This is a genomic window from Spirosoma litoris, from assembly GCF_054776755.1.
This window is the reverse complement of record NZ_BAAHBI010000005.1, coordinates 1-57,671: the sequence shown is the minus strand read 5'-3', so window position 1 is coordinate 57,671 and position 57,671 is coordinate 1. Positions and strand designations below refer to the sequence as shown.

The following is a 57,671-nucleotide window of genomic DNA, read 5'->3' as shown; positions in this document are numbered from 1 at the left end:
CGGCTTTCGCGAACCGTAGTTTTATGCGAGACTCGACAGCACAAGGTTGTTTCATTGGGGAAGTCCCGGATAGCTTGTATCGAAAGGTAATCGATGCCTTGCAAACCTGTTACCTGCGTCAATTAATTGTGGAGCCTGCCCTATGTTGTGATGCCCCATTGAAAAAACTATCGATACAGTTCAACGGGCAGAAAAAAACGATTGAAACCATGTTTCCTCCGGTCATTATGACCAAACTTTTTGCCGTTTTAAGCCAGATTTACGACGCAGCTCCTCGAAAACGTACAGACACACCGTTTGATTTGGAACTGAAGAATCATAAATGAGCTAATAACACAGATAAAACTATTGTATCGTTCGGATACGAAGAAAATCCTACAAGTTACAACAGAAGGGAAGCAGTAGTTAGCGGCCTATTAATAAGCTCTATGAATCAAGTATTTAACAATACAACGGCCCTGATCACAGGGGCTGGCATTGGTATTGGATTCGCCATCGCGAAAGCCTTAGTCCGGCAGGGGGCCAATGTACTACTCAATGATTATGATGAGGACGCAGCACAAAAAGCGGTTGAAACGATTCGGGCAGAAAGTACAGTAGGTTCCGGCCAATGTGAAGCCTATCCTGGCGACGCATCGAATGTAATCTTTATTCAACAGATGGTCGAAAAGGCCGTTAATCTGTTTGGATCGGTCGATCTGGCGGTTGCCAACGCAGGCATAACGATCTTCGGGGATATTTTTACGACTACGCCCGAAGCCTTTCAAAAAATTGTCGATCTAAATCTGAGAGGGAGCTTCTTTCTGGCGCAGACTGCCGCTAAGCAAATGCGGGAGCAGGGTAAAGGCGGCAGTGTTTTGTTTATGTCGTCGGTAGTAGGGCATCAGGCGCACCCTGGTTTGCCTGTGTATAGCATGACAAAAGCGGGTTTGGAAATGCTGGCCAAACAACTTGTTATTGATTTTTCACCCTTGGGTATTACGGTCAATGCGGTAGCACCGGGCGCTACCTTGACTGAGCGTACGCTTGATGATCCGACCTACGTACCCATCTGGTCACGTATTACGCCAATGGGTCGTCCAGGAACCGTAGATGATATTACGAATGCCGCTCTTTTTCTGTTGGCACCCGCATCGCGCCACATCACCGGACAAAGTCTGGTTGTCGATGGCGGCTGGACGAGTGTGAGCCCACCACCGGTTTAATTTTGAATGAGTGACGGGGCGGCCCCGTCACTCATTCAAAATTATTTCCGTCCCAGCGTAATCAGAATAACACCGATTAAGGCAATAATAGCGCCCACGAATGACTGGCTTGAGAAGATTTCACCGGCAAACGTTGTGCCCAGCAACATAGCTACAACAGGATTGACGAACGCATATGTTGACAGCAATTGGGGAGATGCGTTACGAGCGAGCCAGGAATAAGAAGAGAACCCAATAATACTCCCGAAAATCACCAGGTAAATCATTGACCCAATTGCTTTGGAGGGAGCGTCGAAAATGCTGAAAAGCGAAACGGGTTCTACCACCAAACTAAAAGGAAGTAAAACAAGTCCGCCAACAATCATCTGAATACCGCTTGATATCGTGGGCGATGGCAGTGAAAGACGGGGCGTTAGGAGTGTGCCAATGGCCCATACAAAGTTTCCAGCAGCGACTAATCCTACTCCAATTAATTTGGCATCAATGCCACCTGTGCCTTGTAATTTATCGGGTTTGACAAGCAGATAAATACCGATTAACCCCACAACCAAACCCGCCAGAGCCAGATTACTAGGCCGCTTCTTTCCGAACGAAACCCAGTTGAGAGTAAGCAAATAAACGGGTAGTAAGCCCCCTAATAAGGCCGCCATACCACTCGGAATGTACTGTAATCCTGTCGATAGACAACCGTTTGAAATAGCGAGTAATAGTATTCCAATGATGCCCGCCGATTTCCATTCGGTTCTAGTAGGGGCGGGGGTACCCGTTAGCCGTGCATAGCCATATAAAAGCGCTCCCGCAACCAGGTAACGCATGGATACCATGTACAAGGGAGGCATCTGTTCGGTCATGAAATGAATGAACAGATAGGTTGATCCCCATAAAATATAGACCGAGATTAAATTCCCCCACAGAACAAAGCGGGTTGGCGAATTGGTAACAGGAGACGAAACGGCTTGCATAGAAATACGTACTTACTACGCTTTCCTAACACCAAAAGATTGGATTTGTCTCCGTTATCAGGCTAATATTTCGCTCTTTCTAAGATAGATTATGAAAAATCTAATCAGAATATTATTTGGTTAATATTTTACTTCTGTGTTGTTGGCTTCTAACTGCTTAATCTGGGAAGCATATGGGCTACTCATGGCTTCTCGGCCCCAGAGTGGATTGCTACTCATATACACATGCTTAAGGTTCTTTAACGACAATAAAACTGTCGGAAAATCCTGGAGATTGTTATTGTTCAATGAAAGTTCTTCCAGTCCAGATAGAGTGCCTAATACGCTTGGCGCAGTAATTAACTCATTGTACCCCAGGTCTAGGACGTGTAAGTGCTGTAGCCGTTGAAATTTCACTGGTAACTGGCTGATGTGGTTATGATGGGCATACAAGACTTGTAGCCGACGCAATTTTGCAAAAGACACAGGTATCTCTTTCAGGTTGTTATAAGCGATGGCTAACTGCTCAAGCCGTTTCATTCGCCCAAGTTGACGCGGTAATTCAGTGAACTTGTTGTAATACAAATCCAGCACTTTTACATGCTTCAGTCGGCCTATGGTTTTGGGAATTTGGGTCAGACCGGCGTTATAGAGATTTAAATCATTCAATCGACGAAGTGAGCGCAACGGGTTGAGATCAAGCTTCACTAAATCGTTGTTGCCAAGCCAAAGGCTTTCCAGTCGGCGGTTCTGCTTCACGTTGGCAGGGACGTCAGTTAAGGAGTTTTTCTGTAGGTTGATGGATTTTACAGTCTTGTTACGGGTAAAGAATACACTGTCTTCTGTTAGTCGATTCGATAGCAGGTTAAGTCGTTGTAACTTAGGAAGTGCTGTTACTTTGGCGGGCAGTGACGTCAAGTAGTTGCCTCCTAAATTAATTTCTTCAACATTGGTGAAGCGATAAATAACGTCCGGGACTTGTTCGAGTTCTAAGCCACCAAATGAAATGGTCTTTACGGTATCGGGGCGTGTTGTCTGGCTTGCCGAGGCCAGATCACCAATAATCCCCGGTCCTTTGGGCGACTTACGGGATAAAGGGCCCGAAATAAATAACCCGCCCCCCAAACGAAACGGCGACCAAACGAGCGATGATGAAACTGGAAGAGCATGTTGGTCAAGGTACTCGGTTAGCAAGGCTATTAGCGTTTGTTCTTTCTCCTTTGGCAGCCGTGTGGTGTTCCTCGAAAATTGCGAATACTGATACAGTAGCCAATCGGCGTGGCCATCAGCCCGAAAAAATACTTCGGTGTTCCAAACGATTGAGCTATCGGGTCGGAAGTTTCTTTTTTTTAGGAAACGTCTGAAGTCACCCCAGTAATCTTCCATGAGTTTCTGGAATACCAGATCACGCAACGTAGTCCGCTCCTTGAACGAAACAGCCAGAGGGTACTCTTTGCTAAGCGTTTTGTAAGTTACCGAGCTATCACTCATAGCCCGAACGTTGACCTGAGCTTTTCCCGATAGCGTTATCAACCCAAATAATACGAGTAACAAATACTTTTTCATAGCAAAACGTAAAATTTAGGTGAATAACGATATTTATAGTTGAATCGCCAAAAAAGAACCGGGATTTATTTGATTTTACTGACCGACTTTGATTTTTATGATTTTGCTTTCTAAAAAAGCCGAAGGCTAAAATCAAGGTCAGTCAGTAAAATCAAATAAATCCCGGTCAGAGTTAATTCTTACCGCCACTCACCGACGAAGCCGGGGTTTTCTCGGCGGCTTTCTTGGCTGCTTTGGCAAAATCACCGGCCCGGATGATTGAGATTTTCGATGGGTCGATGTGCTTTTTCATGGCTGCATTGATCTGTTCGGGAGTCACGCTCTCTAATTTCTTTTCGAAATCAGCATCCCAGTTCATGGTCCGATTCAGGTACAGGTAGTTGTTCAGCGTGCTGGATAAGCCTGCATCCTGTGCCCGCGAAACCATTCGGGATTGCAACAAACCCGAACGAGCCGCTTTAAGTTCGTCGGCCGTAAAACCATCTTTCACAACTTTTTCCATTTCTTCACGGAAGGCCTTTTCCAGCCGTTCAGCGTTTTCTGGGTTGTAGATAGCATAGGTCATGAACATACCTGTCTTGTCGAATGGATTCGCCTGAAGTTGTGAACCAACGCCGTAGCTGATACCTTCTTTCTGACGGATACGAGTTGCTAAACGAGAATTCAGGAAGCCACCACCAAGCATGTAGTTGCCCAGAACCAGAGCTGGATAATCAGGATCATCATCGCGCAGCGGAATATTTACACCTGCCACCATGAACGCATTAGCCTTGTCGGGCGCTTCGATGCTTTGGGGTGTTGGCTTGATATCGTTATAAGTCGAAACCAACCGGCTGAAAGGTTTCTTCGCTTTCCAGGTACCCAATTCATCGGTAATTACTTTCCGAACAGGCGTTTCATCAAAATCACCAACAATCGACATGGTTGCGTTCTGAGCACCATAGAAGTCTTTGTGGAATTGCTTCAGCTCATCGAGTTTCAGCGCCTTTACATCCGCAACATCTTCATCTGGGGTCGAGGTGTACCGGATATCCTCTTTCGGATATGGGGTCATCTGGCGTTGGAACGCAGTAAAGGCAAGGCTCTGTGGTTCTGAACGTTGCGACTCAATCTGTGCCAGTTGTTCCTGCTTCAGTTTTTCGAATTCGTTGGCATCAAAAGCCGGATGCTTGAGCATATCACTCACAATACGAATAACGGCGGGTAGGTTTTCTTTGGTCGTTTTGATCGTGATATTAACCTGATTTCCTCCGCCAAATACGCCAACCTGCGCTTTCAGTTTATCGAACTCTTCTTTGATCTGCTGCCGAGTACGGGTTGTCGTACCTCGGTCGAGCATCGAAGCCGTAAACACCGAAATGGCGCTCTTATTCATCAGGCTTTTTTGATCGCCGTAACGAAGTGTCATACGGGCGTTTACTTCGTTACCACGGGTTGATTTAGGCAACAGGGCCAGTTCAATGCTGTTGGGTTGCTCAATCCGGCGAGTACGGCCATCAATATTAGCAGGTGATGGGTCGAATGCTTCACCACTGGCAATCACAGCACGACCTTTGTAGTTTTTCACTAACGATTCCATGCTTGGCGCTTCAGGCGTTTCAACACGATCGGGAGCGGCTTCGGGAATGAACTCACCTACAGTACGGTTCGATGGTTTGAAATAGTATTTAGCCACCCGTTGTACATCGGCAGGCGTTACTTTTTCAAGGGCATCTCGGTAGAGGAAACCTAAGCGCCAGTCGCCTGTTGCAATGTATTCACTGAGTGTACGACCCAGGCGTTCAACATCTTTAAAGCTAATTTCAACATCTTTCAGGATCTTGGCTTTAGCCCGGTCTACTTCCTCTTTTGTTGGTGCTTTGATTGATACCGAATCGAGTGTGCCGAGTAGGGTTGCTTTGGCATCGGCAAGCGATTTTTCTTTCAGTAACTCAGCCGCGAAATATACATAGCCCGGATCTTTCGTCATGAACGAATAGCCATACTCCTGCGATGCTTTCTTGGTTTCGATCAGCGATTTATACAGTCGGCCACTAGGCTCATCGGTTAGCAGATCGGTTAGTACGTCCATCGCCGGATAATCGGGGTGCGAGCTTGGCATAATGTGATATAAGGCCGAAACTACTTTCGTATCGCCCACACGACGAAGCGTTACGCTGCGCTCTCCATCCTGAATGGGTTCGACACTGTACGTTGGTTGCAACACCCGCGTTGGGCGAGGAATGGCTCCAAAATACTCTTTAACGAGGGAAAGTACTTTCGATTCGTCGATCTTTCCGGCTACGACCAACACTGCATTATCGGGCTGGTAGTATTTTTTGTAAAATTCCTGTAGGTTTTCGATGGGGACTTTTTCGAGGTCGGAGCGGTTCCCGATAGTCGATTTGCCATAGTTGTGCCACAAATAAGCGGATGAGACAACGCGCTCATTCAGTACGTTTTGTGGGGAGTTCTCGCGCATTTCGAATTCATTCCGAACCACCGAAAATTCGGTTTCGAGATCACTTTTCTTGATGAAACTGTTAATCATCCGGTCGGCTTCAAGATCGAGCGCCCATTTCAGGTTTTCGTCCGTAGCAGCAAAAGTTTCAAAATAGTTTGTGCGGTCGAGCCAGGTGGAGCCGTTCGGGCGTGCGCCGTGAGAGGTCAGTTCCTGCGGAATATTGGTGTGTTTGGTCGAGCCTTTAAACACCATGTGTTCCAGCAAGTGAGCCATGCCTGTTTCGCCCAGACCTTCGTGCCGGGAACCAACCAGATACGTAATATTGACAGTAACGGTTGGTTTCGATTGGTCAGGGAACAGCAATACTTTAAGGCCATTCTTCAGATTGTATTCTGTGATGCCCTCAACAGACGCGCCTTTGGTAATACCTTCTGGAATAGTTACGGCTGCTGCCTTGTCCTGTGCCGACGAGAAGGTTAGGCTACCGGCCACCAATGTAGCAGCTAGCGTGCCCATTCGAAACCATCCGGTCGGGGTTAGCCCAGTCGGGATAAGGTTATTTCGCATAAAAAAACAGTTAGTTGGGTACTGAAAAAACTAATCTTGTATAGATAAGAATAAATAAAGTTGCAATCAACAGGTTTTACAGCGACTTGCAAAAAAGTAGGATGAGCGGTTGCTTTAAATGCCACTCACCGAATCCCGAACAGATGCGACTTTAGTGATGCAACTGGGTAAGGTAACTAGGTTGTACAAACGGGCTTGCCTAGCTAGGATTGGCTTACGGGTAATGAACATAATGATGTGATTTATAGGGTGAGTTGAACTAGGTGTATAGTTACAAAGAAACTGAATAGGATGTATGATTTTTTTATTTTTTTAACAGTGGTGAGATAATTCGCTACCGTCTGTAGATGTGATACTTACGAGGGTATAGGTCTCCAACTAAGTCATTACTAACCTATTGACATACTTCTATCGGCAGAGGAGTCGGGGCCTGGATAAGAGGACAAGCTGATAACCTCTTAGCGTAAATGTAGCTGCGAAAGGTGGGGTAATAGAGCGTTTTTTTGTCAGTAGAAAAGGAGGAAGATCGTTTTTATCATACATATCAATCTCATTTATTCGCCCTTAAAATGACCTCACGTCGATCCTTCCTGAAAAGCGCAGGTGGCTCTATGGCCCTTGCCAGCCTAAATCCTGTTAAGGCTATTGATACCAAGTATGCTGCCAACGATGACCTGTTTAAGTTAGGTATGGCTGGATTCAGCTTTGTTAATTTCAAGCTGGACGAGTCGTTGGCCATGATGCGGAAAACGGGTGTACACTACCTGTGTATCAAAGATTTCCATCTCCCTTATGCCAGTACTGCCGAAGAAATTGCCGCTTTTCATGAAAAATTAAAGCAGTCGGAAGTTACGGGTTATGCAGTTGGGCCTATTTATATGAAAACAAAGCAGGATATCGACAATGGCTTCGACTATGCAAAACGAGTAGGCGTCAACATGATTATTGGCATTCCGAACCCTGAAGACCTGCCTTATATCGATAAGAAGGTGAAGGAATTTAACTTTCGGTATGCAATCCATAATCACGGTCCTGATATTCAATTGTTTCCGAATGCGAAATCAGTCTATGACGCCGTAAAAGACCTTGATCCCCGAATGGGCCTTTGTTTTGACATGGGTCATGACAAGCGATACGGCGATGACCCGATTGCCGATCTGGAGAAGTACGCCAAACGTATTTTTGATATTCACCTGAAAAACGTCACGGCGGCCTCCAAAGCAGGCTCCACCTGCGAACTGGGCCGGGGTGTTATTGACATACCTGCATTCGTGGGTATGTTACGAAAAGTAAAATACGACGGCTGTTGCAGCCTGGAGTACGAAAAAGATATGAAAGATCCGCTCGCGGGAATTGCCGAATCGGTCGGATATTTTAAAGGCGTTTGCGACGCAACGAAACAAGGGAAGAGAAAAGCATAAAATGAGTTTGTAGTTTGAGGTTCGAAGTTGTTGACGCAAACGTTTCCAATCCTCAATCTCTACCTTGTCGTTAAAAGGCGGATGTTCAGTGATAATATCAATTACGAGAATGACTACCGGAAATGGAGATTTTCTAACTAACGTGAATAATGGATAAAACCTGAAATTATCGGCTGATTATCATTTATTTATAATATTGTTTTTTGTCATCCCGATGCCAGGAGGGGTCTTCGGTAAATAACCAGTTGCCGAAGATCCCTCCTGGCATCGGGATGACAAAAAACTAGTATAATTCTATTCGTAAATCCTCCATTATTCACCTTTTACCGGACACCTTCTGTACGGTTTCGGACATAAATCCAACTACCATCAAGCTATATTTCTGAAAATTAGCCAGTTAAATAATTGGCATTTTATTTGTTCAACAAGTATTAAAGAAATATACCTTTTTAGCCTGTTTGGTATGAGTCGAACCTACCTGGGCGAGTTTGAAGAGTTGGTCTTACTCGCCGTTGCCCTCCTTCAACAACAACCCACGGGAGCCTATGGCGTCACCATTGCCGACGAACTCCAGCAACGAACCCACAGAACCACGTCTGTGACCGGGGTACATGTGGTCTTATATCGTCTGGAAGAGAAAGGCCTCGTTAGTTCGGAATTAGGCGGAGCTACCCTCGCCCGGGGCGGACGGCGTAAACGCTTATTCACCCTGACGGCGGCTGGTCAGCAAGTGCTACGGGAGATGCGTCAACTGCGAATGGGCTTTTGGGAGGCTCTACCTACCCTTTTCTTTTCCTAAACCATGAGCAAGCCTTTACCCAATCCAACTTCCCCGCCCCGATGGGCCGACCACCTGCTCAACTGGGTGACTCCCGCTGAGTTGCTGGAAGAGTTACAGGGAGATCTGCACGAGCAGTTCGCCCAGCGAGTTGACCAAGTTGGCTCCCGCCGGGCCCGTTGGTGGTATGGTCTGGAAGCCCTGAAGGTCATTCGGCCCTATTACTTACGGCGTCGAGTGGCTGGCCTGTCTCACTGGCGGAGGGGCTTTTTCCTGAAGCAACCCGCTAGCACCCGCCCCTTTTTTATAGTTAAACAACCCTCGATACCACTAATGAATTCTGACATGATCCGAAACTATCTCAAAATCGCCTGGCGCAACCTTACCAAATACAAAGGGTATTCTGCCATCAACATTTCAGGGCTTGCTATAGGGATGGCCGTTGCCATCACGATTGGCCTCTGGGTATGGGATGAACTCTCGTTTAATAAATACTATGACAATTACGACCGCATTGTGCAAGTCGCTCAACATGGTACCACCAATGGCGAAACCTGGACGGGCAGTAATTTACCCTATCCATTAGGTGCCAAATTACAGACCCAATACCCTTCTGATTTTAAGCGGGTTTTAAAGGCATGGCATATCCAGGACCATTCGCTGACGGTGGGAGCTGATCAGTTCTCGCTCACTGGTCTGTTTATCGAATCTGGTGCGCCCGATATGTTAGCCCTTCATATGCTGAAAGGAACACGGGCCGCCTTAACCGAACCCAATTCAATCCTGGTCTCGGCCTCAGCGGCCAAAGTGCTGTTTGGGGAAACAGATCCGATGAACAAGGTGGTGAAGATCAATAATGCTATGGATGCCAAGGTGACGGGTGTCTATGAGGATATGCCAGCCAACACCGAGTTTCATCAAGTTCAGTTTTTTGCCCCCTGGGACTTATACGTATCGGCCAACCCCTGGATTAAACAACAAGACTGGGGGAATAATTTTATTCAGGTATGGGCTGAACTCCAACCCCATGTCGATGTTGACCAGGTTTCAGCCAAGATCAGGGATATTAAAGTAAAGCACCTGGGCGATAACAAAGAGCTGTTGGCCTATCATTTCCAGATCTTTCTCCATCCGATGAGCAAGTGGCATCTATACTCAGGCTTTGACAAGCAAGGCAATAATACCGGTGGGCAGATTCAGTATGTGTGGCTTTTTAGTATCATTGGTGGGTTTGTGTTGCTGTTAGCCAGTATCAATTTTATGAATTTGAGCACTGCCCGAAGCGAAAAACGGGCGAAAGAAGTGGGTATCCGCAAAGCGGTGGGTTCGGTAAGAGGGCAGCTCATCGGGCAGTTTTTTAGTGAATCCTTTCTGGTGGTCCTGCTGTCGTTTATACTCGCCATTTTTCTGGTGGCCCTTTGGCTGGGCTGGTTTAATGAACTGGCCGATAAGCAAATGGTCATTTTGTGGACCAATCCTTACTTCTGGTTATTGGGCTTCGGCTTCATGCTGATGACGGGGTTACTGGCGGGGAGTTACCCGGCGTTGTATTTATCTAGTTTTCAACCACTCAACGTCTTAAAGGGTACCTTTCGGGTGGGTCGGTTGGCGAGTGTTCCACGTAAAGTATTAGTGGTGGTTCAGTTTACCGTATCGGTGACGCTGATCATTGGCACCCTGATTGTTTATCGCCAGATTCAACATGCCAAAAACCGCCCTGTGGGCTATTCCCGTGAAGGGCTGATCCAGGTGCGTATGGCCTCCAATGATTTCTACACCAAATACGATGTGCTGCGCCAGGAACTCCTCCACACTGGTGTCGTCCTGGAAACGGCGCAGTCGGCCAGCCAGGCTACGGAATTATGGTCCAATAATTCCGGGTTTGATTGGCCGGGGAAAGCGCCTTCCCAACAATCGGATTTTGGCACCCTAACGGTATCCCCCGAATACGGCAAGACGGTTGGTTGGCAGTTTGTTGCCGGGCGCGATTTCTCAAGGGATTTCGCCACAGATTCAGCCACTTTTGTAGTCAATCAGGCGGCTGCTCGATTTATGGGCTTACAGCACCCCATCGGTGAAACGATTCGATGGCATGGAACGCCTTACCGGATTATTGGGGTCATTCAGGATATGGTCATGGGATCGCCGTTTGATCCGGTTTACCCGACCGTGTTTTTTCTTCGTGGTCCGCTCAATTGGATCAACATCAAACTTAAGCCCAGTGTGGCAACCAGCGATGCGCTGCCCAAACTAGAAACGGTCTTTAAGAAAGTCATTCCTTCAGTTCCCTTTGATTACGATTTTGTCGATCAGCAATATGCCGCCAAATTCGCTGAAGAAGAACGGGTTGGCAAGCTAGCAGCGGCCTTCGCCAGCTTAGCGATCTTTATCAGTTGTCTGGGCTTGTTTGGCTTAGCCTCCTTTGTGGCCGAACAGCGAACCAAGGAAATTGGTGTGCGCAAAGTACTGGGGGCGTCCCTGTTTACGCTGTGGCACTTATTGACCAAAGACTTTGTGCTGTTAGTGGGTATTGCCTTCGCCATTGCCATGCCAACAGCCTGGTACTTACTGACTGGTTGGATCCAGAAATATAGCTATCGCACCGAAATTAGCTGGTGGATTTTCGCAGCCGTTGGCTCTGGATCGCTACTGATTACCTTGCTGACAGTGAGTTATCAACTCCTCAAAGCAGCCTTAATAAACCCAGTAAAAAGTTTACGTAGCGACTAAATCAACGAGTTACGACAAGAGCCTCTCCCATGCATCAAGTATTCGTCGATGCATGGGAGCGTGGCTGTTGCACAACTCTACTTAGGTATTTAAGTGGCCTTTTCTGTATCTTAAGGTATGCAAGGGAGAAAAGAGTATATCGAAAAGCAAATCACTTGTTTTCAACCGTCCAGCCGCGTCCCTAAGCATAACTTCTATCGTCGGTTAAAGGAGACGCTCGACCTAACCTTTGTCTATGAGGTCACTAAACAGTTCTATGACCATACAAGCAACCCGTCGATTGACCTAGTCGTATTCCGCCTTTGGCCAATACAAGCCCCAAATCGACGGCTTTCCCTATGATCCTCAAGCCGATCACTTTACCTGCTCAGTGGGCAAGCATTTAGTGTTTAAGACGTTTGACAAGACCGCGGATGGCGGCTGGTAGAAAGTCTACCGGGCAGATTACCAAGATTGCAAACAGTGTCCGCTCAAACCCACCTGTGTGCCCAAGAGTTAGTGCCGCCAGATTATCCGGACGGCCTATGATCCCTTCTATCGGCGAGCTTTGGAGCGTCAGCAAAGTCGGCGGGGCAAGCGTATGAAACGGCTACGCCATAAGACAATAGAACCGGTCTTAGGCAGTCTGGTGGACTACTATGGATTACGGAAGGTGAATGTACGAGGCAAAACCGGGGCTCACAAGGTGATGCTGATGGCAGCTGTGGCCTTCAATCTGAAGAAGTATATGAAGTTCACCACCAAATCCACCGCGTCAGCCAGGCCATAGCCTTAAAGGTCGAGTGGTCATTGTCTTTTCAAGACACTTTGCTGGGCTTTGGCGTGCTTTTTCTCAACTAAGAAGGGTAGACGATGATATAAAATCCTACTCGCCATTTCAGATGTTGAAAAATCAATGCGGGAAGCAGAGTTTTGCAACAGCCACGAGCCTTTCTTGAGATTATGCAACGGGTGACGAAAACCATTCAGTATACAAAAAATGTCGGTTGAACGCGTGAGTCACCCAGTTTCGGTAATTGACTTTTCATAAGTGCCGAAGTCCGCACGCTGAAACCTTGCTGTAAATCCGCCCGGCGGCCCGGCTGTCAAAAAAACTCCCCGCCAACTGGCCTTCCCCCTTGTTCAATTCGCCTGTCAATCTGTTCAATTCACCCTAAAATATCCCATTAGCCGGGCCGGAAGGGGCCATGTTTGCATCCATCGAAACCAATCGTATCATGCAAACAATCAGCTCAGTTCTGGCAGGATTGCTCTTCAGCCTGCACCTGCTGACCCAATCGGGCAGCGATCCACTTACGGGTAAATGGACCAGCGACGACAAAAGCCGGGTGATCGAATTTGTTAAAAATGGCAACGCCTACGACGCCCTGATTCGGGAAGCCGAGGATAAAACGCTGGTCGGTCAGAAACAAATCGCCGGGCTAATTACCAAGGATGGCAAGTCGTTCCGAAATGGCACGTTGTTCCTGATCAAGAAAGGCAAAACGGCTAAATGCTCGGCCCGTGTGCTGGATGGGCATACGCTTGAAATTACCGGCTCGGTGGGCCTTCTCTCAAAGTCACAAACCTGGACCAAATTGTAAGTCATGCGTCCAGATCACTCACTCACCGGCAATCTGCTGCTGGCTTTGCTCTGGCTGCTGGCTCCGTCGATGGCGGTGGCTCAGAAGCAGTTCGGTTCCTTGCAGGAGGTATTCCGCTATGCCGATCAGCACGCCCTGCCGCTGCAAACGTCCCGGCTTCAGGAGCAGATCAGCCGTTCCGCGGAGAAACAGTCGAAAACGTATCGCCTGCCGACCATCAGTGGTAGCGGTGCGTTTACCGACAATATCACGCTGCAACCCACGCTGGTTCCCGAGAAACTGACGAATCCGACGGCTCCCGATAACAGCTACCGTGAACTGACGTTTGGCAGACCGTTTATCTATACGGCGGGTGTTCAGGCTCAATGGGACATGCTGAATTTTCAGAAATGGTTTGCGTCTAAAACGGCCAGCGTACAGACCCACGTAGCCACCGTACAGACGGCCCAGACCCGCTACGCGATGTACAATCAGTTGGCCAGTACGTACTACGCTCTGCTGCTGAGTCAGGAAATCGACACCATTTATGCCCGCAATCTAGCGACCACATCGGCCATTGCCCGGCACGTAGCCGACAAATACGCCCAGGGACTGGTCAGTGAAGAACAGCGGAACCGGGCTATGATTCAGCAGTTACAGGCCGAACGTACTCTAGCCGACATTCGCACCCAGTATCGACAACTGACCTACGATCTTCAGAATCAACTGAATACTACCGACAGCCTGAACCTGACCGAGACCTGGCAGCAACCCGCCGAGTCGGCGTCGCCCATTTCGTTTGCCCCTACGCATCCGGCCATTCTGCTTCAGCAATCGATGCTTCAACTGGCCCAATCTCAGTTATCTCAAAGTAAATCGCTGCTGTATCCGTCCCTGTCGGTGGGGTATCAGTACAATTATTCCTGGGCCACCGGCGGGTTTACGGATTTCGCCAACGCCAATCGGCTGCCCCAGCAATTCCTGAGTGTGCGGCTGAACGTACCGATCTTCACAGGTTTTGCCACGCGTGAGAAAATCAGCCAGTCGGAACTGAGTATCCAGGCCCAGCAACTGCAACTGACCCAGGCCCGGAATCAGGTCGCTCAGGAAGACCAGACGCTGCTACTTCAGTACGACCAGAACCGGGGACAATTACAGAAAGCCCGGCAGATTCTGGCCTTGCAGCAGCAGAACGACCGCCACGTGCAGAACCGCTACGACGGGGGCATTATCAGCCTGGACGAGCGGCTCGATAAGCTCAATGACCTCTTCAAAGCTCAGAACGATTACGTCCAGAGTCTGAGCAATTACAGCGTATCCCACTACAAAATCTTCATCCGTCAACTCGACTTTCAGCGTGAATAATACCCATTCATTCAGCCAATATGCCAGCCTGGCTACGTGCCTTTGGGTGCTGGCTTCCTGCCATAGCCCGGAGAAAACATCGCCCCAGCGAAAAACAATTGAAGAAGCGGTTTTTGCCAGTGGACACATGGAACAGGAAAACGAATACGTTGTGGCGGCCAACGTGGATGGTACGCTCCAACAGCTTTCGATCAGCGAAGGTGATCCCGTGCTGGCGGGAGCCGTGCTGGCCCACATCAAAAGCGACATTCCGGCCAACCAGCTCACCGAAGCCAAACTCGTCTACACGGATGCCGCCCGCAATGCCTCAACCCAATCGCCCCAACTTAGCCAGCTCCGCGTGCAGATCGATCAGGCCAACGCCCAGCTTGAGCAGGACCGCATGAACTGGCAGCGGTATAAGACCCTGCGAGCCAGCAATTCGGTGTCGCAACTGGATCTGGAAAAAGCGGAATTGCAGTACAAAGCGTCGGCCAGTGCGTTGGACGTACTGAAAAAAAATTATCAGGAGCTGGAACGGTCGCTCAAACTCCAGGCCGCCACCAGCCGAACCCAGGTCAACTCGCAACAATCACTACTCGCTGATTACCAACTCAAAGCCACCCGGCCCGGACAGGTGCTGACTGTTTACAAGAAAGAAGGAGAGCTGGTTCGTAAGGGTGAAGTCATTGCCCGGATTGGTAGTGGAACCAGCGTCCTGAAACTGTTTGTGGCCGAAGACGACATCGCCAAAATCAAACTCGGCCAGTCGGCCAGTGTGCAACTGAACACCTATCCCGATACGGTTTTCAAGGCTCGTCTATCGAAAATATACCCGGCCTTCGACGAAAGTCAGCAATCCTACGTCGTCGAAGCCCAGTTACTTCAGCCGCCTGCGGTGCTCTTTTCGGGGACTCAGCTACAGGCCAATGTCGTCACCGGCACCCGCAACAACGTACTGGTTATTCCGACCCCTTACCTGAGCAAAGGAAAGTACGTAACCCTCGAATCGGGCGATGAGAAAGCCATCGTCACGGGCTATAAAAGCAAAGACTGGGTGGAAGTCCGGTCGGGTATTTCAGACAAAGACGTCATTCTTCGCACCAATGAGTAAGGCCATGAGTGTTAACAACAAAATTGCCTGGGTCCATCTAACGTCCAAAATACGCCAGTTGATTGTGGCCGTACTGAGCGTTACGTTCGGGATTTCGATGTACATTTTCATGAACAGCTTCACCAGCGGGGTCAATGATGCCCAGGCGGAACTGGTTTTCAATACGATGGCCCACATCCGGGTGTACAACGATCTACCCAAAGAAGCCCGTCAGCTCCTGCCCGTTCCGAAGGGGTCTGATACGGTGCAGTTCATCAGCAACCCCAAACGAATCCAGTATACGGAAGGCATCAAAAACGCTGAACCGATTCGGGAACTGCTGGAATCGATTCCCGACGTAGTGGCGGTTACGGAGCAGCTCAACGAAAACGTGTTTTTTCACAACGGGGTCAGCAAGGTAAGCGGCAGCCTGTCGGGAGTCGATATTGACAACGAAAATCAGCTGTTCCATACCGCCCAATACATCACGGAGGGCGATTTATATGAACTGCAACGACGCAGCGACGGCGTGATTCTGGGGACGGGTCTGGCCGACAAAATTAGTGCTCAGATGGGCGACATCATCTCGCTCAGTACGTCCGACGGTATCCTGAAAACCTATAAAGTGGTTGGTCTGATCGAAACCGGATCTGCCAGCGTCGATAAATCCAGAGCCATTATTTCGATTCAGGCGGCCCGTCAGTTGTTGTCGAAAAACCAGAGCTATGCCACGGATGTACTGGCCAATGTGCGGCATTACAACGATGCCCGCACCACCGCCAAACGCGTTGGTGCTTCGGTATCGTACAAAACTGAAGCCTGGCAGGAGGGCAACTCGCAACTGGAATCGGCTAACGTGCTCCGCAATATTCTGGCCATCACTGTCTCCCTGACGATCCTGATTGTAGCTGGATTCGGCATTTACAACATCATGAACATGACGGTGAATGAAAAAATGCGGGAGATCGCGATCCTCAAGGCAATGGGTTTCGACGGAAAAGATATTGTTCAAATCTTTCTGGTTGAGTCGATTGCCATCGGGTTTATGGGTGGATTGGTGGGGCTGTTGCTGGGCTTTCTCATCTCAGCTGGCGTCGACCGGATTCCCTTCAAAATTGCGTCGCTCTCGACCTTACCCATTGCCTACATCCCCACCGACTACGTGATGGCGCTGGTGTTTGGGCTCCTGACGACGTTCGTTGCGGGGTATCTGCCCGCCCGAAAAGCATCTAAAATCGATCCCGTAGAAATCTTAAGAGGCTAATCATGCAACCTGCCCTTTCGGTCAACAACATCACCAAATATTTTCATGACCCCGAAACCATTCAGGTGCTGAAAGGCATTTCGTTCGACGTGCAGCCGGGCGAATTTCTGGCCCTGATCGGGAAATCAGGCTCCGGGAAATCGACGCTTCTGTATTTGCTCTCCACGATGGATACGAATTATGAAGGCACGATTCAGATCAATGGCACTCGACTCACGGGGCTGAAACAGAACGAACTGGCCCGGTTCCGGAATGAACACATCGGCTTTGTGTTCCAGTTTCATTATTTGCTGCCGGAGTTTTCGGTGCTGGATAACGTCATGTTGCCCGCCCTGAAACTGGGCAAACAGCCCCCGGAACAGATTCGAAAAAAAGCCCTGGATCTTCTGTACATGCTGGACATCAAAGGACACGAAGACAAAAAAGCATCCCGCATTTCGGGTGGACAGCAGCAACGGGTTGCCATTGCCCGTGCCCTGATCAACGATCCAGCCATTATCATGGGCGACGAACCAACGGGCAATCTGGACTCCAAAAATACAAAAGTAGTGTTCGATATTTTCCGGCAATTAGCCCGAGAACGTGGACAAACCATCATTGCCGTCACGCACGACGATGAGTTTGCGGCCAACTGCGACCGGGTGATCGAAATGGTGGATGGTAAAATTGTTGGGGGGTAAACCATGCGACTCACCCTACTTCCCTCAGCCGTCCGAATGTTCGGGTTCCCAGTGGCTTTTCTAACTACGTTCGTGGTTCAGGCCCAGCGACCTAATCTGGAGATTGCGGGTCTGGAATACCGACATACTCGCCTGAGCAACGATTCGCTGAAAGGCCACGTAAACAGCGTGGCTGCCTTCCTGAATTTTCCGATTCTGAAAACCGAAAAACGGATCATCGGAGGTCGTTTCCAATTCAATAACAGCCAGCTCGACCTGCCCGACAAAGGATCGTTTTCGGTCACCCGACTCGATCTCAATCTGTTCTGGCAACGCAATTACAGTGAGACCACCAAACTTCAGTTTTTTGTGCAGGGCGGGTTATACTCTGATTTTGTTGACATCAGCGGAGAAGATATGCGGTATGCCATCGGCGGCAGTTACACGATTCGGCACGGCCCCCGGCTGACGAGTGGTTCGGGCGTGCAGTTGGCCCGGCAATTTTTCGGTTACCAGATAAACCCGTTTATTGCCATCCATTACGACATCAGCGACCGGTTGCATCTGTCGGGTCTGCTGCCGATACGTCCTCGTCTGGACTATCAGTTGAGTGAGTCGATCAGTTGGGTAAGCGAAATTTCGGGTAACTTGACCAGTTATCGACTGTCGCAGCAGAGCCGCCACAGTGAGTACGTTAAGGTGACGCAATGGTACGGACTAAGTTCGCTGGCCGTGACGGTAAAAAAACGGCACAAGTTTTCGGCCGGATTGGGATACGATTTTCGGAATCAGATTCAGTTATACGGCAATAATAGTCAGCCCTACTGGTCGATTATTACGTTTCCCATCGGAAAACCCACCCAACCGATCGTCGATTTCAATGCCCGTGGCCTACGGATGCAGGTCAGTTATCACCTGGTGTTAAACCGAAACGAGTGAGCCTATCATACCGATGAAACTGAACATAAACTGGCTGCTTCCGCTGGCCCTGGCGGCTATTTTGCCAGGGCTTAATTTCTTCTCCAACGCCAACGCGTTGATCGACGGCAAACTGGATTTTTACAGCCGGTGGCTCTCCGCGTCGGTTGTGTTGTTTGTGCTCTGGTACCTGCTGCTGTACACCACAAACCAGAGCCGACGACACCGATGGGAACTGACGGCGGTCATCATTCTGGCGTATATCGTACTGGTCTACAGTTTCTTCTCGCTTTTCATTTTCAGCCATCCTGAGTATATCCGCTGGAATCTGCTGCTCAAATTCTCTTTTGCCAGTCTTCTTTTTCTCATCATTCAGTATGCCCTCCGCGCCAGTTCCAGCATTGCCCGACTGGAACTGGAAAAAGAACAGATGCAGAGCGAAAACTACCGGGTACAGCTCCAGCAATTACGCAGCAAAGTCGATCCGCACTTTCTGTTCAATTCCCTGAATACGCTGCGGATGATGGCCCGCAAGCAACACCCATCGACCGAACAATTCGTGATCAGCCTGTCGGATTTCTACCGGCAAACGCTCAAGTACAACGAAGCGTCTACGGTTCCGTTGCGGGAGGAACTGAGCGTGCTGAAATCGTATCTGTTTCTGATGCAGACCCGTAACGAAGGCAGCCTGGACGTATCGATTCAGATTGACGAGCCCTTACAGAATTACCTGATTCCCACGCTTTCCTTACAAATCGTCGCCGAAAACTGCTTCAAACACAACGCCATGACCTCGGCAAACCCACTGCGTATCAGCATCTCCACCAGTGACGATTTTTACGTAGTGGTCAGCAATCCGAAACTACCGAAGCTGTCCCAATCGGAAAAGTCGGGTTACGGGCTGGATAATATCCGGCAACGCTATACCTTGCTGAACGTAACGAATGGCCTTCTCGTCCACGAAACCGACACCCATTTTGCCGTAAAACTGAAACTGATCTGATGAACGTATTGATTGTGGAAGATGAAAAGCACACGGCCCAGCTCCTGAAAGAAATCATCGAGCAGGACGACGACTTTCTAGTCACGGCCACGCTCGAATCCATTGCGGAGACCGTTGCTTTTCTGACGAAGCACCACAGCAAAATCGACCTGATCTTTCTGGATATTCAGCTTGCCGATGGGCACAGCTTCGCGATTTTCCAGTACGTCGACGTAGCCATTCCGATCATTTTCTGCACCGCTTTTGACGATTACACCCTGGCGGCTATTCAGAATAACGGCATCAACTACATCCTGAAACCGTTTCGGGAGGAAGAAATCCACGCGGCCCTGACGCGGTATAAAAACCTGGTGGCCAGCTTCAGCCAGAAAGCCATCAATCCCGCTTTGTTGGCACCTCCCCGAGAGAAAAGTTATCAGGAAAGTTTCCTGACCCAGCACCGTGAAAAATCCATCGTCATTTACACTAAAGACATTGCGGCCATTACGATTGAGTATGAACTCGTACAGTTATATACGTTCAGCGGAGAGCGGCACCCGCTCCTGAAAAATCTGGAATACATCGAATCGGTTTGTAATCCACATCAGTTTTACCGCATCAACCGACAAATGCTCATCAATCGCAACGCGATCCAGTCGATTGAGCCGTATTTCAACCGAAAAATCGTGGTTAAGCTGGTTGTTCCCCTGGCCGAAACAGCCATCGTCAGCCGCCTGAAAGTAGCTGCGTTCAAAGAATGGCTGGAAAAGGGTATTTAACTATTGAATGACACACAGCTATTTACAGTGTTTGCTGTACGATTTGTCGAAGTCGGTGCTCTCTAAGTATATAAAATCCGATAATGACTACCGAAAACAGTCGGCATGATCGGCGAAAAACTGGTCTATCGTACGCGGTGGGCGACCCAGTATTTTGCTCACACTATCAGTAACCAACGCTTTTTCGCCGTTACGTTGTGCAGTGTCGTATGCAATAAAGGTTTCGATCAGAGCAGGAGGTAGGTTTTGTTGTTCCATCTCCCGGCGTGCGTCTTCCAGAGAAATGGGCACATACGCCACCGGTTGCTGAAGAACGCTGGAAATCGCTGCGGCAACATCATTATAATTCACAGCCTCGCCACCCGTCAGGAAATAGGTTTTAGCGTAGTGATTTTCTGGCTTTGTCAAACAGTTGAAAGCCACTTCGGCGACATCCCTTTTGTCTACGTAGGCTCGTTTCCCATCGCCCGTTGATTCGTGGAATTTGCGGTCCTTACGCACACTTTCAGCCAGATCGCCCAGCCAGTTCTGCATCATGCCGTTAGACCTTAGGATGGTATAGGGAATGCCCGCTTGGGTTAATGCCGCTTCGACCAGACCGTGCAGCCGGGGAATAAAGAGGGGAGAGCAGGCATCGGCTTCCCCGGAAGATAATTTAACGAGATGGGCGGCCCTTGCTCTTTGGGCGGCCCGGATCACATTAGTTTGATCCTTTACAAAATCTGGACTGGGACCGGAGGTCAGGAAAACTCCACCCCCTTTAGCAATGGCAGGGATCAGTTGCTCCTCATGGGCCATGTCGGCCTGATGCCATTCCACAAAAGGTAACGGAATGGCTCGTTCCAGGTTACGCGTCACCGCCGTAACGGGTATTTTGGCATCCGAAAACAATTGGATAAGATCAGACCCTATTTTACCCGTGGCTCCAAATACGGTGATTTTTCTAGCTTGTTCCATTTCACTGTTTTTAATTGACCAGTCAAATGTAGGAGTGGCAATTAGCCAGAAATTGTACAAACCCGACAGCCGTAATTAAGTCCATTCGGGGAAATTGACCAATGGCCCATTTGCTCTCGCCAAGAACTCTTTGGGCGTTGCACCTGCAAACTCCCGAAAGTCACGGATGTAATGCGATTGGTCAAAATAGTCGTTTTCGTAAGCGATATGGGTCAGCAATTGGGTAGGCTGCGTATCCAGCAACCGGAGTGCCGCCTGAAACCGATTGATTCGCATGAATCGTTTGGGAGAAAGACCGATATTCGTTTTGATCAGTCGTTCCAGCGAACGTTCGGAGAGGTTTAGTTGTGACTGTATTTCCTTCAAACTACAGTTATGATTGGCCGTCTGCCGGATGAAAAAAGCGACTCTGTTGTCGGCTTTGGGACGATTCCGAATAAGTTGCTGGGTAAGAAAATCGCTCAGCAGGGCTATTCTTTCATAGGTATCTTCTGAGGTAAGAAGTCTGTCGCACAGGTCATTTTTCAGCACACTGTCCAATGCAGTATAGCCATCGGTAAGCTCGTGGGCGTCTATCCCAAAAATGGCTTTTAAGGCCTGCGGCTGGAAATGCACAAAGATCATACCGTACGTTCCAGAGGCCGTATTTTGCGAATGGGTCGTTGCCGGACCGTGCAGGTATAGATGCGGGAAAGGCTTTCCGTCAATAGTATAAAAAGAATCCGCCGTTTGCTGAAAGATAAGCCCCGGACAGCCATCCGAAACAATCCTGAAGGTATGAGTTAATGCCTCACTCTGTTGGCTTCGCAATAGACCAAACCAGTGAACATAGGGTTTTAAGTGATCTGCCGGCTCAATTTTTAGGTATTCCATTCTGCCTGATCGTTTCGTTAAGCATGATAACCATGGCCGTTACGTAATCTCTCCGTCTTGTGGTGTTTTTATTGCTTTAAAAACACCACAAGATTGCTTTTAGTGTATCTGCCCGTTTGTCTTCAGGACTAAAGCGTTTACGGATGGACGGTCAGTCTCGCCAGTATATACCGTCAGGTAACCAGCAGCACTGACGAACTGGACCTTCGGGCATTGATGGCGCTTTTGCTGCGGAATGGTACGGCACCGATCAATTGGATAAATCACGCAGGGCCGCCATTGCGGTCGTCCGCCTAGCCTCTCCAAAGCTAGTTAATAAGCGCAGGAATAACCGAAACACCTGGTGGGCTGATATCCAGTAATCAATTTCCACCACCAGACTTAGGCTCCGGATGGAAAACAAGTTAGTCGGACGCCCAGAAAACGGTTGGATCGCTTGTATAATGGGTAACGATGGTCACCAATTTACCCTTTCTTGTTTGCGTGGTCTGTCGTGCATTGTAAGCCTTTAAAGGCACTAACCGGACATAGTGTAAAACCTTGCCTTCCTGCCGGGTCTCTAAATCCCGCTGGCTATTTAGGGGACGCTCCAACTGGTAAAGGTTTTTGGTCATGTAGCCGTCGAGGTAGTCAACTTTAGTAGCCGTTACCTTATGGTTCCAGTTCGCCGTGGGGTTGAGTAAAAGCGGACGCCCTTCGATTAACCGCTGACGAACCTCGCTAATGCTGAGTAGTTGGCCGGTTTCATCCATCAGGTAAGCAGCCTGGGTAGGGTCCATGTACAGCCATTTCTGAACACTGGGTACATAAACACTGTTGATCACGTGACTGTCAAAATCAGTGGTATCCTTGGGCAGGCAGCCCACAAAGTGAGCCCGGAAGCCCATCGCTAGATACACCTCGTTCAACACCGTCGATAAGCCTCGACAATTTAACCCCCGAGCCTCTTGCTGGCACACCGTCAGTAAGTCCTGGGCATTACGGGATGACGGATTTTCGTGATTCCCATCGTGAGGGATACGATCGTGCACCCAGTTCATCAGATTGATAACCTTCGAGACGTCACTGCCCTGCCCGGCTATGGAATCAAGTTTATATTGGTGTCGCAAGGCTACCAATTGCGGTTCATCGGCAGACTGATAGGTGAAGCCAGGCAGCTCAGAAGGGCTCTTAGACGAATAGTCTTTCTCCTGTTGTAGGATGAAGTGATAATCACCCCGTCGTCGTATCAACGCTAATTGTCTGACAAATTCTTTGTCCGTACGGATATAGGCCAAATCTGGATTGGTCAGTGCCTGTTTATAATTTTTATAGCCGGCCGCTACCGCTTTGTCAAAGGCCCTGGTCGCTCCAGCTTTATCCTTGAGTAAGGCATAAAAGCGGGCCTGGGCATAGAAAAGATCGGCGGGTATCCCCGCAAATTGCCGTTTAAGTTCTTCATTTAATTGCGCATAGGTCTTATACCAGTCATCACAGTGGTCGATTGCCTGTCGATACTGCTTATCGGCCACTAACTGATTGATCACCTTATTCTGCTGGGCAGCGTAAGCGCGAAAGCTGTCCGGGGGTGATGTAGTTTGGCCGAAAGTAGTCAATTTCAGCCATGTAATAGCCAGCACAATGGATAATGAACGCATCATAATGAGTAGGATATGGAGGATACACTAGCAAAGACGACTGAAGCCAGCAAACATTACAAGCCAACGAATTGCTTTAGGCGAAATGAGCCAGCCACGGCTTCTATTGGGACTCCTCTCCTAAATTCTTTTTGGGCTTAAATTTTCTTGAAACACCTATTTTAAGCGACGGTTACCACTAGTCTATAAAAAAGTAGCACCAAAATGCCCTGTTATTTATGCTGATGCCGCCGTTGGTAAACGTGGATCAATCGGGTTCTGACTACCCTACTTCATATCCCTGTTCAAAAGTCGATAAGGCTGCCGATGGGTCGGCCAAACAGATTGACCCTTGGGTAGATTGGGATCTGTAAGCGCAATCCTGTCTGGCTGACAAGTGACCTCAATCAGAGAATGTCATTTTGTCATTTTCTGATGCATCCAATGAATACCACTGACTTTTGGCATAAAGCTTGTTTAGAGGCTTTTTGACACACATTTATGTCAAACCTTTAAACTCTTTACAACTATGTCACTGGTTAAATTCAATGGAAACGGACAGCTGCCCTCTCTACTGGATGAATTCATGGGCAGAGATATGGATGAATGGTTCAACTTTAACCGCAACTGGCCCGGCATTACCCGCTCTCAGGTCGGTACGCTAGTGCCAGCGGTCAACATCAAGGAAACTAGTGAGGGCTATCAGATTGATGTAGCCGCCCCCGGCCTGAAGAAGGATGACTTTAGTCTGAGCTTACATAACGGCAAGCTGACTGTCTCGACTAAGCAGCAGGCCCAGCACGAAGAGAAAAATGAACAGGGTCAATACACCCAGCGGGAGTTTAGTTACCATGCCTTTTCGCGTTCGTTCTGGTTACCCGATTCCTGTGATCAAGAGCAGATCCAGGCTCGATACGAGAATGGCATTCTGCACATTGAACTGCCCAAGAAGGAAGAGGCCAAACCCAAAGCCCCGACTCAAATCCAAATTAACTAACTAGTGCTTTACCAAAGTAGATTCTGTAGATTCTATCGGATTCTATTGCCGCTATTATGTTGATAATCAGCACGAAATTTATCAATTAGAATCAACCGCGCGGGCGAACCCGAGAATATCTAGAATCTAAATTGGACAAGTACTAGTATTTAAACCTATTTAAAGAGGTGGTGACATCGTGAGTCACCACCTCTTTTTTTGTCCTGCAAAAGGGGACTATTTGAAGGGGTGTTGTAGAAAGAATGCTTATGGTAGGAGAAAGCAACAAGAAAGCACCCATGCTGGTTTGTGCACGCTACACTAATGGGCCTTTTCCTATAGCCGAGATCCTACCTGGAGCGGATTCATTAACTAATACTTTGCCAAAGTAGATTCTGTCGATTCTATTGGTGATATTTTGATTCTAATCAATGTCTAAGCCATCAAGTAGAATCAACCACGCGGGCGAACCCGAGAATCTTTAGAATCTAAATTGAACAATTACTAGTTAAAACGACTGTTTGGATGTAAACATTTATCCCAATAATCTAGGATCGAGCGTAACTGTTCTTGTAAACCCGCAAAAGTGCGCTCTTTTTTAAAGTACCCCTGAATGGTCATCTTATACGCCATATTGACTAGGTCCTGATCGGCCGCCGTGGTTAAAAAAACGAAGGGAATACATTTTAGTTTCAGGTACTCATTTAAATCAATCAGCTGGCGAAGTTCAATTCCATTCATGGCTGGCATATTGACATCACTAAGAATCACTAAAGGAGCTTCCGGGGCAGTGATTAAATACTCGATGGCCGCAACGCCATTGCTAAAAAAGACAACCGGATTCATAATAGCTAAACTGGTAAGAGCTTGCTGAATAAAGAGTTGGTCATCTTCATCATCTTCAATCACCACAATGGGTGCTTTACTCGTCATAGGATATAGGTTAAACGTACGTACGATTTGGACCCGCTGGCAGCAACAGCCATCCGTGAATTCTGTGTGGGCATGGTCCACAAATATATCACAATACGAGTAGACTGAGCAGTTATTGCCTGATTGCCTTTTTACCGGCCAGCCCAGTTAAGGAGGGACGGGCGTTTACGTCTACAAAATTGGGTATAAAAGTCACCGATTTTTACCAGTACTAACACAAGTGTTTGTTGGTAATGCATTGATTTTCAAAAAGATAATTTATGTCTTTTTAGTTGGCATGATTTGAGCACCTCAAAAGGCAAACGGGTTTCCAACTTCAGTTGTTCGCTGCTCTTAATGCAGCTCTATCATAGATCAATATCATTTCTCTCAACGTTAGAAAAATAGAAAAACTTGGAAAGCTCGGTATAGAACTGAGCTTTTATTTTAGCCTTATTTTATGAGCCAGGCAGCCATTAACGAGCATCCCATCATCTTTATTGACGCCGATGAGGATGATCATGATATGTTTAAACAGGCCTTGTCGGAGTTAGGCCTTCCTTATCCTATAGTCGTTTTTTCCAACGGCCAAACCGCCCTGGATTACTTGAAGACGACAGAGGAGATTCCCTTCTTGATTATTTCAGAAATTAGTATGCCGGGGATGAGTGGCCTGGAGCTTCGACAACAAATCGATCAGGATCCCAGCCTGCGTAAAAAGTGTATTCCGTTCGTGTTTATGACCCATCCCGTTGAAGAATCAATGGTCGAAGAAGCCTACGAGTTAACCATTCAGGGCTTATTTGAAAAGAAGTCCACTTATGCTAACTGGAAAGCTCAGTTAGCGGCTATTATTGCCTACTGGACGGAGTGCCATCATCCCAAACGCTTAACCCAGTAACGCGTATTGTCTGGTGAACATGGGGTAAGCTTAAACTAGTTTCTGATTGTCAGAAACTAGTTTCTCATGGGCTTTCTTTAAGTAGTTGGCGATCGTTAAAATATAAGCCGATTGGACTTCTTCCACTAGTTCATTTAATTCATTCTCCAAAAGTCGGAGTTCAACTTTCTTTTCAATCTTGTCATCCCAAATCGTAATAATACACCCTGCAAAATCTGGATTATGGGTCTCAATATAGATGGTTACGGTCGGTAAGGATCGTTGTATTTGTCGCATGAGTCGACACTCAAAGCTACCTCTTGTGGCTCCCATAAATTTAGATATAAGCGGTTTTAGTCTTTGTAGTAGTCTTCCCTATCAGCCAGGATTGATCAGGAAAAACCCAATAATTTTTAACGATCTAGGTTATGTTTGCCATTTGTCAAAATTAACCAACCAGATTAAACCTGGATTAGTAAGCGTCAAAGGCATAACTATATATTGATTGTAAGGCCATGACTCCGGCAATCAAAAATAGAAGTCTGACCATTTAGTGTTCCCGACAACTTGGCGATTAATTTACCGGGATTACAGCCACCTTATTTAGAGCTATCGATGCTCATGCTGCTTACCAGTCAACATGGCCTTTACTTTGAACGTCGAGTCATGAATCTCTGCTGGTGTCTCAGTTGGTATAGCTTTAGCAGGCGACTCTATAAACGAACGAGCATTTAATTCAAATTGGCTTGGTAACACTTCTCCAGATGAGTATAAAAAGCCAACAGCACAACCAGTTTCTCCCAATAAGCGCATAGAAACCAGTGCATGGCGATCGGATTGGATTCCTCGATTTGTTCAAATGTTTCAACCATATGGCTATCCAGAAGTGGACAGGCCCTTTTGATGACAAATTTCAGCCCCCCATAAATACCTTTAAGCTCTGAGCGACAGAACTCGTGTCCCCACCGACGGGGTACGATACCAGGCAAGACGACTTCGGTTACGATCAACGTTTTGATGTATTCTTCCAGTAGATAGATGTTTTTTGACTGCGACATTGCAATTCTATTGACCGAAAAACAAACTGCCAAAATCCTGTATGCCGTATACTCTCCGTCAGGTAGAATATACCTGACAAGTCAGGCAAGTTCCTGGTCGTATACCTGATGATGCGCTGGTCTAAAGAAGACCTCTTCCGATCTCATCAGATGCCTATTAGCGGTGGAATATATGGACAAATTACCCTCTAATTGATTGATAACTTCTTTGATTCGTCTTCTTCCAATGGAAAGACGAGCTCCATTCCGCATAATCAGATGGGCTACGATGGAGGAAATCACAACACAGCTATGAATGTGCTGAGGATTAACCAGGTTGGCTTTGTGAATGCGCACGAACTGAGGCCACCGATCACTGTACCATTTTAGAGTCCTGCTTGATAAAACCGACTTCCCGTTGAGCAAATAAACCATGCAGTAATTAACGTCACCAATTAAGTAAAGGACCTGGTCTGGCTTAAATTTGTGCTGGACTTGAGCAGCTGCGAATCGCTTTCGCTTCATGAAAGGTATACGGGCTATAAGCGGTTTATTGCTAGTTAATTTTATTTCTTCTCAGGAATAAATCCAGGGAATAGCAAGCTGAAAAAAAGTAAGGCAAACTACCGCCTTTTCCCTTTCTGCTAAATGTCAATCGGACTGATCTTCACCTTGATTGTTTTGTTTTTTATTGCTCATCCTCACATGCCTGTCTGTTACTCATTTTGCAAAATTATCAACAGGTGGACAACAAGGCAGCCGAGCTACATAAACGACCTGTTTTTTGCCATGAATAACTCACCAAGACCGTTTAACGGCTGATTGGCTCCCTATATTATTGAGTTGGCATTTCAAACAAACCTTTCCTGAAACACCTCTAGAGAGAATTTTTAATCTTACTCTACCGTAACCGGGAGCCGCATATTAGTTTATTCATCAAGCTAAAAACACCAGTTGCAAAAAGAATACCCTAACTTAAAAAAGCTAAAGATGAAGGATGAGCCACTGTTTATGTAGATGAATGTGCTGCAACGATGAACGGTCTGTTACCCTAACGGGCACATAGCTTGGTCCAAAGGGAGGGAGACCGTTCTATAGTTGCTACCGGAAGTGGGATTTACGAGTTAGCTGGCTGGTACGCCGTTGCGGACGAAGTGGCAATTCATCGCCTTCAATCCGCTTGTCCACGTTCATTGCACAACGTACAATGGCTAGTCAGACAGACCTTGTTTCATGGACGTAGGCTGTAGTCGTTACAGTTGAAGTAGATCGGCATTTTGCTCAAATACTTTTGCTTTGTATTGGGCCAATAAGAGCCGAAATTTTGTTAGATCAGGCGAGCTTGATATAGGATTGGCTTCATTCTTACTCAATTGATGCTGGTCAGACACCACTTTGCCATGATTTTTAATTTTTTTCTCGCTCATCCTCACCTACCTATCTATCTATTAGTAATTTACGAAACTAATAATAGATAGGTACTTCAATTCATAATAGACATAAACGACCCGTTTTTTGCTATGAACGACTTACAGGTATTACGTAAAGGCTAATCGCTAGTCAAATCAGCATGAGCTGGTTTATCAAAAAAAACTTTTACCGTAATTCCTTTCTTGGGAATACCCTCTATAATGAGTTTACCATTTTGCTTGATAAGCAACTCTCTGCTTATTTTAAGCCCTAAACCCGTCCCACTTTCTGCTTGCGTTCCTAGGCGAACCTGAGGCTCCGTAAAGGCAAGATTGATCATGTCTTCAGTCATACCAATACCCGTATCCCGAATTTGAAGTTCAACAGTATTGGCATGCTCAATGGCGAACAAACGGATGTAGCCACTCATGGGTGTAAATTTGATAGCATTATCAATCAAATTCCGTAGCACAACTCCCAACTGCTGAGGATCAGCCATAATAAGGCAATGTCCTTCGACTTGATTAATAATCGTAATCTGTTTTTGATTCGCTCGGTCGGAAAAATAACTACTCACTTGAGCGAGATGATCGGTTAGATTGATGATCTGTAAATTGGTCTGGAAACCTTTAAATTGAACATAAGCCCAGTCAAGTAGGGTCATTAATAAAGCTAGAATATTATCGGTTTTCTGTTCAAGTCCAGTCAAAGAAGCCATGACTGGTTTCTGACCTAACTGAGCAGCCATTTGAAGTTGATTAATTTCCTGTTTTAGTTGCACTAATGGGTTGCGTAGATCATGCCCAATGATAGAAAATAATTGATCTTTTGTTTTATTCAGGTTCGTTAATTGCTCATTCTGTGTTTTTATTTCATCCTGCTGTTGACTTAACAGCTGTTGGGATCTTTTCAATTTATAGAAGTTGATGTAAATAAAGCCAGCTAATAGCAATAGCAGAAAAGAAACAGCTATATATAATGTTCGTTGACTTTGCGTCAGACTCAGTTGCAATTGTATCGTGTTCTTGGTCTGTTGCTGTAAGGCCAAATCCTTTTTGAGAGTTGCGATTTGGTTTTGTTGGCGCTCCACATCAAATTGAGCTTGAATCTGGGCAATCGCTTTTTGCTTTTCTAAACCGTTCAAACTATCACTTAGGAGCTGGGCCTCTTGCAAGGCTTTCAACGCTTGGTCAGCGTGCCCAAGTCTCTGCTCCAACTTAACTTTAACCAGCAAGGCCTGATGGAGATAATGAGCCGATTGTATAGCCTTAAAAATCGTAATTGACTGTTCCAGAAAAGATAAAGCCTTTGGTAGGCTATTGAGGGAACCGTAGCTTTGGGCTAGTTCCAGATAGAGATACCCAACGAACTCCTTAGCACCAATCCGCTTTTGAATCGATAGGGCCTGTTCATAATAGGTGATTGCCTCTTTGTATTGATGCTGATTACGTTTGATCTCGCCAATATTACGCAATGTTTCAGCAGTACTATGATCTTGCTTAAGCTCCTGACTGATTGCCAAAGTTTTTTTTAGATAGAATTCCGCTTGGCTAAATTCTTGATGAGTAACATAGTATTCGCCCAAATTACCGGATGCTGCCAAAATGGATTGTTTATTTCGGCTATTGGTAGCAAACTGATAAGCTTTTTTATAATACAGTAAAGCGAGTGAATCATTCTGAAAATGCTGATGGATTAAGGCTAATTCACTATACAAGGTAACGACGAGTCCGGCTCGTCGCTCAGGATGTTTTTCGAGATCATTATCAAGTGCTAATCCAATACGAAGGGCTTGCTGATAATTGCCTTGAATTCGATAGGCTTGAGTCATTCTGGCCTGGACTTCAAGGCGAATACTGTCAAATGGATAGGCGCGGCTGATTTGATCCGCCTGCCGAAGGATGGCTAACCCTTTACTGGCCTCTCCCGTGGCGACATAAGTCGTGGCTAGTGCATTATACGCTTTGGTAAGTATGCGCTTATTAGGAAGCTTTTTGCTGAGGAAGATCGCCTGATGAAGATAATACCAACTTGAATCCAAATTGACCTGGATATAATTTCGTCCAAGGTCAATTAAGTTGAGTGCTCGCATAGAGTCAGATTGGGGCTTTTGCAAGCTATTTTTTAGCTGACTAATGGCTAAAGATTGCGCGTAAGCCGTTTCCCAACTCGTAACCGAGAGCCCAATTGAAAAGCCTATGGTAAGTAGAAAGCGTATAGATCTAAGCACAACAAAGCGATAAACGAAAAAGATGTAAAGTATACGGTAGTTGATTGATCTGTTACAAAAAGTAACAGGCCTGTAAGCGAATGATAAGCGTATTAAGGATGAATTTATGCCGACTTTTCTTCACCTGCGTCAAACAAGGATAATAAGCTCTCCAAGCGAGGCCGAAATGATCTGCCAATCGGGATTTTTGTGTGGCCAAGCCAAATCGTGTGTCGGTCGTAGCTGGTGATTTTATTGACATTGATAAGGTAAGATTTGTGCACCCGAATAAACATGCGGGAAGGAAGTTGGTCACTCAGAGCAGCAAGCCGTTCATTGATTAAATACACTTGGTTGTCCGCATACACTTTAGTATAAATACCTGAGGCTTCTACGTAATCAATCGCCTGAAAAGCAAATCGTTGAGCTCTTCGTCCCATTTTCAGGAAAATCGCGTCAATCTCATCTATATTAACTTGGCTCTGCGATTGAAATGCCCTCGTCAATGCCAGGTGTAAACGGTCTAGTGGAAATGGTTTTAATAAATAATCAGCTGCTTTACCAATCTCATAGCTTTCCAAAGCATAATCTGGATAAGCGCTGGTAATAATAACAGGCGGTAAGTCAATGACCTCTTTAAGAAGCGTTAAACCTAGTTGCCCATTCAGGTTAATATCTAGAAAAATCAGATCAATCTCCTGAGAAGTTATAACCTGGACAGCCGATTCAATCGTCGGTGTTATGCCCACCAGGTTAAAAAAAGGAAACTTGCTCAGTAAACCTTTTAAATAAAGCGCATCTGATTCGGTATCGTCAATAATCAAATATTGTTTTATCTCCATATGCGAAATCAATTGAAATCGAATACCTGTTACCAAAAGAGTGTGAGCTTAATTCAGGAACAACATAGGTTGTGCCTGTACTCAGCATGAGGTCGGTCCCTAGAGCCGACCATTTAATCGACATAAAGGTTCCATTTTACTGTTTACTAGGTAGGATTAACTTCTTCATGCCGAATATCGGGTGCTGACTTCGTCTGTCCATACTCAATGGAATTCCCTACAACCCTGATCAGGTGAAAATGATGGGCCGGTAGCATTCGGATGATGAACCCACCCCATCGTATCAGCCAATGCGACTTCCCTTAAAAATTCCCTTAGTTATCTGTTTATTTAGCTGTCAGGCTCACGAAACGCCCAATTAGTGAAGCAGATACATAAAGCCCCCTTCGTCTCAAACAGGAGTGCTTTCGGGAATGCTCATTTTAAGAGTTAGGCAACGGAAAATTTTGGGGTACTTATCAACAGCTATGGAGTTCAGTCATTCCTGCCAACCGATAGAGTTAAAGGTCTTATCGAAAAATACTTTCAATTATGGAGATCAAACCTGCTACGCTATTATTGTTTTGTTTGCTGATAGGATGTGAAGGAGCAGGGCTTGAGCCGGGGAGGTAGCCGCCACCACTAAAGGATATCTTTATATTGATAATTGGGGAAAGTCTTGTGGAGGTGGAGGGCTGGTAACGGTTATCTACAAAGCTACTTATTGGGATACTAATTCGGTGGCCGTGGCTTATGAAGGTACTTCCAGCCAACCTGTTTCCGTCTGGATACGCTATGAGCAACTAAGTACAGATTCTTGCGCTCAATTGACAAACCGAATCAACATTTTGTCCATTCGTAAGAGGAAGTAATTGATCGAAGCGTTTCGTGAAACGCCCGGATTATTGATAAACCCTCGTCTCAGTTGGGAGCATTTAAAGAGACGGATGTTTATGTAAGGGAATTTACTAAGAAATAGCCCCTCCAGCCCAAAGATATAAGAAGAGAATTTTGTCCTCCTAGTTACGATATACCCTTGTTGTTAATAGCTTTCATCAACTCAAAAAGCTATTCCTCGTCCAAGAGTTAAACAAAAGCCAATATATAAAATTGTTACGACAAAGCCATACTTGTAATTGAGCGTATAATAGGTATTCGTACGTGTATAATTGAGTGGTAAGAAGAGTATGGGAAAGGATGCAGCCATTTCAAGCATACCTTCTGTAGCTGCCTGTAGCCTACCCGATGAGAAAAAAGCCCAGCCAGAAAAGCTGATAGAAAAGCAAACAAAAATGGAAATAGAAAATCTTGTCTTGTTAAGGCAGTAATGCGGATTAATGGATTTAAATACGTTCTTAAAAGGCGGCTTACCAATACATAGAGAAGAATCCCCGCTACTAATAGAACGTATTTTTCGATTTGTCCTAGATTGAGTTTTCGAATAGCAAACGTCCAGTCGCCGGTTTTACTGATAGCGGACTGTAAAATAGTCCCTATAAACCAAAAGCTATTATACAGTAAAAGATGAATTAACAATAAAATTAAAACCTTTCCTTTGGCCACTCGTAAAGCCGCTAGTATGGCCAGGCAGCAAAGTAGATTAGCCATTGGCCCTCCAAGATCAACCAGAAAATTTCCAGGTTGACTCTTAAAATAAACGGAGGTCAACAAGGTGATTTTGTTCCCTAGTAACCAACAAGTTCCGCCGTGGCCGATGACCTCATGGATAAAGTCTGAAATGAGGTAGGCTAAAACGCCGATTTGGGACCAAATGATTAGTTTGTCTCGGTCACTATTCATGTTAGTAAGGTGGTAGCCATCATTTTTTGCTGACTATTTTAACCTGCTCTCAATCAGTTGCTCTAACCTACGTTTAAATGCATCATCCAACTTAACTTCTTTACTTACAGTAAAAGTGCTATGTAGTAACTGCCTAATAATTTTTGTTTGCTTTTTGTACAATTTACAAAAAGGACAGGTTATCAGATGGGTATACAAGGCGATTGTATTATAGATATCCAGACTGCCATTTTGTTGTTTTTCTATACGATAAGTAGTGCGTCTGCAGTCATATTTCACCTTTTGGTACCAGTTCATGAGCCTATCCAGTTTTTTTGTAAACAATTACGCAGGTTCAATTTTGCCCGATGGATAATTACCCAAAAGTTAGAATTAGTAATTTGAAGTTTTTGGCAAATTATAGTACTCTTTTCTTCCTCAATAAATTTTAAAGATGCAACGGATCTCCAAAGCCCCGGCAGTTTTTTCATGCACTTTGTTAATATAACTTCCAACTCTTTGTTTAGAAGTGCAGAATCGGTCTCCAATCCAAATTCCCTCGGTTGATATGCTTCTTTCCAAAATCCGTTTTCTTCGAAAAAATCATCTTTGTTATTTTCTTCCAAGATAGGTTTTTCTCTTGATATCCGCTTGTATTCATCAGAAACTTTGTTTTTTAAGATAGCAGTAAGCCATGTTTTTATAGAACTTTTTCGATTAAAGGTTGATAGTGCTTCTAGAGCTGCCAGAAAGGTTTCCTGTACCAGTTCAGCCGCAATTTCCTTATCGTTTATCCTTGTCATGGCATACCCATATAGGTAATCTGCATAGTCTTTTACCCAATCCTTTGGGTTGATTGATCCATTTTCCACCATACTGTCGAAGCCATTTATTTAGTAATCAACTCCAGAAAAGCTCTGCAAAAAGAAAAATCAAAAAAAGTTGAAAGAAATTGTAAGGATAGGGCATCTGACGATACTAAATGTTGAAACTCATCTTTAAAGTCAACAACCATGACAACAACAGAAGTCGCCAACAAAGTAGTAAGTCTTTTAAGAGAAGGCAAGTTTGAAGAAGCCCAGGTTACTTTTTATGCAGATAAAATAGTAAGCAACGAGCCTGAGGGACAGTTTTTCAAGAGCGTAACCAGCAAACAGGAAGTTATAGAAGGCGGGCGAGCATTTAGAAATACTATTGCAAGCATCCATAGTCTTACCATCTCTGATCCTATTGTAAGCGGCCCAGCTTTTGCTATCACGTTTGCTTTAGATGCAGACTTTAAAGAAAATGGCAGAGTCCTTTTTGAAGAAATCTGTGCATTTAAAGTCCAGGATGGTAAAATTGTCAGCTGCAATTACACGTATTAAGAAACTGATTTTGTAAAGTGGCATCCATTTCTATCGATAGATTTTAAAATCATATAAGATCTATCGATAGAAAGTTAGTTTATAAACCATTAATGAAGCATTGGAGGACGGTTACTATAACGAAGGTATTTGAGTTAATTTCAAATTCGTTTTATAATACGTCTGCCAGGAGCGATCTAGAAAAATATTGAGGCCTATAAAAGGTTCCACTCATAGTTTTTAAGGTCTGGAAATCAAGCGTTGGGCTGACAAGGAAAAAATCGATTTTTTCCTTGTCAGCCCAACGCTTGATTTCCAAATTATATAGTGCTTGCCTTTACTTCTTCCAGTTTACACTTGGCAGCCAGTGCTTCCAGGGCTGCTGATTCCACTTCAGAGAGGGCTATATACGCCCACTCAACGCAGGATACTGCATAATCGGTTGCATTTTCGTAATGGCGCTCAGCCGATGCCACATCCCACTTATGCTTTGTTTCGCCCATCTTTTCCTGAAGATGGTGTCGAGCCTTTGCCACATCGCTTTTGATATACTCAATGCGCTGTTTTATCGACGATTTAAATGTGTCAATACCACCATGGAGATCAGCTTCGATGGCTTCGGTTTTATTGACAAACGACGCCTTTTTAGCGTCAAGCTCTGACTTCGTTTCGTCGATTCGTTGATCGAGTTTTTCTTTCGATTCCTGGCGCGCGGCTGCCACTTTATCTTCTAGGCTTCTGGTTTTTGCCGCTAGTTCCATCAGCGCATCGGATAGTCTTTCTGCCATTTTGTTAGGTAGATTATTGTTGATTGATCAATTGAATGGTTAGGTCAAGAAAACTTCTTCGCCAGCGAATGGAGATTTTTGAGCTTAAACGAAAAATAGATGCTATACACCCCCGCCGTTAGAAAAGCGAGAGCCGTCCAGATCACCAGGGAAAGACCTGCGAAGCCAGGGTTCCAGAGAAGAATATAGGCGAAAAAAAGGCCGAGTATTCCCAATCCCAGCAGGCTACCCGTGCCCGGAATGCCTCGGTTGGCCATGTCGATGGAGGTACCGATGGCCGTAAATGAGCGAAATAAAACGTTGAAGCCTACATAGAATGGCAGGGTCAGGATCGAAACCGCCGGATTGTTAATGAGCAGTAACCCAACCAGTATATTGGCGATACCCAAAACCAGTGTCCAGCCCCAACTGTGCAGTTCTTTACGGTTCGAGATGGCAAACATGACTTCGGCAATACCGGTAGCCAGAAACGAGATGCTGAAAATAACCGCGAGGGTCAGATAGGTGCTTAATGGGGTCATCGCCGTCCAGATGCCCACTGCCAGAAAAATAAGCCCTACGAGCAAAAGTAAATACCAATGTTTAACTGAGTTTTTTACGCTTTCGAGGATTGAGCCTTCCATACTTTTGGTTTTTTAGTGAACAATACAGATCCTGCCACCAGCACTATAGATGTGCTGGCGCAATTTTTCTTAGAGTTAATACATTAACAATTAGTAATTTACAAGAAGCAGCTATCGTTAATGAGCTACATGTAGCTTGTACCGGACTACTGAGGCTGTGTTCTAGTTATGGCACAAATATGTCGTAAACGCTGATGGTGGCGTTTGTCCGAAACTCGCCAAAATTTGTCTAAAATTCTTAATTCGGAAGATAGGCCAGCTTTATTGGCTATTTCTGAAAAAAGTGGGTGACGCCCCCGTATGTTTTTTGAAAAACTTACTGAACGAAGCCTGATCGCTGAAATGCAGTGATTCGGCGATAGAGGCTATACTCGAATGGGCACTTTTCAAGTAGGATTTGGCCATTTCGATGATTGCCGCGTCGATCCATTGACCGGGTGTTTGGCCCGACGATTTTTTGACGGCCTGAATCAAGTATTTTGGCGTAATAAAAAGCGCATCGGCATAAAATTGCAGATGGTGCTCCTGTCGGGCGTGCTGGCTGACCAATTGCTGGAATTTAAAGTTCAGATCCAGTTCTCGGGTAAATCGGGCATCAATCGGCAGATTGTTATTTTTATAAATCGCTGCCGATTCGTAGAGATAGGCAAAAAACAGGCTTCGTACAATGTCAATATGGTAGGGTGTGTTATGATTATCCCGTTTTTTTTTCAGAACGTCGTACAATGACAGCAACGGGTCTGCCTCATCGCGTGTCAGATGGATCAGTGTAGAGGGGCTACCCGCAAAAAACCGGAACGCTTCGAGTTGACGCTCGTTAATTAAGTTTGTCAACAGAAAATCCTTGGAGAAAAACAACAGTCGACCTTTACAATCCGGGCTTTGCTCCCCTCGTTCGAGAATGCTGAAGGGACTGATGGCAAAAAAGGACAACGGTTCAATACGGACAGGCTTGTAATTGATTGTCAGGTCAAGCCAGCCTTCTACACACAGTGCCAATCCATAAAAGTCGGCACGATAGGGCGTTCCCAGCACATGGGTATGAAGGGGTTCATCGGGCGAAATAAAATAGTCGGGCGTATGCCAGTTGTAGCCAAAATTGGTGAACATTTCATCCAGTCGGCTAAATGTAGTGAGTTTACGGTGGGGCATTGAGAAGGACGTTTGCATTCGGCGAAAAGCTTTGACACGAAGTTAAAATAAGTTTCGTGTCCGGATTTATAGGACCATATCACCTGTCTCATTTTTCTTTCAAATGACGAATTATTCCCCTTTCCACAGAACTACCCAATTATGGCAAAAATAGCAGTTTAGTAAGGTCTTAAACAGATTCAATTTATGCCAGTATTCGTGCTTTACCAGCTAAAGTGTTGCCAAATAAGACACAAAAAAGCCGAAGCTTGGGAGCCCCGGCTTTTTCTATAAATTACCAATCTGAACTATAAATCGGCAATGGCTTTATTGATTTCGTCTTTGGTTTTGCCTGTTTTTTGTTGGATTTTACCCCACATTTCATCTTCCTGGCCTTCCTGATAGGTTAAATCATCGTCGGTTAGATCTCCGTAGGCTTGTTTGATTTTACCTTTTAATTCGTTCCAGCCACCTTTTATGGTTGTCTCGTTCATGATCGTATAGTTATAACGTTGATTAAATATGTAATCACCTTGATTACATATTTAGAACTATACCGGGATCAAATTGTTTTCGACAATATGGTCAACAATACGCTCCGAGTCTCTAGTAAGGAGATTGAGCACGCCAGTTACAGGCACTGAAAAGCCCAGGAAATAAAGACCCTGAAAAGGAGCCTCGTCGAACCAAAGTTTTTTCGGATAACCCCGATCATTTAATAGTTGGGCCGATAAGGTATCTCCTAAAAAAGTGGACAACCCTGTTCGATAGCCCGTTGCCAGAATAATGGCATCAAACGGCAGTTCACGTCCGTCGGAGAAGGTTATCGTTTTGGCATTAATGCGTTCAATGGCGGGCACGACCGTTATGGCACCAGCCTTAATCTGATCAATAGTACCAACATCAATAACCGGCGTTTTGCCACGCCGGTTGTCGTAAGTAGGGGAGTGTTTAGGCTTGCCAAGGCCGTAGACAGATACATCGCCCACACTTGCTCGTTGCGTTAATTTTGATAGGTAATCGCAAAGCCAGTTGGGAAGCTTACTCAGCAGAATGGCAATGGGTTGGGCCGGTCGTCCAAATACTTCCCGCCGGATAATATTGATCGGACTCCGCACGGAAATAAAAGGTTTAGCCCCGTTTTCCAATAAATCTAGCGCCAGCTCAGCCCCTGTATTACCCATGCCTACTACCAGTACATTCTCATTTCGAAAGGGTGCTCCATTTCGGTATTCGTAACTATGCCAGATAATACCACGGAAATTAGGCTGACCAGGCAATTCGGGTGCATTCGGAACACGATTGTAGCCTGTCGCCACAATAACGCGCTCTGCCGTAAACAAGTCGGTTTCCGTTTGAACCTGCCACTGGCCATCCTGATTACGGTGAATACTACTAACCTTCTGGTTGAATTTTGGCCTTATGTTAAAATGCTCGGCATACTGTTCGAGATATTCAACAAATTGTAAGCGAGGAACATAGGTAGGGTAGCTGGCCGGAAAAGGAAGATGGGGCAACGCTGAGTACTCTTTAACTGTATGAAGGTGGAGCCGGTCATAATGATTCCGCCATGAGAAACCAATATGATCACTGGCTTCGAGTACGGTAAATGGCAAACCAAGCTGGGCAAGTCGACCAGCCATCGCCAATCCCGCTGGTCCAGCGCCGATTATTAGAGTTGTAAAGTTATTTAGTTGCATAGTTGTAAAGTCTATGAATGTAATAATGGGTGAATAATTGATTAGACTTTACCACTAAATAACTCTTTAACCTTACAACTTTATAACTTATTTTATCCTCGTCCAGGTCTGGGTTTTGCCAAGAAGTGAAACGCCAACATACCCACGAACAAGGAGTGTATTGGGATCTTTCAGTGTCATTTTACAATTGTACTCCTTCCCGTCTTCAGGATTATAAATCTTGCCATCACTCCAGACGTTTCCGCCTTCGAACTTGAAATTATACATCAGAACCATGTTCATCAATGGGCGTGACCGCTTCGATTGGTCGGTGTTGTTTTCATCGGTACGGGGTTTGCCGGTTGCCGGATCAGTAGGCTGACCTAGCCAGACGAGCTTACCGAAATAGGTGCCTCCCTGTTTATAAATCTGGACGTGCCCTTTTTTTGTGCCGTTTAACCAGGTGCCAACAACGGCGTCAGAATCGTCGATGGAAACAAACGATGTTAGACTAATAAATAGCGCCACCAGTGGCAATACATAACGAAGACCTTTCATACGTGCTTAGGAATTGGAATAAAACAGAAAATTTTCTGTACTAACGTAAATATTGCACAAAAATGTCTGAACCATGATTTGTCGGATTGAAATGATTTACCTGATTTTGTTTAACATTGATTGTTTAAAATGCCTTGATTGAATTTAAAATCACAATAATCTGCATAATCATAAAAATTCTGGCCGCGTCGGCGGTTCAATCAGACCTATGTTTAAACGTGACCCTAACCGCAGTTACCCAACCGAAACCGAATCGCGGGTGATTATCCGCTTTCAGGACTGCGATCCGCTCCAGCACCTTAACAACGCTAAATATTTCGACTATTATTTCAACGCCCGGGAAGATCAGGTAGCTAAGCTCTACGATTTTAGTACCGGGCAATTGTTTCGGGAGTTGAAAGCAAGCTGGGTCGTTTATCAGCATCAAATCGCCTATGTACGACCCGCGCAGGTCAGTGAGTGGGTACGCATCATGTCGAGGCTGATTTATGTGAACGAAGACACCACCGTGACGGAGTACATCATGACTGACGATGGCAAGACCCACCTCAAAAATGTGCTGTGGGTAACGTCTAAATACGTGAGTGTGGAGACCGGCAGGCGCATCCCGCACCACGATTGGGTGAAAGAATTACTCGATGCGATTATCGTTCCGAACGTAGATTTTTTGAGCCTCAATTTTAACGAACGCATTCACGAAATTAAGCAACAGGTTGTGCAGTTGCATAGCTTGTAATAGATAATGTACAATGAGTAATGGATAATGTACAATGGGTAGTGATCTCGCCCATTATTCATTGTACATTATCCATTACTCATTTTAGTAAGTCTCCATTAATCACTTCACATTGTTCATTATACATTATCGGATGAAACTCCTCAATAACCTCACCGTTCGCGTACTGATTGCCATTACATTGGGTATTCTGACGGGTTACCTTTTCCCGGAAACAGCAGCTAAGCTCAAGCCATTGGGTGACCTCTTCATCAACCTGATCAAGATGGTGATTGCCCCCATTATTTTTCTGACCATTGTGCTGGGTATCAGTAATATGGGTGATCTGAAAAAGGTAGGCCGGGTAGGAGGGAAAGCGCTGCTCTATTTCGAAATTGTAACAACCGGCGCATTGGCAATTGGCCTGATTTTGGCCAACATTATCCGGCCGGGCGATGGGGTTCAGACTGCTGCTGTGAAAGGAGGGGACATTAGTAAATACACGGAACAGGGGGCGGGCATGGACTGGACGGAGTTCTTTCTGCACATCGTTCCAAACAATGCCATTAAAGCCTTTGCCGAAGGCGATATCTTACAGGTGCTGGTTTTTTCAATGCTGTTTGGCGTTGGGCTAACCCGCATGGGCGAAAAAGGGAAACCACTGATTCAGACCTTCGAACGGTTATCTAAAGTGTTTTTCAATATTCTTGGTGTGGTAATGGTATTGGCTCCACTGGGCGCATTTGGGGGAATGGCCTTTACGATAGGGAAATACGGTTTGAGTACGCTATTGCCTCTAGCGAAGTTAATGGGCACAGTTTATGCGACTATGATTCTGTTCATTTTCGTTATTCTGAACCTGATTCTACGCTACTACAAAATCAGTTTGTGGGCAGTGCTTAAGTTCATAAAAGAAGAGTTGCTAATCGTGCTAGGCACTTCATCATCAGAGTCGGCATTGCCCCAGATTATGGATAAGCTCGAAACGCTGGGTTGCTCGCGGTCGGTGGTGGGACTGGTTGTTCCGGCGGGCTACTCGTTTAACCTCGACGGTACAACAATTTATCTGGTTATGGCAACCATTTTTCTGGCGCAGGTATTTGGGGTTGATCTTACGCTGGGACAGGAACTCACCATTATTGGGATTCTGATGGTAACCTCAAAAGGGGCAGCAGGAGTGACCGGTAGCGGATTTATCGTGTTGGCTAGTACCCTGACAGCCATTAAAGTGATTCCTGTAGAAGGGCTGGCATTGCTGCTTGGCGTAGACCGATTCATGTCCGAAGCACGATCGATCACCAACATTATTGGCAATACGGTGGCTACTATTTTCATCGCCAATAACGAAGGCGAATTCGATCGGGCGAAGTACGAACTGGTGTTGAAAAAAGAAGACGCGAATGAGTTAACAGACTACAAATATTAGGTTTACGGTATTGTGTTTACGGTTAGTTGACCGCACTAACATACGTTGCTGAAGTGTCAGCTGCCATAAACCAACCCCCTAAAACCGTAAACCAAAAACCTTTTTTATACTTTTTAGGAGAATTAATTAAACCATTTCGTGCGTGATTGTTCAAAGGGACAAATACAACCTGAAAACAATACACTACCATGAAAAAAGCCCTGCTGACTGGCGCTACGCTGGTCGTCCTTCTCTCGACCAGCGTATTAGCTCAACGTTACAACTACCCACAATCATCGCCTAATAATTATCCCCAACAACCCGGCTACAATCAGCCGGGCTATAACCAACCAGGGTACGGTCAGCCCAATTATAACTACGACTATGACGATTATCAATTCGACCGCCACCTCGACTGGTGGGATCGTGAATTGAATCTATCCCGTCGGCAGGAGCGCGAAATCCGTCGGATTCGTGATCGTTTCAATCAGCAAACCCAGAACATCGATTACCGTGATCCCCGGCAGCGCGATTTCTTCCGGCAGGCTCGTCAACGCCAATTTTTCGATATGATGGCGGTACTGGCGCCACAACAACGCGATCAGGTAATTGCTCACATGCGTCCTTATGAAATGGGCCCCGGATCGCGTTCGGCACAACGAGGCCGTGGCTATGGACCCGGCCCTGGGTATGGCCGCTACTGATATTGAGTAGAATAGAGGAAGGGAGTGTTGAAAAGGTCGGCCAGTTTGGTCGACTTTTTTTGTGCCGTTTCCACTTATATAATTAGACAACCACCTGTGCAACATTGCATTGGCCGACTTGTCTTTATTTCGTATTTTTCCGGGAAACTCATTTTGCAAAACTGTATGTTAAGTCATCAACGAATCAAACAAACAGGTGTATTGCTGATCCTTGTAGCGTCGACAACGTTCGCTCAGCCATCGCCCCCTCAACCCAAGATGTCGCAAAATCCATTTTTAGTACCTTATTCAACACCCCACCAAACGGCTCCATTTGACAAGATTACCAATGCCGATTACCTACCTGCATTGAAAGAAGGTATGACGCAGGGACGTAGTGATGTGGCTGCCATTGTGAATAATCCGGCCAAACCAACGTTCGAAAATACCATCGTTGCGCTTGAGCGATCGGGCGATTTGCTGGGAAAAGTTACGTCGGTATTATTTAACCTGAACAGCGCCGAAACCTCGCCTGAGCTTCAGAAAATTGTGAAAGAAGCTTCGCCGATGTTAAGTGAATATCGGAATGATATTGGCCTGAATGAGAAGCTGTTTGCTCGCGTTAAAGCCGTTTATGACCAGCGCGCCAGCCTGAAACTGAACCCCGAGAGCGCCATGCTGCTCGAAAAAAGCTACAAAGGATTCGCTCGTAATGGGGCTAATCTGGACGAAAAAGGGAAAGAACGTCTGCGTGCTATAGATAAAGAGCTTTCACAATTATCGCTCCAGTTTGGGGAGAATGTACTTAACGAAACGAACGAGTACATGATGCCTGTTACGTCGGAGAAAGACCTGGCTGGCCTTCCTGACTATGTTATTGAAGCGGCCAAAGCTACGGCTAAACAAAAAGGGAAAGAGGGTTGGGTATTCACCTTACAGGCACCCAGCTACGGACCGTTTATGCAATATGCTGATAACCGGGAACTCCGTAAAAAGCTATACATGGCCTATAATGGCCGCAGTTTCCACGGCGACAAGAACGATAATTCGGCAATCATCCAGAAAATAATCAACCTGCGCTACGAGCGGGCAAACTTGCTGGGCTACCCAACTCACGCCGATTTTGTACTGGAAGAAAGCATGGCTGGTTCGCGTACTAAAGTACAGAGCTTTCTGGATGAACTGGTAACTTATGCTCGTCCGGCTGCTGAACGCCAATTACTGGAATTGACGACCTATGCCAAAGGACACGGTTTTACGGAAGATAAACTGCAAGTCTGGGATAACAACTACTATGCTGAAAAGCTGAAAAAAGAGAAATACGACCTCGATGACGAGACGCTGAAACCCTATTTCAAGCTCGAAAACGTGCTAAACGGGGCGTTTACGGTGGCGAACAAACTCTATGGCATCACGTTCAAAGAGCGCAAAGACATCCCGGTTTATAACCCTGAAGTAAAAACGTTCGATGTTTTCGATAAAGATGGAAAGTTTCTGGCGGTGTTCTATGGCGATTACTTCCCTCGTCCTGGCAAACGTAGTGGTGCCTGGATGAACGACGTGCAGGGACAAAAGGTTGAGAACGGCGAAAATATCCGTCCGCATATTATGAACGTCTGCAACTTTACCCGCCCAACCGACACGAAACCTTCGTTATTAACCTTCTATGAAGTGACAACGCTGTTTCATGAATTTGGACATGGTTTGCACGGAATGTTGGCTAATGGAACATTCGAAAGTCTGAGCGGTACGAGTGTGCCACGCGACTTTGTAGAGTTGCCATCGCAGGTGATGGAAAACTGGTGTTACGATCCCGAAGCACTCAAACTCTTCGCCAAACATTACCAAACGGGTGAAGTCATTCCGAATGAATTGATCGAGAAGATTCGCGCCAGTCAGAACTTCATGGCGGGTATGGCTAATCTGCGTCAATTGCGTTTAGGCTTGATCGATATGTATTATCACAACCAGAAACCAACCGGTGAGACGGTTTCGCAAGTTGAAGGTCGGGTGGATTCGGTAGCGAACTTGTTCCCACATGTCGATGGGGTAGCCATCAGCCCAGCCTTCTCGCACATTTTCGCGGGTGGTTATTCGGCTGGTTATTACAGCTACAAATGGAGCGAAGTATTGGATGCCGATGCTTTTGAATTCTTCAAGGAAAAAGGTGGGCTGGATAATAAAGCTGCTGCCGATAGTTTCCGTAAGAACGTCCTGGAAAAAGGTGGAAGCGAAAAACCAATGGAACTCTACAAGAAATTCCGGGGCCGCGAACCATCGCCCAAAGCGATGTTACGACGAAGTGGATTGATTTTATAAAAAGATCATATCGAAATGTAAGTCCTAAAAAAAGAAAGACGACCAATAAGTGGTCGTCTTTCTTTTTTTCTAAATGAGCTATTTTTTGTGTGACCCCGATGGGGTCAGATGTCTATAGAACGATCCTGGTTACTATAAACATTTGACCCCATCGGGGTCACACAGTCCAGAGATGCTTAATCACAAAGACACATAGAACGCAGAGTTTAAACAGCTCGGGGAATATGTTAAATGTCTGTGTATCTGTAGTTGAAAAAAATAATTGACCTACTATTACTCTAAACGAATAGTCGTTTCTACATGAATCTGCTCCAGGAAATGCTGGTCGTGCGATACTACGATAAGCGTACCCTGGTATTCATTAATGGCCGCCGTTAAAATGTCTATATTCTGAATATCCAGATTATTCGTTGGCTCATCTAAAATAATAATATCGGGAGCCTGATTCCGGATTGTGAGGCAGCATAGCATTAACCTCATTTTTTCGCCACCACTAAGAACGCTGCAAGGTTTATCCCAATAGTCTTTGGTAAAGAGAAATCGGTTCAACCGGATTTTCAGTTCATGTTCCTGCAAGGCAGTCGTATTGAATTGCTGCGCCTGCTCATAAACACTGAGTCGATTAGTAATCAGGGAATAGTCCTGATCGATATACACCGACTGATTATCGGCCCGATAAATAGTGCCAATGGTCGGTGAGATTTGGCCTAAAATCAGTTTTATTAATGTTGTTTTGCCAGAACCATTCAAGCCTTTTAAGGCGACCCGCTCTCCACTAATAAGCTGGAAATCTACTGGTTGTTGCCAGAGTAACCGATGATTATACCCGTAGTTAATGCCTTTGGCAGTAACTAGAATTTTGCCTTTATGCAGGGTCGAATTATCGAAACCAAAGCGCATTTTGTCCGTTTCGGGCAACGCAGATCGTAACTCACTTAACTCCTGCGAAATGGCGCCGACTTTTTCCGTATGGACACCTTTCAAACGAGAAGTGCTCTTTTCTGCGTTGTTCTTAAACGTATTCATCAGGATGGTCGGAAGCCCTGACTTTTCCTGCTTTTTCTTCCCACGAGCATCCAGTTTTTGTTGCCTTTCAACTGATTCCCGCTCAACCTCTCTGGCTTTCCGCAAGGCTTTTTCTTTACTTCGGACATCCTGCGTCAAGGCGTTGCTTTCAATCTGCTTCTGCGCGGTATAGAAATCATAATTGCCACCATATACTGTTATACCCCGTTTACTTAATTCATAAACCGAATCGAGCAGGTTGAGCAGTACTCGATCGTGACTCACGACGATCAATGTGATCGAACTGGATTCGATAAAGTTGTACAGTAATTGCCTGCCTAAGGTGTCGAGGTGGTTGCTCGGCTCGTCTAGCAGTACGAGTTCGGGTTGATGAATGGCGATTCCCGCCAGAAAAACTTTGGTCTTCTGGCCACCACTGAGGGTTTCCATCTTTTGGGTTAGCGCAAAATCGGCCAATCCCCAATAAGTCAGAGCTTCCTGACAACGTTCTTCTATCGTCCAGTCATCATTCAGTAAAGCCAGGTTTGCCTCCGTAACATGACCAGCAAGAATTTCGGCAAGGGCGGTTAATTTATCCTCGATCTGAAGCGCCTGGCCAATGGTAAAGTCATTAAACTGACCGAAATGTTGGGGTATATAGTAAGGCAAAGAATCAAATTTTACGCTGCCTGTCGACGGCTGTAAAACGCCGGCCATGATTTTTAAAAGAGTTGACTTCCCGCTGCCATTATTACCAATCAGGGCGACCTTGTCGTGCCTGTTAATTGAAAGATTTATGTTGTCAAACAGTAAATCTTTGTTAGGATGTATATAGGAGAGATTTTGTAGCGTAAGCATAATTTCTTTCTTAAAAAGTGAATAGATATAGCGAGCCACTTGGCGGCTTCACTACTATTTTCCTCTGAAAGAAATTGAATCCTACATGATCTGTTGGTACGCTTACAACGGCAAATCTACGATTTAATTAGAAAATATGCCTCATGGCGCTATCATAGCCGCATTTACTACCTGGGTTGAGGTGTACCAGTCGACGGTTTCCCGGACACGCACGTTTACTACCATTGGCAGTTTTTAGAAGTGCTAGTTAAAGTAGGTAATCTACGCCTTACTGTTTATATTCAATTCCTGGTTTATCTATTTTGATTTTTGCCTACTTTTTGAAATTTTGTACCAAAAATTACTCTTTATGTTTTATTTTAAATCTTTATTTTCTCTACTAATTGTATTTTGTTTGGTGAGGCCGGTTTTTTCTCAATCAGAAAAAACAAAGGTTGTTGCCCAATTGGATAAAGAGTACCCTCATTATGCTGCCCTGGCTCAACGAATCTGGAAACTAGCAGAACCAGGTTATCTGGAGAATGAAACCAGTAGTCTTTTACAAAAAGAACTCCAGAGCCAGGGATTCACTATTACGACCGGCGTCGCCGATATGCCTACTGCGTTTGTAGCTACTTTTGGTAAAGGTGCTCCTGTAATAAGCATTCTGGCCGAAATGGATGCCCTGCCCGGGTTGTCGCAAGATTCTGTTCCGACGCGCAAACCCCTGGTTCCTAACGCGTATGGCCATGCCTGTGGGCATAATTTATTTGGTGTGGGTTCGGTAGCTGCCGCTATTGCGGCAAAAAACTACCTGCAACAGTCGGGTAAATCGGGCACAATTCAACTGATTGGTACCCCAGCCGAAGAAGGCGCGGGTGGCGGAAAGACGTATCTGGTTAAGGCGGGCCTGTTCAACAATGTCGATGCCGTGTTGCATTGGCACCCCGGTGATGGCAACAGCGCCAGTCCTTCTTCATCACTGGCGTATCGCGTTGCTAATTTTCAGTTTCACGGACTGGCGGCTCACGCGGCAGCCGCACCAGAAAAAGGTCGATCGGCCTTGGATGCTGTAGAAGCGATGAACTACATGGTCAATATGATGCGTGAACACGTGACTTCAACCACTCGTATTCACTACGTTATCAAGAAGGGCGGGCTTACCTCAAACATTGTTCCTGATTATGCAGAAGTAGAATACACCATTCGTCATCCGACGGCTAAGGGTTTGGAAGAAGTTTGGGCGCGTTTGATGAAAACGGCTCAGGCCGCAGCCTTGGGTACAGAAACGACGATGACCTATGAAGTACTGGCCGGTTTGTATAACCTACTCCCCAATGAAACGCTGGCTAAACTGATGCAAAAGAATCTGGAGCAAGTGGGCGGTATCCGCTACACAGCTACCGAAACAGAGTTTGCCGATAAAATTCGCAAGACGGTCAATTCAGAAAGTCTCCCACCCTTAAGTCGCGCTTCCGAAATTCAACCCTATGCGTTGAACGGAGTAGGGTCGGCATCTACCGACGTTGGTGATGTAAGCTGGGTTCTCCCAACGGCGGGTTTATCGACGGCAACCTGGGTTCCCGGCGTTCCGGCGCATAGCTGGCAGGCGGTTGCCTGCGATGGTATGTCGATTGGTTTTAAAGGGATGATTGTCGCAGCTAAAACAATCTCGCTAACGGCTATCGATCTGTTTCAGCAACCGGCAGCCATTCAACAAGCCAAAGCGGAATTGTATAAAGCGCGTGGGGGAGAGGCATTTACCTATAAATCATTAGCAGGAGATCGTAAACCACCTTTAGATTATCGGAAGTAAGTGATTTGTGTGGGTCAGACTCTCTGTTTTACCCAACCCCTCCCCTGAAAACCAGGGGAGGGGTTAAAACGACAATACCCAAAAACGGTTGGCTGCTTATCGAACATCTTTCGTTCCGTCCCAAACCTGATGATTGACGCTGATAATGACGCCTTTCTGCTTTAGTACACGTTGTAAATCTGGCGTTGCTAGAGTCTGAACCGATTTCTTTTGCTTAACCGCCATAGCCGCTGCAATACCGGCACTATTGCCAAGCTGCATCCAGGTTGATTCGACCCGTAACGAACAAAACCCCACGTGCGATGCTGAGACACAGACTGGAACCAGCAGGTTCGTGCACTCGGTGGCTTTCGGAGTAATGGCCCGGTACGATACTTCGTACGGTTGTGTAATCGACTCCCAGATTCGGCCTTCGTTGACAAACTGCGTTTTCGAAACAGCTACCCGCTGTACATGGTGACTGTCAATCCAGTGCGATCCCAGACAGATGGCGTCGGGTTTGGTTCGTTCCTCTAAAATATCCTGCTGCTTCTGAACGTAAGCGCCGATCATACGCCGGGCTTCGCGCACGTAGAGATAATACGGGAAGTTTTCGTTGTCTTTAAACTCATCCGCGCTAAGTCCGTACGACGCCGTTTCGGCTCGTAAAGCTTCCGGTATCGATGGATCATTGGCCAGATAATACATCAACCCGAGTGTCCAGGCTTTATGATCGTCATAAATGGCTTTTCTGCGGGTATAATTAGCTTCTGGATAATCGACATTTCCGCCAAAGTGACCCAATGAAATCACTGCTTTTTGCTTGTTATTTGTTTCAAACTTGCCTTTTGGGTACGTCCAGGAATACATGTCGATAATGTCGCGTAGTTTCGTTTCCGGATGGTTTTTCAGCAATCGGGTGAGTAACAGGTAACGCTCGGGCTTATACGAAGTCGGTTTGGGAAACGGACGACGATCAGCGTTGCTCGACATCATCAGTCGAAAATTGTAGTTCATGACCCGGTCGCTGGCCTGACCTTCGGTTAACGTGGACCGTTCAACGAAGCCTGGGAGCAACTTGCCATTGTCGTCATAAGGGGCTGCTTCGATGGGGGTATCAATGAAGCGCACACCTGCAAGCGACTCACCATATTGCTCCTTATTTTCTCTTCCGTGGGTATGCGAAACACCTGCCTGCGCCATTAGGTCACCTTCGTAGGTAGCATCAATGAAGGCTTTGCCTGAAAAACGAGTGCCGTTTGTTAAGGCAATTGACTGAATTGCAGTGCCTTGCTTCACGACCGACTGCACAAAGGCATCATACACGACCGTCACCTTTGCTTCTTTCAGTAAATCCAGAAACGTTTTTTCGGCTACGTGCGACTCGAAGTAGAAAGTTGGCCCAGCCAATCCGTAGAATTTGCCTAGTCGTTGGTAAAATTCCAGCGGTAGACCCGAAATGGTTTCCTCGATCATGTGTTCTGACTCGGCTGTGCCGATTCCGCTGGTATTCAGGCCCCCAACGTGGCGAGTTTGTTCGAGTAACACTACGCTGGCCCCTTCGCGGGCGGCTGCAACGGCGGCAATGATGCCACCGGGTGTGCCGCCATAAACGACGACATCATAAGCGCTTGTTTGGGATGGCTTGAACGAAGTAAATAAGCAGGTGACTAGCGCCAGGAAAAATGAGATAAAGAGTTTCATAATAACAGTTTTGAAAGCTACATGGATGAATCAACAAATCAGCTAGCCATCAACGAATGGCTAGCTGAAAACCAACCTATCTAATTAAAAGCCAGGATTTTGCGTTAAGGCCGGATTTGCATCCCGTTCAAACGTGGGAATTGGGAAAAGCAAGTATTTATCCGAAACAGTATAGCCTTGTTTCTGAGCAGCTTCCAACAACTTTCCGGTACGAAGCAAATCCCAGCGACGATGACCTTCGCCCGCTAATTCCCAGCTTCGTTCCTGTAAAACAGCGTCCCGGAACTGAGCCTGGGAAAGTCCTGTCAGATCCTGCGGACCGGTCGTGTTGTCACCTTTTCTGGCTCGCGCTCGCACCTGATTGATGGCATTATACGCATCAGTACCAGGCCCACTCAACTCGTTTAGCGCTTCGGCGTACATCAGAAGTACATCGGCGTAGCGAATGACCAGGAAATTATTCCGGGCTTGCCCGGCACCACACGCGTTCGGGTCCCAGTATTTATCCAGATGTGGACCCGTACGAGACAGAACCACAGTGCCATTGGCAATGGTCTTTTGGGTAATAACGGCAACCTGCTTTCGGTAATCACCGGCTACAAACGAATTAGCATAGGAATCGGTAACCTGAAAAGAGCCGCCTGTGAGGTTGATAGGATAACTAAAATAAATCGCAAAATTCTCCGCCATTGCACTGCCATACTTCGGTTGAATGCAACTGAATTGAATCGAGAAAATATGCTCGGGTCCATTTTCTTTTTCTGGGGTGAATATATCCCGATAATCAGCCACCAAACTGTAGGTTTTTGAGTCGATTACCTCTTTGGCTTTCGTAGCTGCATTCGACCAGTCTTTTCGGGTTAAATAGACTTTAGCTAATATTGACTTGGCGGCTCCAACTGTAGCTCGGCCAATTTCGCCCGCGGCTGTATAACTGGTCGGAAGAACCTTCTCTGCGTCCTGCAAATCCAGAATAATCTGCTGGTAAACTTTTTCGGCTGGATCGCGGGGAATTTTGACATTGACGACATCAGTTGTCGTTTTTACAACTAAAGGCACATCGCCAAAGGCCCGAACCAGATTGAAGTAATGCAACGCCCGTAGGAATTTCGCTTCGCCAACAATCTGATCCCGAAGTTTGGTGTCCATCATAATCCGGGGGACATTTTCGATAACCCGATTTGCCCGGTCGATAGTGATGTACGAATACGTATAAAAGCTATCAAAATAATTCGTAGAAGCGGTGTACTTAAACTGATCGACTTCGTTGGCGGCTGGGTCTCCGTCGGGTCGAACCAGAATATCATCTCCGCTTAAATCCCCCAAAACGATCATGGGCATCTGATAAATAATTTTACTTCGGTCATACACCGCGTTGATGGCCGTTGTGGCATCAGCTGCATTATTGAACGAATTGGATTCACTCAAAAAACTGATTGGGACTTCTTCCAGATTACTCTGACAACCTCCAGCAACCAATAAGCAGCTCAGTAAGGTTAATAGATAGGTAAATCGGTTCATTGTGTTAGTTGGGTTTATGTATGACTGCCTGATTTGACAGACAACTAGTTAGCTTCTAGAAACTGATGGTGCCGCCAAGCGTATAGGTGCGGGATGCGGGGTACGCGAAGTTGTCGATCCCATAAGTGGTGTTGCTGGTAAAACTCGAATTTACCTCAGGATCATAGCCCGAATAGTTAGTGAACGTGAGCAGATTTTGGCCACTTATGTACACACGTGCCGCTCGGATGGCCTTGGTTTTCAGAGGAAGTCGGTAACTCAGCGAGACGTTTTTAAGGCGCAGAAAGGAGCCGCTCTCAATCAGATACGAACTATTGGTCATATTCCACTGCCGGGCAGATGGGTGGTTATTCGACGGTTTGTCCGTCTGCCAGTGATCATCGATAAAGCTTTTAAGGGCCGTTGCTCCTGGGTCAATTTCCGTGACACTTCGGGTATAATTGAAAATTTGATTACCCTGTACACCCTGAAAGAAAACAGACAAGTCTAACCCTTTGAAAGAGACGGTGTTGGTCAGCCCATAAATAAATTTGGGCAAGCCATTGCCAATGATGGTGCGGTCGGTCGCGTTATTGAATACACCATCGCCGTTAACATCCTTAAAACGAGGTGCCCCACCAATATCGCCTGTCTGAGCCAGACTGCCAGCCGCCTTAACCGCGTCGGTCGTCTGCCATACACCGTCAAACACTCGCCCGTAAAACGAGCCAATTGGCTCACCTACTTTAACAATTGTTTGCATGGAGGTCCCTCCATCGGTTACCAGATACTGATCGGCATCAGCTAGTTTCAAGACTTTGTTCCGATTAAACGATATGTTTCCCGACGTTGTCCACTTTACTTTTCCGGCCACGTTAACCGAGGTAATACCCAGCTCTAGCCCCTGATTTCTGAGACTACCGATGTTACGAGTTACCGTCGTAAAACCCGTTGTGGCGGGTAGATCAATACTCAGGAGAAGGTCTGTTGTGGTTTTGATGTAATAATCAGCTGTTAGCTGGATGCGGTTGTTAAGCAACCCCAGGTCGACACCGGCATCAAACTGTCCCGTTTTTTCCCAGCGTAAATCTGGATTGCCAATCGTACTCGCCTGCGTAGTGAGTACTTCGGTGTCGCCAAAAACGGTGCGTGATGTTACGTAAGAAGACAAGGAGTTGTAAAGCCCGATGCCATCGTTACCCGTAAATCCGTAGCTGAGCCGAAATTTCAAATCGCTGATGGATTGAACCGATTTCAGGAATGGCTCATCCGACACCCGCCAGGCAAACGCGCCAGACGGAAAGAAACCGTATTTGTTATTGATACCAAAGCGGGAAGAACCATCTATCCGTCCGGTCAGGGTAAACAGGTATCGATCCTTGAACCGGTAATTAACCCGACCCAAATACGAGTTCAGTCCCCATTTTTGAACGGTTGTGGTTGGGGCAATCAGGACAGAACCCTGCCCCAGATTATTGGCGCCGAGTGTATAATTGGCAAAATTCTGAGCTTCCTGATACGTACGATCTTCCCGGTTCGACTGGAACGTAATACCGGCCACTACGTCGAAGGCATGATTAGCGCTTAGCGTACGAGAATAGGTTAACGTGTTTTCATTGAGTAAGTTAACGTTCGCCGAAGAACCATTGGAACCGTACCCATTGAGTGAGTTAGCAACCAGTGTCTGGGGTGTATAAAAGACATATCGTCGGGTTGTCAGCAAATCGGCACCAACGCTAACTCGTGCAGTTAGGCCATCCATAATTTGGTATTCGCCAAAAATATTCCCCAACGTGCGATTGGTATACAAGGCATTGGTGGAGGTTCGTAAAACTGCAACGGGGTTAGGAATACTGGCCATACCCGAGCCGGGCCCAACGTTCAGCAATTGCCAGTTGCCGCTGGCGTCGTAAACGGGGCTGGCGGGCGAAATTGTGCGGGCTGCCCCAACGGGGCCATTAGTACCGCTTTCGTTGACACCATTGTTAATGCTATAGGTAACCATAAAAGTGGTCCCAATTTTCAGCCGATTGCTAATTTTGGCATCCAGATTTATGCGGCCAGTATACCGCTTAAAGTTGTTCGCAATCACAATCCCGTCCTGATTGAAATAGTTGACACTCACCAGATACCGGATTTTATCCGTTCCACCCGAGGCCGAAAGCTGGTAATTCTGCATCGGAGCCGCGCGGTAAATCTCCTTCTGCCAGTTGGTACCAACCCCATATTCCGACGGCTTTTTAGGGTAAGCCGTTGTGTAGCCAAAGCGCTCCGCAAAGCCAAGATTCCGCAATTGCTCATTTTTGAGGGCCGTTTGTTCTTCGGCAGTAGCCAGCGTGAGCATTTTGGTAATGTTCGATACGCCATAATAAGTCTCAAAATCGATGTTCGATTGCCCTTCTTTCCCGCGTCGAGTTGTTACAAGTACTACGCCATTCGCCCCTCTGGAGCCGTAAATCGCGGTGGCCGATGCATCTTTTAGTACTTCGATATTTTCAATATCGTTCGGGTTGATCGTCGACAGGACGTTGGGAAAGTTTGTCGAGCCATTGGCCCCCTGTGCCGATGAAGGATTGGTGACAGGAAATCCGTCAATGACATATAACGGATCATTACTGGCCGAAATGGAATTGCCGCCCCGTATCCGAACGGTTACCCCGCCACCCGGCGCGTTAGACGAGTTCGTGATCTGTACGCCCGCTACCCGGCCTTGTAAAGCCTGGTTGAACGACGAGATGGGTTGCGCCTTTAGTTCGTTTGCGCCAATCGAACCGACAGCGCCGGTAAGATCGCGTTTTTTGACCGCGCCATACCCAATCACGACGACCTCATTGAGAGATTTATCGTCCGCAGCCATACGGATAGTCAGCGAGGTTTGGTTGCCTACGGTAGCCTCCTGGGTCTGATATCCAACAAAGCTGAACACTAACACCGAGCTTTTTTCGGGGACGGCCAGCTGAAAAGCGCCCTGGCTGTTTGTTGTTGTGCCACGCTGCGTTCCTTTTAATAACACGCTAACACCGGGTAGGGCTTCGCCTTTTTCATCGACAACTGTACCACTAATGGTTTGGTCGAGCGTTATGGGTACAACCAAAGGTGAAACAGTGCTGCTCGATTCTTTACGAAGTACGATGTAGTTACCCGAAACCTGATAGGTAATATTCAGAGGTTTCAGAAGTCGATCAAGTACCGTTTCGAGTGGGTCGTTACTGGCCTGAATCGATACTTTAGGCTGCATGTCAATCACCTGTGGAACATAGGTGAACTTCACATTGGCGGCTTTCTCAATGCGACGAAGAATCGTTTTTAAGTCTCTGTTATCGAATTGAATAGAAATCGGCCGGTTCAGCAGATCCTGTGCCAAACCGTCTCTGGCTACCGTTAATCCGACCGAAATCAGAGCTAGTAGTAACTGCACACAGGTAATTTTCATGAGGGTAAAAAGGGTAAAGGAATCCCGGAATTTTTTCATACTTTTAATCAGTTTTTGTTCGATTGAATTAGAAAGCAGAGGGCAAAAACATCCCCGTCCCCACTTTTTCAGGGTTGTTGCAAGGCCAGAAAAGAGAGGAGTGACGTTACATAAGGCCGGACATCGGGTTAATCATGGTTGCAACAGGATTAGCCGGAGGTCTGGTCTTCTTTCTAGAAAGGGTAGGCTATCTTCATAGGCATTGGTTTAGGGTTTAGTAAAGGATTTAGGGAGTCTGACAGCCTTGTCCAGAAATAATAATTTGGGTTCCCCAGACTTCGTACGTAGCGCCAATCGTCTGACAGACAAGGTCTAACTTGCGAAAAAGAGGCTCGTTGCCCAATGGAGCTGTCAATCTACACTGCTTAAATGCTGTTGTATCGTATTGGATAGATACCCCATAAGCCTGTTCCAGCTTGGAAAATACGTCGCTGACGGGATCGTTTTCAAACACGAAGTACTGATTCGTTTGTGGCTGTTTGATCAGGACGGGCTCATCAACTAGCCGTTTGGTCAACTGTTGACTTCTGGTATCGAAAATCGCCTGTTGATTAGGCGTCAGGAGCAACCTGTTCGCAATCGTACTCCCATTCTTAAGCGATTCACGAAGGGCGTTTAGTGTAAATACGGCCACTTTCCCCGTTCGAACGGCGATGGATATCTTCGCGCTTTGGGGAGTTGCTTTGATCGTGAAACTAGTACCAACAACCTGGGTTACAACCTTATCGGCGTAGACGATAAAGGGTTGTTTAGGCTTTTTAGTAACCTCAAAATAGCCTTCTCCCTCCAGATGAATTTCCCGCTTAGCTGGATCAAAGATTTTAGGGTAGGTCATCCGACTTTGGGGCTGTAAAACAACCTGACTCCCATCCATTAAGTAAACCGTTAAGGGCTTTGTTGTTGTGTTCACCTGTTCAACCAGCGGCTTATCCATAGACCATTCTATAGGAAGGGCTGACGGGCCGGTTGCACTTGGTTTTGTACTAAACCACCACCCGAAACCCAACAGCAACAGAACCGCAGCAGCGGTTGCCCACGACCGCCAAAGTCCAATGCGATGAATGCGAGGCTCGCTTTCTAAACGGGTTACAGGCTCTTCCAGAATCTGTTGCTGAATACCCGCCCACATCCGGTTTCTCTGCTCCTGAGTTGGCAACACCTGACTGTTTTCGACCGCTTTCAACAAAGCACTAGCTGCCACCACAACCGCTTGCTTTTCGGGGTGATGTGCCAGGAAATCTTTCCAGAATGTATCTGTTTCAGCAGTCGGGTGTTGAATTGATTGCTGAAAAAAATCATCCTGGGCCAACTCCTCGACCGTAAAGTCACGGTAGTTTTGCATAGGTCTCGATCGGGAAAATAATGGACTAGTGCACTTCTGAAGACAAGAGAGTAAATGGTGTAAAATGTCCCCTCGATTTTTGAAAAATATTTTTCTGTCAAAGTCAGAATTTCGTTCGGAGCCGTGTCACGGTTCTATTGATCGTAATAATTAACCGTGACACGGCTCAAGAGAGCAGCCAAAGTAGGAGTAGACCCAAAAAAGGAGCAAAGTAGGGGGCTTGCTCGCGGAGCTGTGTTAAGGCTTTATGGAGTGTATTCCGAACGGATTTTTCGGTAATGCCCATGATCTGGGCAATTTCCTCCGTTTTAAAGTTCTGGTAAAAACGCAACGTCACAACTTCCTGCTGACGCTGAGGCAACTGAGCCAAAGCTTGGGTTAGACGCTGGGTAAGCTGAGCCTGTTGTTCCTGCCCAATAAAATCCTGTTCAACAGAGTAATACGTACTTAACGTATCTGCCTGAGTTGCGGATAGCTCGGTCGAGTGATCTTTTTCACCCAGAGAATGCATCTTACGGCGAAGCGACCGGAAGAGATAAAATTTGACAGAATTGGCAGAAGCGATGGAATGGCGCATTCGCCAGATATCCACGAACAAATCCTGAATGGCATCTTCAACTAAAGCAGCGTTAGCAACGACTTTATAGCCATAGCTATACAAAGTAGCGTGGAAACGTTGGTATAATTCGGCAAAAGCAGCCTGATCGTCCTGTCTGAGGGCGCTCCAGAGCTGTTCATCTGTTGATGAATCGACATTTACCTGCCTAACCAATTGCCCTTGAAAGAATGGTGAATGATTATTTTTATAAAGTTACTATCTATAATGATATTTATGCGTGTCGTGCAGAAATTCTTGATGAGCGACTGATCTTTTTTATAACTCGTAATAACTCGAAAATGATGAAACTAATGCAACTATATTTCAGTTGCAAAATAGTCTGTTGGACTTATTCGTCTATGAAAAATTTAAATATGGCCTATAAATTACTAGTACTCTTCCAATTTAATTCTTACAGCAATCTGACTTGTTGACGGGATTGACTTTTC

The 57,671-nt window shown here is 46.3% G+C and carries 49 protein-coding genes (1 of these 49 running past the window's edge); 23 read left to right on the top strand and 26 right to left on the bottom strand.

From position 1 onward, the window contains the following. Nucleotides 1–326: the 3' portion of a hypothetical protein gene (locus ACYVGR_RS02930; protein WP_460953788.1), read on the top strand. 508 nt of this gene lie to the left of the window's left edge; only the last 326 of its 834 coding nucleotides appear in the window; its start codon lies off the left edge, out of view; the stop codon is at nucleotides 324–326. 102 nt (nucleotides 327–428) lie between these two features. Then, a complete protein-coding gene (locus ACYVGR_RS02925; RefSeq protein WP_460953787.1) occupies nucleotides 429–1,205 on the top strand; it encodes an SDR family NAD(P)-dependent oxidoreductase in 777 nt (258 codons plus the stop codon). Between the two features lie 41 nt (nucleotides 1,206–1,246). On the opposite strand, the gene ACYVGR_RS02920 is transcribed toward ACYVGR_RS02925, so the two are convergent. From ACYVGR_RS02920 to ACYVGR_RS02910, 3 genes are all read right to left on the bottom strand, one after another. Beyond that, entirely contained in the window at nucleotides 1,247–2,167 is a 921-nt protein-coding gene (locus ACYVGR_RS02920; RefSeq protein ID WP_460953786.1) for an EamA family transporter, read from the bottom strand. Between the two features lie 120 nt (nucleotides 2,168–2,287). Next, nucleotides 2,288–3,712 (bottom strand): leucine-rich repeat domain-containing protein, encoded by a 1,425-nt coding sequence (locus ACYVGR_RS02915; protein ID WP_460953785.1) that lies wholly within the window; start codon nucleotides 3,710–3,712, stop codon nucleotides 2,288–2,290. A 172-nt stretch (nucleotides 3,713–3,884) separates the two neighbouring features. Continuing rightward, nucleotides 3,885–6,722: a M16 family metallopeptidase gene (locus tag ACYVGR_RS02910; RefSeq protein ID WP_460953784.1), complete on the bottom strand. Its 2,838-nt coding sequence runs from the start codon at nucleotides 6,720–6,722 to the stop codon at nucleotides 3,885–3,887. A 569-nt stretch (nucleotides 6,723–7,291) separates the two neighbouring features. Here ACYVGR_RS02910 and ACYVGR_RS02905 point away from each other — a divergent pair. The 12 genes from ACYVGR_RS02905 to ACYVGR_RS02850 all read left to right on the top strand — a co-directional run bounded on the left by ACYVGR_RS02905 (nucleotide 7,292) and on the right by ACYVGR_RS02850 (nucleotide 20,252). Then, nucleotides 7,292–8,143, top strand: coding sequence for a sugar phosphate isomerase/epimerase family protein (locus ACYVGR_RS02905; RefSeq protein ID WP_460953783.1), 852 nt, complete (start codon nucleotides 7,292–7,294; stop codon nucleotides 8,141–8,143). 463 nt (nucleotides 8,144–8,606) lie between these two features. Further along, a complete protein-coding gene (locus ACYVGR_RS02900) occupies nucleotides 8,607–8,942 on the top strand; it encodes a PadR family transcriptional regulator (RefSeq protein WP_460953782.1) in 336 nt (111 codons plus the stop codon). A 3-nt stretch (nucleotides 8,943–8,945) separates the two neighbouring features. Continuing rightward, nucleotides 8,946–11,651: an ABC transporter permease gene (locus ACYVGR_RS02895; RefSeq protein ID WP_460953781.1), complete on the top strand. Its 2,706-nt coding sequence runs from the start codon at nucleotides 8,946–8,948 to the stop codon at nucleotides 11,649–11,651. 547 nt (nucleotides 11,652–12,198) lie between these two features. Continuing rightward, nucleotides 12,199–12,420, top strand: a complete 222-nt coding sequence (locus tag ACYVGR_RS02890; protein ID WP_460953780.1) for a transposase — start codon at nucleotides 12,199–12,201, stop codon at nucleotides 12,418–12,420. 448 nt (nucleotides 12,421–12,868) lie between these two features. Next, complete coding sequence (locus ACYVGR_RS02885; protein WP_460953779.1) at nucleotides 12,869–13,234, top strand: DUF2147 domain-containing protein; 366 nt, start codon at nucleotides 12,869–12,871, stop codon at nucleotides 13,232–13,234. A gap of 3 nt (nucleotides 13,235–13,237) precedes the next feature. Beyond that, a complete protein-coding gene (locus tag ACYVGR_RS02880; RefSeq protein WP_460953778.1) occupies nucleotides 13,238–14,578 on the top strand; it encodes a TolC family protein in 1,341 nt (446 codons plus the stop codon). Continuing rightward, the gene (locus ACYVGR_RS02875; RefSeq protein WP_460953777.1) at nucleotides 14,571–15,671 is read left to right on the top strand and encodes an efflux RND transporter periplasmic adaptor subunit; all 1,101 of its coding nucleotides are present in this window, start codon (nucleotides 14,571–14,573) and stop codon (nucleotides 15,669–15,671) included. Before ACYVGR_RS02880 ends, ACYVGR_RS02875 begins: the two co-directional genes overlap by 8 nt. Then, the gene (locus tag ACYVGR_RS02870) at nucleotides 15,664–16,914 is read left to right on the top strand and encodes an ABC transporter permease (RefSeq protein ID WP_460953776.1); all 1,251 of its coding nucleotides are present in this window, start codon (nucleotides 15,664–15,666) and stop codon (nucleotides 16,912–16,914) included. Before ACYVGR_RS02875 ends, ACYVGR_RS02870 begins: the two co-directional genes overlap by 8 nt. Nucleotides 16,915–16,916: 2 nt before the next feature. Next, nucleotides 16,917–17,594 (top strand): ABC transporter ATP-binding protein, encoded by a 678-nt coding sequence (locus ACYVGR_RS02865; protein WP_460953775.1) that lies wholly within the window; start codon nucleotides 16,917–16,919, stop codon nucleotides 17,592–17,594. Nucleotides 17,595–17,597: 3 nt separating this feature from the next. Then, nucleotides 17,598–18,512, top strand: coding sequence for a DUF6268 family outer membrane beta-barrel protein (locus tag ACYVGR_RS02860; RefSeq protein WP_460953774.1), 915 nt, complete (start codon nucleotides 17,598–17,600; stop codon nucleotides 18,510–18,512). Nucleotides 18,513–18,525: 13 nt separating this feature from the next. Beyond that, nucleotides 18,526–19,494, top strand: a complete 969-nt coding sequence (locus ACYVGR_RS02855; RefSeq protein ID WP_460953773.1) for a sensor histidine kinase — start codon at nucleotides 18,526–18,528, stop codon at nucleotides 19,492–19,494. Continuing rightward, complete coding sequence (locus ACYVGR_RS02850) at nucleotides 19,494–20,252, top strand: LytR/AlgR family response regulator transcription factor (RefSeq protein WP_460953772.1); 759 nt, start codon at nucleotides 19,494–19,496, stop codon at nucleotides 20,250–20,252. Before ACYVGR_RS02855 ends, ACYVGR_RS02850 begins: the two co-directional genes overlap by 1 nt. A gap of 87 nt (nucleotides 20,253–20,339) precedes the next feature. Here ACYVGR_RS02850 and ACYVGR_RS02845 read toward each other — a convergent pair whose 3' ends face one another. From ACYVGR_RS02845 to ACYVGR_RS02835, 3 genes are all read right to left on the bottom strand, one after another. Next, a complete protein-coding gene (locus ACYVGR_RS02845) occupies nucleotides 20,340–21,209 on the bottom strand; it encodes an NmrA family NAD(P)-binding protein (protein WP_460953771.1) in 870 nt (289 codons plus the stop codon). A 75-nt stretch (nucleotides 21,210–21,284) separates the two neighbouring features. Then, the gene (locus tag ACYVGR_RS02840) at nucleotides 21,285–22,082 is read right to left on the bottom strand and encodes an AraC family transcriptional regulator (protein WP_460953770.1); all 798 of its coding nucleotides are present in this window, start codon (nucleotides 22,080–22,082) and stop codon (nucleotides 21,285–21,287) included. Between the two features lie 404 nt (nucleotides 22,083–22,486). Further along, entirely contained in the window at nucleotides 22,487–23,722 is a 1,236-nt protein-coding gene (locus ACYVGR_RS02835; RefSeq protein ID WP_460953769.1) for a transglutaminase-like domain-containing protein, read from the bottom strand. Between the two features lie 215 nt (nucleotides 23,723–23,937). Here ACYVGR_RS02835 and ACYVGR_RS02830 point away from each other — a divergent pair, with 215 nt between their 5' ends. Together ACYVGR_RS02830 and ACYVGR_RS02825 are read left to right on the top strand one after the other, a co-directional pair. After that, nucleotides 23,938–24,072: a hypothetical protein gene (locus ACYVGR_RS02830; RefSeq protein ID WP_460953768.1), complete on the top strand. Its 135-nt coding sequence runs from the start codon at nucleotides 23,938–23,940 to the stop codon at nucleotides 24,070–24,072. Nucleotides 24,073–24,227: 155 nt separating this feature from the next. Next, entirely contained in the window at nucleotides 24,228–24,695 is a 468-nt protein-coding gene (locus ACYVGR_RS02825; protein ID WP_460953767.1) for an Hsp20/alpha crystallin family protein, read from the top strand. Between the two features lie 483 nt (nucleotides 24,696–25,178). On the opposite strand, the gene ACYVGR_RS02820 is transcribed toward ACYVGR_RS02825, so the two are convergent. Continuing rightward, on the bottom strand, nucleotides 25,179–25,607 hold the full coding sequence (locus ACYVGR_RS02820) for a response regulator (protein WP_460953766.1): 429 nt from the start codon (nucleotides 25,605–25,607) through the stop codon (nucleotides 25,179–25,181). A 439-nt stretch (nucleotides 25,608–26,046) separates the two neighbouring features. On the opposite strand from ACYVGR_RS02820, the gene ACYVGR_RS02815 reads away from it, so the two are divergent. Continuing rightward, a complete protein-coding gene (locus ACYVGR_RS02815; protein ID WP_460953765.1) occupies nucleotides 26,047–26,487 on the top strand; it encodes a response regulator in 441 nt (146 codons plus the stop codon). Between the two features lie 30 nt (nucleotides 26,488–26,517). Here ACYVGR_RS02815 and ACYVGR_RS02810 read toward each other — a convergent pair whose 3' ends face one another. The 7 genes from ACYVGR_RS02810 to ACYVGR_RS02780 all read right to left on the bottom strand — a co-directional run bounded on the left by ACYVGR_RS02810 (nucleotide 26,518) and on the right by ACYVGR_RS02780 (nucleotide 34,597). Then, the gene (locus tag ACYVGR_RS02810; protein ID WP_460953764.1) at nucleotides 26,518–26,763 is read right to left on the bottom strand and encodes a hypothetical protein; all 246 of its coding nucleotides are present in this window, start codon (nucleotides 26,761–26,763) and stop codon (nucleotides 26,518–26,520) included. 434 nt (nucleotides 26,764–27,197) lie between these two features. After that, entirely contained in the window at nucleotides 27,198–27,524 is a 327-nt protein-coding gene (locus tag ACYVGR_RS02805; protein WP_460953763.1) for a hypothetical protein, read from the bottom strand. Between the two features lie 81 nt (nucleotides 27,525–27,605). Then, on the bottom strand, nucleotides 27,606–28,028 hold the full coding sequence (locus ACYVGR_RS02800; RefSeq protein ID WP_460953762.1) for a LytR/AlgR family response regulator transcription factor: 423 nt from the start codon (nucleotides 28,026–28,028) through the stop codon (nucleotides 27,606–27,608). Between the two features lie 1,024 nt (nucleotides 28,029–29,052). Then, a complete protein-coding gene (locus ACYVGR_RS02795; RefSeq protein WP_460953761.1) occupies nucleotides 29,053–31,005 on the bottom strand; it encodes an ATP-binding protein in 1,953 nt (650 codons plus the stop codon). A 242-nt stretch (nucleotides 31,006–31,247) separates the two neighbouring features. Continuing rightward, the gene (locus tag ACYVGR_RS02790) at nucleotides 31,248–31,964 is read right to left on the bottom strand and encodes a LytR/AlgR family response regulator transcription factor (RefSeq protein WP_460953760.1); all 717 of its coding nucleotides are present in this window, start codon (nucleotides 31,962–31,964) and stop codon (nucleotides 31,248–31,250) included. 1,092 nt (nucleotides 31,965–33,056) lie between these two features. Continuing rightward, on the bottom strand, nucleotides 33,057–33,743 hold the full coding sequence (locus ACYVGR_RS02785) for a hypothetical protein (RefSeq protein WP_460953759.1): 687 nt from the start codon (nucleotides 33,741–33,743) through the stop codon (nucleotides 33,057–33,059). A 293-nt stretch (nucleotides 33,744–34,036) separates the two neighbouring features. Further along, on the bottom strand, nucleotides 34,037–34,597 hold the full coding sequence (locus tag ACYVGR_RS02780) for a sigma-70 family RNA polymerase sigma factor (RefSeq protein ID WP_460953758.1): 561 nt from the start codon (nucleotides 34,595–34,597) through the stop codon (nucleotides 34,037–34,039). Between the two features lie 138 nt (nucleotides 34,598–34,735). On the opposite strand from ACYVGR_RS02780, the gene ACYVGR_RS02775 reads away from it, so the two are divergent. Beyond that, nucleotides 34,736–35,089 carry a SnoaL-like domain-containing protein gene (locus tag ACYVGR_RS02775; protein ID WP_460953757.1) on the top strand — a complete coding sequence of 118 codons (354 nt, stop codon included), beginning with the start codon at nucleotides 34,736–34,738 and terminating at the stop codon, nucleotides 35,087–35,089. 299 nt (nucleotides 35,090–35,388) lie between these two features. On the opposite strand, the gene ACYVGR_RS02770 is transcribed toward ACYVGR_RS02775, so the two are convergent. The 6 genes from ACYVGR_RS02770 to ACYVGR_RS02745 form a co-directional block, all read right to left on the bottom strand. Next, entirely contained in the window at nucleotides 35,389–35,856 is a 468-nt protein-coding gene (locus ACYVGR_RS02770) for a hypothetical protein (protein WP_460953756.1), read from the bottom strand. Between the two features lie 44 nt (nucleotides 35,857–35,900). Continuing rightward, complete coding sequence (locus ACYVGR_RS02765) at nucleotides 35,901–36,479, bottom strand: HdeD family acid-resistance protein (RefSeq protein WP_460953755.1); 579 nt, start codon at nucleotides 36,477–36,479, stop codon at nucleotides 35,901–35,903. A 261-nt stretch (nucleotides 36,480–36,740) separates the two neighbouring features. Next, entirely contained in the window at nucleotides 36,741–37,649 is a 909-nt protein-coding gene (locus ACYVGR_RS02760; RefSeq protein WP_460953754.1) for a helix-turn-helix domain-containing protein, read from the bottom strand. 269 nt (nucleotides 37,650–37,918) lie between these two features. Next, complete coding sequence (locus tag ACYVGR_RS02755; protein WP_157589654.1) at nucleotides 37,919–38,104, bottom strand: CsbD family protein; 186 nt, start codon at nucleotides 38,102–38,104, stop codon at nucleotides 37,919–37,921. Nucleotides 38,105–38,161: 57 nt separating this feature from the next. Then, entirely contained in the window at nucleotides 38,162–39,310 is a 1,149-nt protein-coding gene (locus ACYVGR_RS02750; protein ID WP_460953753.1) for a flavin-containing monooxygenase, read from the bottom strand. 87 nt (nucleotides 39,311–39,397) lie between these two features. Then, on the bottom strand, nucleotides 39,398–39,847 hold the full coding sequence (locus ACYVGR_RS02745; protein ID WP_460953752.1) for a DUF2147 domain-containing protein: 450 nt from the start codon (nucleotides 39,845–39,847) through the stop codon (nucleotides 39,398–39,400). A 208-nt stretch (nucleotides 39,848–40,055) separates the two neighbouring features. On the opposite strand from ACYVGR_RS02745, the gene ACYVGR_RS02740 reads away from it, so the two are divergent. The 4 genes from ACYVGR_RS02740 to ACYVGR_RS02725 all read left to right on the top strand — a co-directional run bounded on the left by ACYVGR_RS02740 (nucleotide 40,056) and on the right by ACYVGR_RS02725 (nucleotide 44,969). Then, complete coding sequence (locus ACYVGR_RS02740) at nucleotides 40,056–40,583, top strand: acyl-CoA thioesterase (RefSeq protein WP_460953751.1); 528 nt, start codon at nucleotides 40,056–40,058, stop codon at nucleotides 40,581–40,583. 133 nt (nucleotides 40,584–40,716) lie between these two features. Beyond that, nucleotides 40,717–41,988, top strand: a complete 1,272-nt coding sequence (locus ACYVGR_RS02735) for a dicarboxylate/amino acid:cation symporter (protein WP_460953750.1) — start codon at nucleotides 40,717–40,719, stop codon at nucleotides 41,986–41,988. Between the two features lie 188 nt (nucleotides 41,989–42,176). After that, a complete protein-coding gene (locus ACYVGR_RS02730) occupies nucleotides 42,177–42,671 on the top strand; it encodes a hypothetical protein (protein WP_460953749.1) in 495 nt (164 codons plus the stop codon). Between the two features lie 165 nt (nucleotides 42,672–42,836). Continuing rightward, entirely contained in the window at nucleotides 42,837–44,969 is a 2,133-nt protein-coding gene (locus tag ACYVGR_RS02725) for a M3 family metallopeptidase (RefSeq protein ID WP_460953748.1), read from the top strand. A gap of 273 nt (nucleotides 44,970–45,242) precedes the next feature. Here ACYVGR_RS02725 and abc-f read toward each other — a convergent pair whose 3' ends face one another. Beyond that, nucleotides 45,243–46,832 carry a ribosomal protection-like ABC-F family protein gene (abc-f, locus tag ACYVGR_RS02720; RefSeq protein ID WP_460953747.1) on the bottom strand — a complete coding sequence of 530 codons (1,590 nt, stop codon included), beginning with the start codon at nucleotides 46,830–46,832 and terminating at the stop codon, nucleotides 45,243–45,245. Nucleotides 46,833–47,277: 445 nt separating this feature from the next. On the opposite strand from abc-f, the gene ACYVGR_RS02715 reads away from it, so the two are divergent. Then, on the top strand, nucleotides 47,278–48,627 hold the full coding sequence (locus tag ACYVGR_RS02715) for an amidohydrolase (protein ID WP_460953746.1): 1,350 nt from the start codon (nucleotides 47,278–47,280) through the stop codon (nucleotides 48,625–48,627). Nucleotides 48,628–48,723: 96 nt separating this feature from the next. Here the strand turns inward: ACYVGR_RS02715 and ACYVGR_RS02710 are convergent, their stop codons facing one another. The 5 genes from ACYVGR_RS02710 to ACYVGR_RS02690 all read right to left on the bottom strand — a co-directional run bounded on the left by ACYVGR_RS02710 (nucleotide 48,724) and on the right by ACYVGR_RS02690 (nucleotide 57,396). Beyond that, the gene (locus tag ACYVGR_RS02710; protein ID WP_460953745.1) at nucleotides 48,724–50,310 is read right to left on the bottom strand and encodes an FAD-dependent oxidoreductase; all 1,587 of its coding nucleotides are present in this window, start codon (nucleotides 50,308–50,310) and stop codon (nucleotides 48,724–48,726) included. A gap of 84 nt (nucleotides 50,311–50,394) precedes the next feature. Continuing rightward, nucleotides 50,395–51,831 (bottom strand): RagB/SusD family nutrient uptake outer membrane protein, encoded by a 1,437-nt coding sequence (locus ACYVGR_RS02705; protein WP_460953744.1) that lies wholly within the window; start codon nucleotides 51,829–51,831, stop codon nucleotides 50,395–50,397. Between the two features lie 55 nt (nucleotides 51,832–51,886). Beyond that, nucleotides 51,887–55,282: a TonB-dependent receptor gene (locus ACYVGR_RS02700; RefSeq protein WP_460953743.1), complete on the bottom strand. Its 3,396-nt coding sequence runs from the start codon at nucleotides 55,280–55,282 to the stop codon at nucleotides 51,887–51,889. A gap of 226 nt (nucleotides 55,283–55,508) precedes the next feature. After that, complete coding sequence (locus tag ACYVGR_RS02695) at nucleotides 55,509–56,624, bottom strand: FecR family protein (protein ID WP_460953742.1); 1,116 nt, start codon at nucleotides 56,622–56,624, stop codon at nucleotides 55,509–55,511. Between the two features lie 166 nt (nucleotides 56,625–56,790). After that, on the bottom strand, nucleotides 56,791–57,396 hold the full coding sequence (locus ACYVGR_RS02690; protein WP_460953741.1) for an RNA polymerase sigma factor: 606 nt from the start codon (nucleotides 57,394–57,396) through the stop codon (nucleotides 56,791–56,793). Nucleotides 57,397–57,671 lie beyond the last annotated feature (275 nt).

What these genes read in the sequence shown, in the direction of transcription:
- ACYVGR_RS02925 (WP_460953787.1), top strand. Translation starts at nt 429, where the DNA reads ATGAATCAAGTATTTAACAATACAACGGCCCTGATCACAGGGGCTGGC.
- ACYVGR_RS02920 (WP_460953786.1), bottom strand. Translation starts at nt 2,167, where the DNA reads ATGCAAGCCGTTTCGTCTCCTGTTACCAATTCGCCAACCCGCTTTGTT.
- ACYVGR_RS02915 (WP_460953785.1), bottom strand. Translation starts at nt 3,712, where the DNA reads ATGAAAAAGTATTTGTTACTCGTATTATTTGGGTTGATAACGCTATCG.
- ACYVGR_RS02910 (WP_460953784.1), bottom strand. Translation starts at nt 6,722, where the DNA reads ATGCGAAATAACCTTATCCCGACTGGGCTAACCCCGACCGGATGGTTT.
- ACYVGR_RS02905 (WP_460953783.1), top strand. Translation starts at nt 7,292, where the DNA reads ATGACCTCACGTCGATCCTTCCTGAAAAGCGCAGGTGGCTCTATGGCC.
- ACYVGR_RS02900 (WP_460953782.1), top strand. Translation starts at nt 8,607, where the DNA reads ATGAGTCGAACCTACCTGGGCGAGTTTGAAGAGTTGGTCTTACTCGCC.
- ACYVGR_RS02895 (WP_460953781.1), top strand. Translation starts at nt 8,946, where the DNA reads ATGAGCAAGCCTTTACCCAATCCAACTTCCCCGCCCCGATGGGCCGAC.
- ACYVGR_RS02885 (WP_460953779.1), top strand. Translation starts at nt 12,869, where the DNA reads ATGCAAACAATCAGCTCAGTTCTGGCAGGATTGCTCTTCAGCCTGCAC.
- ACYVGR_RS02880 (WP_460953778.1), top strand. Translation starts at nt 13,238, where the DNA reads ATGCGTCCAGATCACTCACTCACCGGCAATCTGCTGCTGGCTTTGCTC.
- ACYVGR_RS02870 (WP_460953776.1), top strand. Translation starts at nt 15,664, where the DNA reads ATGAGTAAGGCCATGAGTGTTAACAACAAAATTGCCTGGGTCCATCTA.
- ACYVGR_RS02865 (WP_460953775.1), top strand. Translation starts at nt 16,917, where the DNA reads ATGCAACCTGCCCTTTCGGTCAACAACATCACCAAATATTTTCATGAC.
- ACYVGR_RS02860 (WP_460953774.1), top strand. Translation starts at nt 17,598, where the DNA reads ATGCGACTCACCCTACTTCCCTCAGCCGTCCGAATGTTCGGGTTCCCA.
- ACYVGR_RS02855 (WP_460953773.1), top strand. Translation starts at nt 18,526, where the DNA reads ATGAAACTGAACATAAACTGGCTGCTTCCGCTGGCCCTGGCGGCTATT.
- ACYVGR_RS02850 (WP_460953772.1), top strand. Translation starts at nt 19,494, where the DNA reads ATGAACGTATTGATTGTGGAAGATGAAAAGCACACGGCCCAGCTCCTG.
- ACYVGR_RS02845 (WP_460953771.1), bottom strand. Translation starts at nt 21,209, where the DNA reads ATGGAACAAGCTAGAAAAATCACCGTATTTGGAGCCACGGGTAAAATA.
- ACYVGR_RS02840 (WP_460953770.1), bottom strand. Translation starts at nt 22,082, where the DNA reads ATGGAATACCTAAAAATTGAGCCGGCAGATCACTTAAAACCCTATGTT.
- ACYVGR_RS02835 (WP_460953769.1), bottom strand. Translation starts at nt 23,722, where the DNA reads ATGATGCGTTCATTATCCATTGTGCTGGCTATTACATGGCTGAAATTG.
- ACYVGR_RS02830 (WP_460953768.1), top strand. Translation starts at nt 23,938, where the DNA reads ATGCTGATGCCGCCGTTGGTAAACGTGGATCAATCGGGTTCTGACTAC.
- ACYVGR_RS02825 (WP_460953767.1), top strand. Translation starts at nt 24,228, where the DNA reads ATGTCACTGGTTAAATTCAATGGAAACGGACAGCTGCCCTCTCTACTG.
- ACYVGR_RS02820 (WP_460953766.1), bottom strand. Translation starts at nt 25,607, where the DNA reads ATGACGAGTAAAGCACCCATTGTGGTGATTGAAGATGATGAAGATGAC.
- ACYVGR_RS02815 (WP_460953765.1), top strand. Translation starts at nt 26,047, where the DNA reads ATGAGCCAGGCAGCCATTAACGAGCATCCCATCATCTTTATTGACGCC.
- ACYVGR_RS02810 (WP_460953764.1), bottom strand. Translation starts at nt 26,763, where the DNA reads ATGCGACAAATACAACGATCCTTACCGACCGTAACCATCTATATTGAG.
- ACYVGR_RS02805 (WP_460953763.1), bottom strand. Translation starts at nt 27,524, where the DNA reads ATGTCGCAGTCAAAAAACATCTATCTACTGGAAGAATACATCAAAACG.
- ACYVGR_RS02800 (WP_460953762.1), bottom strand. Translation starts at nt 28,028, where the DNA reads ATGAAGCGAAAGCGATTCGCAGCTGCTCAAGTCCAGCACAAATTTAAG.
- ACYVGR_RS02795 (WP_460953761.1), bottom strand. Translation starts at nt 31,005, where the DNA reads ATGCGAGCACTCAACTTAATTGACCTTGGACGAAATTATATCCAGGTC.
- ACYVGR_RS02790 (WP_460953760.1), bottom strand. Translation starts at nt 31,964, where the DNA reads ATGGAGATAAAACAATATTTGATTATTGACGATACCGAATCAGATGCG.
- ACYVGR_RS02785 (WP_460953759.1), bottom strand. Translation starts at nt 33,743, where the DNA reads ATGAATAGTGACCGAGACAAACTAATCATTTGGTCCCAAATCGGCGTT.
- ACYVGR_RS02780 (WP_460953758.1), bottom strand. Translation starts at nt 34,597, where the DNA reads ATGGTGGAAAATGGATCAATCAACCCAAAGGATTGGGTAAAAGACTAT.
- ACYVGR_RS02775 (WP_460953757.1), top strand. Translation starts at nt 34,736, where the DNA reads ATGACAACAACAGAAGTCGCCAACAAAGTAGTAAGTCTTTTAAGAGAA.
- ACYVGR_RS02770 (WP_460953756.1), bottom strand. Translation starts at nt 35,856, where the DNA reads ATGGCAGAAAGACTATCCGATGCGCTGATGGAACTAGCGGCAAAAACC.
- ACYVGR_RS02765 (WP_460953755.1), bottom strand. Translation starts at nt 36,479, where the DNA reads ATGGAAGGCTCAATCCTCGAAAGCGTAAAAAACTCAGTTAAACATTGG.
- ACYVGR_RS02760 (WP_460953754.1), bottom strand. Translation starts at nt 37,649, where the DNA reads ATGCAAACGTCCTTCTCAATGCCCCACCGTAAACTCACTACATTTAGC.
- ACYVGR_RS02755 (WP_157589654.1), bottom strand. Translation starts at nt 38,104, where the DNA reads ATGAACGAGACAACCATAAAAGGTGGCTGGAACGAATTAAAAGGTAAA.
- ACYVGR_RS02750 (WP_460953753.1), bottom strand. Translation starts at nt 39,310, where the DNA reads ATGCAACTAAATAACTTTACAACTCTAATAATCGGCGCTGGACCAGCG.
- ACYVGR_RS02745 (WP_460953752.1), bottom strand. Translation starts at nt 39,847, where the DNA reads ATGAAAGGTCTTCGTTATGTATTGCCACTGGTGGCGCTATTTATTAGT.
- ACYVGR_RS02740 (WP_460953751.1), top strand. Translation starts at nt 40,056, where the DNA reads ATGTTTAAACGTGACCCTAACCGCAGTTACCCAACCGAAACCGAATCG.
- ACYVGR_RS02735 (WP_460953750.1), top strand. Translation starts at nt 40,717, where the DNA reads ATGAAACTCCTCAATAACCTCACCGTTCGCGTACTGATTGCCATTACA.
- ACYVGR_RS02730 (WP_460953749.1), top strand. Translation starts at nt 42,177, where the DNA reads ATGAAAAAAGCCCTGCTGACTGGCGCTACGCTGGTCGTCCTTCTCTCG.
- ACYVGR_RS02725 (WP_460953748.1), top strand. Translation starts at nt 42,837, where the DNA reads ATGTTAAGTCATCAACGAATCAAACAAACAGGTGTATTGCTGATCCTT.
- abc-f (WP_460953747.1), bottom strand. Translation starts at nt 46,832, where the DNA reads ATGCTTACGCTACAAAATCTCTCCTATATACATCCTAACAAAGATTTA.
- ACYVGR_RS02710 (WP_460953745.1), bottom strand. Translation starts at nt 50,310, where the DNA reads ATGAAACTCTTTATCTCATTTTTCCTGGCGCTAGTCACCTGCTTATTT.
- ACYVGR_RS02705 (WP_460953744.1), bottom strand. Translation starts at nt 51,831, where the DNA reads ATGAACCGATTTACCTATCTATTAACCTTACTGAGCTGCTTATTGGTT.
- ACYVGR_RS02700 (WP_460953743.1), bottom strand. Translation starts at nt 55,282, where the DNA reads ATGAAAAAATTCCGGGATTCCTTTACCCTTTTTACCCTCATGAAAATT.
- ACYVGR_RS02695 (WP_460953742.1), bottom strand. Translation starts at nt 56,624, where the DNA reads ATGCAAAACTACCGTGACTTTACGGTCGAGGAGTTGGCCCAGGATGAT.